Origin of the sequence: Mycobacterium sp. E787 (genome assembly GCF_001668725.1) — a bacterium.
In the GTDB taxonomy this organism is placed as follows: Bacteria; Actinomycetota; Actinomycetes; order Mycobacteriales; family Mycobacteriaceae; genus Mycobacterium.
In genome coordinates this window covers 56,754-113,267 of record NZ_LZKL01000095.1, presented here as the reverse complement: position 1 = coordinate 113,267, position 56,514 = coordinate 56,754, and the positions used below count along the sequence as shown (strand labels likewise).

Here is a 56,514-nt window from a genome sequence, read left to right as displayed (position 1 = left end):
CAGGTCACGCTCGAGGACAGCTCCCGGACCGGCGAAGAGATCGCCGCCCTCATCGACGGGCTCGACCAGGCGCAGCTCGACGTGCTGGAGAAGCTGCTCGAAGGTTCGCCGATGGGCCGCACCCGCGACGCCGCGCCCGGCGCCCCGGCGGAGCGGCCGGTGCCGCAACTGCTGGCGAAGGGCCTGCTGCGGCGCATCGATGCCGAGACGGTGATCCTGCCCCGCCATGTGGGGCAGGTGTTGCGCGGCGAGGACCCCGGCCCCCTGCAGCTGACGGCCCCGGACCCGATCGTGTCGACCAACCGTCCCGCCGACGTCGACGCGGTGGCGGCGGGAGCCGTCATCGACCTGTTGCGCGAGCTCGACCTGCTGCTGCAAACCCTGGGCGCCGCACCGGTTTCCGAGCTGCGCAGCGGCGGACTGGGGATTCGTGAGGTCAAGCGGCTGGCCAAGGCGACGGGCATCGAGGAGCCGCGGCTGGGCCTGATCCTGGAGATCGCCGCCGCGGCGGGATTGATCGCCAGCGGGCTGCCCGACCCGGAGCCCCCCGACGGCGACGGGCCGTATTGGGCCCCCACGGCCGCCACCGAACGGTTCACCGCGATGCCCCCCGCCGAGCGCTGGCACCTGCTGGCCGGCACCTGGCTCGATCTGCCCAGCCGGCCGGCGCTGATCGGCACTCGCGGCCCGGATGCCAAACCCTATGGCGCGCTGACGGATTCGCTGTATTCGACGGCCGCTCCGCTGGATCGCCGACTGCTGCTCGGCATGCTGTGCGGGCTGCCGCCCGGTGCCGGCGTGGACGCGGTCACCGCTTCGGCGGCGTTGATCTGGCGGCGTCCGCGCTGGGCCAGGCGGCTGCAGCCGCAACCCGTCGCCGACCTCCTGACCGAGGGCCATGCGATGGGCCTGGTGGGCCGCGGGGCGATCAGTACACCCGGCCGGGCACTGCTCGACGAAGCCGGCGACCCCGAGGCCGCGGTGCACGCGATGACGCGGGCGATGCCGCCGCCGATCGACCACTTCCTGGTGCAGGCCGACCTGACCGTGGTGGTGCCCGGGCCGTTGCAGCGCGACCTCGCCGACGACCTGGCCACGGTCGCCACCGTCGAATCGGCCGGCACTGCGATGGTGTACCGCATCAGCGAGCAGTCCATCCGACACGCCCTCGACGTCGGCAAGACCCGCGACTGGATGCACGACCTTTTCGCCAAGCACTCCAAAACTCCTGTGCCGCAGGGGCTTACCTATCTCATCGACGACGTGGCCCGGCGGCATGGCCAGCTCCGGATCGGCATGGCCACTTCGTTCGTGCGGTGCGAGGACCCGGCACTGCTGGCACAGGCCGTGGCGGCCGCCGAGGAGCTACAGTTGCGTGCGCTGGCGCCGACGGTGGCGGTGTCGCCGGCGCCGATCGCCGAGGTGCTCGCCGCGTTGCGCAAGGCGGGCTTCGCCCCGGCCGCCGAGGATTCCACCGGTTCCATCGTCGACGTCCGGCCGCGCGGGGCCAGGGTGCCCACGCCGCAGCAGCGCCGCCCGTACCGCCCGCCGCCACGCCCGAGCGGCGAGACGTTGAACGCCGTCGTCTCGGTGCTGCGGAAGGTGACCGCCGCGCCCTTCGGGAACATCCGCGTCGACCCGGCGGTCACCATGTCGCTGCTGCAGCGCGCGGCCAAGGACCAGGAAACCCTGGTGATCGGCTACCTCGACGCGGCCGGCGTGGCCACGCAGCGGGTGGTGTCGCCGATCACAATCAAGGGCGGACAGCTGGTGGCCTTCGACTCGGCGTCGGGGCGGCTGCGTGACTTCGCCATCCACCGCATCACGTCGGTGGTGTCGGCCGGCTCCGGATAATGACCTTATGACCGACGGACCATTGATCGTGCAGTCCGACAAGACGGTGCTGCTCGAGGTGGATCACGAGCTGGCCGGCGAGGCGCGCGCCGCCATCGCGCCGTTCGCCGAGCTGGAACGCGCACCCGAACACGTGCACACCTACCGCATCACGCCGCTGGCGCTGTGGAACGCCCGAGCCGCCGGCCATGACGCCGAACAGGTCGTCGACGCGCTGGTCAGCTTCTCCCGGTACGCGGTGCCCCAGCCGCTGCTGGTCGACATCGTCGACACCATGGCCCGCTACGGCCGGCTGCAACTGGTCAAGCATCCCGCGCACGGCCTGACGCTGGTCAGCCTGGACCGCGCGGTGCTCGAGGAGGTGCTGCGCAACAAGAAGATCGCGCCGATGCTGGGCGCGCGGATCGACGACGACACCGTCGTCGTGCACAACAGCGAGCGCGGCCGGGTCAAGCAGATGCTGCTCAAGATCGGCTGGCCCGCAGAGGATCTCGCCGGTTACGTCGATGGCGAGGCGCACCCGATCAGCCTGGATCAGGACGGCTGGCATCTGCGCGATTACCAGCAGCTGGCCGCGGACTCGTTCTGGGCCGGGGGCTCCGGGGTGGTGGTGCTGCCGTGCGGCGCCGGCAAGACACTGGTCGGCGCGGCCGCGATGGCGAAAGCCGGTGCGACGACGCTGATCCTGGTCACCAACATCGTGGCCGCGCGGCAATGGAAGCGCGAGCTGGTCGCGCGCACCTCGCTGACCGAGGACGAGATCGGCGAATACTCGGGCGAACGCAAGGAGATCCGGCCGGTCACCATCTCGACTTACCAGATGATCACCCGCCGCACCAAGGGCGAGTACCGGCACCTGGAGCTGTTCGACAGCCGCGACTGGGGGCTGATCATCTACGACGAGGTGCACCTGCTGCCGGCGCCGGTGTTCCGGATGACGGCCGACCTGCAGTCCAAGCGGCGGCTGGGCCTGACCGCCACGCTGATCCGCGAGGACGGCCGCGAGGGCGACGTGTTTTCGTTGATCGGGCCGAAGCGCTACGACGCGCCGTGGAAGGACATCGAGGCGCAGGGCTGGATCGCTCCGGCCGAGTGCGTCGAGGTGCGGGTCACCATGACCGACAGCGAGCGGATGACGTACGCGACGGCCGAACCCGAGGAGCGGTACCGGCTGTGCTCGACGGTGCACACCAAGATCGCGGTGGTCAGGTCGATCCTGGAGAAACATCCCGGCGAGCAGACCCTGGTGATCGGCGCGTATCTGGATCAGCTCGACGAGCTCGGCGCCGAACTGAACGCCCCGGTGATCCAGGGCTCGACCCGCACCAAGGAGCGCGAGGCGCTGTTCGACGCCTTCCGGCGCGGCGAGGTGTCGACGCTGGTGGTGTCGAAGGTCGCCAACTTCTCCATCGACCTACCGGAAGCCTCTGTCGCGGTGCAGGTTTCGGGCACCTTCGGGTCGCGCCAGGAGGAGGCCCAGCGGCTGGGCCGGTTGCTGCGGCCCAAGTCCGACGGCGGCGGCGCCATCTTCTATTCCGTCGTGGCCCGCGACAGCCTGGACGCCGAATACGCCGCGCACCGCCAGCGCTTCCTGGCCGAACAGGGCTACGGCTACGTCATCCGCGACGCGGACGACCTGCTGGGCCCGGCGATCTAGCGCGACAGGATCGTCGCCGACGCGGTGCCCGGTGCGCCGTACACCTGCGCCAGGCCGACGCGCGGGTTGCCGGGCACCTGACGCTCGCCCGCCTCGCCGCGCAGCTGGCGCACCAGCTCGTGCATCTGGCGCAGGCCCGACGCGCCGATCGGCTCGCCGTTCGCGATCAGGCCGCCGTCGGTGTTGACGGGCATCGGGCCGTGAATCTCGGTGGCCCCGTCGGCCACCAGCTTCTCCTGCTCCCCGTCGGCGCACAGGCCGGTCTCGGCCATGTGGATGACCTCGTTTCCGGCGTCGGTGTCCTGCAGCTGGGCCACGTCGACGTCCTCGGGCCCGATGCCGGCCGCCTCGTAGGCCGCCTTGGCGGCGTACACCGTCGGCGAGACGTCCTCGTCCGGCGGGGCGAAGGTGGCGTGCACCTCGTAGGCGCCGTAGCGGCGGGTCCGGATCTCGCAGGCGCGCACATAGACCGGCTTGTCGGTGTACTTGTGCGCCATGTCGGCGCGGCACATGATCACCGCGGCGGCCCCCTCGTCGGGCGCGCAGAACATGTACTGGGTCAACGGGTAGTTGAGCACGGCCGAGTTGAGGATCTCCTCCTCGGGAATCGGCTTGCGGCGGAACGCATTCGGGTTCAGCGCGCCGTTGCGGAAGTTCTTCGCGGCGACCTTGGCGAGGGTGGTCTGGGAGATGTTGTGGTCGTGCAGGTACTTGTTGGCCTTCATGCCGAAGAACTTCGTGGTGACGAACTGGCCGTTCTGCGCGTACCACTGCGGCAGTGCCAGCTTGGCGGGGTCATCGGTGAACGCGCCACGCGGATGCTTGTCCAAACCGATCGCGATGCCGATGTCGTACTTGCCCAGCCGGATGGTGTCGGCGGTCTGCTGAATGGCGCTCGCGGCGGTGGCGCAGGCGTTGAACACGTTGGTGAAGGTGATACCGGTCAGCCCGACCAGGCGGGTCACCGCGTCGGGGTTGGAGACCTCGTGGCTGCCGCCGAAGCCGAACTGGATGTCCTTCCACTCCACACCGGCGTCGGTGAGCGCGGCCTGGATGGCCTCGGCCCCCATCTGCATGGCGGTCTTGTCGAACCTGCCGAACGGGTGCAGGCCGACGCCGATGATGGCAACGTCGTTCGTCATCTGACGCTCCTTTCTAGACCGGCTGGAAGGCGAATGTCATGACGTCGGCGCCTTCCTCGTCGGTGGTCAACGGCACCATGGTCAGCTCGACCTCCTGACCGAACTGCAACTTGGCCGGGTCGTTCTCGGTCAGCCGTCCCTCGACCCGAATGATGTCGCCCAGCTGAACCAGGCCGACGCCGAACGGCACGAAGTCCTTCCCGGTCGGACCGGCGAAGGGCGCCCCGGGCGGGAAACCTTGGGTGGTCCACGCGACCAGGGTTCCGCGGCGCGGCAACAACAATTCCGTCATCTCCCCGCCGCTACACCGCGGGCACCACTGCTGCACCGGGAAGGTGGTGGCACCGCAGCTGCCACAGCGACTCCCGATGAGCTGCGGGTTCTCGTCGGGCCAGGTCGAGATTTCGGGGGCCAGCGCCTTCTGCATCGAGGGATCCTCCAGGAGCGTCCACAGTGCGCAACAGAATATTGCTCACTGAACCGTATAACAGGTTTCCGAAAAGTGGAAAGCGCATTCTCGTTGCATACGGGTCGCCGCGGTCTTGGCCGGCCGAGCTATCTTGGCGAGGATGCGTGCGACGTGAGGAGACCACCATGCCGGTGACGGTGACACTCGAGCTCAGGTTCAAGCCCGACGCGGTGCAGGCGGCCCGCGAGGTCATGGGCCGAGCGCTCAAGGACACCCGCGCCTTCGCGGGCAACCTCGGGACCGACGTGCTCGTCGACGAGGACGACGAGGCGCACTGGCTGATCTACGAGCTCTGGCAGAGCGTCGAGCACGACGAGGCGTACCGCGCCTTCCGGGCCGGTGAAGGCAAACTGACCGAGCTGCCTCCGCTGCTCGCCGCCGCCCCCGTCAAGACCCGCTACTCCACCACCGATATCTGACTCACGGTCGCGACCCGCTTCGCCCGGCTTCGCCGCGCTCGCGATCGCTCCTAGCTCAGCGCGGGAATCACCTCCCGCTCGAACAACTCGATGCCGGAACGGTCGTACGCGGCCTCCGGGAAGTAGCAGATCGCGTATTCGCAGCCGAGGTCGCGGAGCTTCGCGATCCGCTCGATAACCTGTTCGGGCGTGCCCGCCGCCGAATCCGGTCCGCTCGTGTTGGCCATCATCGCGTCCGCCGCCGCCTCGGGCACGTAGCCGGCCATGCGGTCGCGCACCCGCTGCAGCCGGTCCTTGACGTCACCCTCCGATGGGCCGACGACCGCGTTGACGTTGACCGAACGGACGATCGCCCCGAAGTCGGTGCCCACCTCGCGGCAATGCTGTGCCAGCACCTCCGACTTGTGCGCGAACGCCTCGGGCTCCGGGCTGAAGTTGGTGTATTGCGCGTACTTGGCGGCGATGCGCAACGTCACCTTTTCACCGCCCCCGGCGATCCACATCGGTATCCCATTGTCCTGCAGCGGCTTCGGGGCGACGATCGCGCCGTCGACCTGGTAGTGCTCGCCGTCGAAGCTGACTTTGCCGTCGCGCCAGGCGTCGCGCATTATCTGTACACCTTCGTCCAGCCGGGCCAGCCGCACCCTGGCCGGCGGGAAGCCGTAACCGTAAGCGCGCCACTCATGTTCGTACCACCCGCCGCCGATGCCCATCTGAATCCGGCCGCCGGAGATGATGTCGGCGGTCGCTGCAACCTTGGCCAGATAGACCGGATTGCGGTAGCTCATGGCCGTGCACATCTGGCCGAGCTTGATCCTCGACGTGGTCGCCGCGTAGGCCGCCATCAGTGACCACGCCTCGTGGGTGGCTTCACCCGTCGGCATCGGGACGGTGTGGAAGTGGTCGTAGACCCACAGCGAGTCCCATGCGGTGTCGTCCGCGTAGGCGGCCAGGTCGCGCATCACCGCCCAGTGTTTGTCGGGCTCGATGCCGACCAGATCCATTCGCCAGCCCTGCGGAATGAAGAGACCAAAGCGCATAGCAACGGACTCTAGCGCCGTCAGCCTCACAGCGGATCAATAGCTCGGCCATAGCCGCCGCTGACGGCCGACCCTTAAACAGGATGCATGACCAACATCGGGCACCCGGTCACTCCATCGCGGCGTCGGCACGTCCACACGGCGCGACTGATCTTCGCCGGCGCAGCGACCGCCGCGACGCTTGCGCTGTCCGCCGCCGCGCACACAACCGGCACCGCAACGGCTTTCGCGTCCGGCCTCCCGGCCGCCGCGCCGTTCGCCACCGACGACACCAACTTCGTCAACGACAACGGCCAGACGTCCGGCGACATCTTCACCCAGAACGCGCAGGACCAGAACTAGACCCGTAGCGCGAGCATCCGCTGAGCCGCGCCGCGGGTCTCGGCCGTAGGCTGACGCCCATGCGGGTTCTGATCTCCGGTGCCAGCATCGCCGGGCCGGTGCTGGCGTATTGGCTGACCCGCCGAGGCATCGACGTCACCGTGGTCGAGCGCGCGTCGACGCTGCGCAAGACCGGGGGCCACGCCGTCGACCTGTTCCGCCCGGCGATGGAGATCTCGACGAAGATGGGCGTCCTGCCGCGCATCGAGGCGCTCGCCACGGGCACCGATCGCATGACCATGTATCGGGAAGGCCGACCGGGAGCCACCGTCGTCGACCTCACCAAGCTCGTCGGCGTCGCGTCGGACCGGCACGTCGAGATCATGCGCGACGATCTCAGCGAGATCTACTACGACGCCGCCCGCGACGACGTGGAGTACCTGTTCGGCGACTCCATCACGGCCATCGACCACGACGGCGCCGTGACATTCGAGCATGCCCCGCCCCGCAGGTTCGACGTCATCGTCGGCGCCGACGGGCTGCACTCCAACGTACGGCGGCTGACCTTCGGCGCGGAGGACAGCCTGACCCGCTTCCTCGGCGGCTACCTGGCGGTGATGTCCGCACCGAAGTCGCTGGCCGAACCCAACGAGATGGTCGGCCATCTCGGGGTCGGCCGGCTCGCGGCGATCTACACCGCCGAGCACCTCGACGACGCCCGGGTGGTGTTCATGTTCCGCAGCAAGGCCGAACTCGACTACGATCACCGAGATTTGTTGCGGCAGCAGGAAATACTGCGCGGCGCGTACGCGGGCATGCATCCCCGCGTGGACCGCTGGCTGGAGGAAATCGACCGGACGCCGGCTTTCTACTTCGACGCGATCAGCCAACTCAGCATGAACATCTGGTCGCGCCGACGGGTCACCCTGGTCGGTGACGCGGGCTACTGCCCCGGTCCCGCGGTCGGCGGCAGCACCAGCCTCGCCGTCCTCGGCGCCTACGTGCTGGCCGGGGAGCTGGCCCGGGCGGACGGCGACCACCTGCGCGCGTTCGCCGCCTACGAGCTGGCGATGCGCGAGCCCGTGCACCTCAGCCGGGCCTTCGCGCGCGGCGCCGCCCGAACCATCATCCCCGGTTCGCGGGCGGGAGTCTGGGCGCTGACCCTTGGGCTACAGCTGGTCTCATCGATGCCGGGCTCGCTCTCCCGGACGCTGGCGAAGTTGAACACCAAGGGCGTGCGGATGCACGAATCGATGCGCGTGCCCGACTACGACGCAATCGACAGTCAAGCGCTCAAGTCACGAGAGGAATGACCCGCATGGATCTGACCGGTGTCGGCATTTGGAGCAGCCAATTGCACTACGGCGACCCAGCCGAATCCGCCGAAGCCGCAGCGGAATTGGATGAGTTGGGTTTCACGGCGCTGTGGATACCCGACGTCAGCGGGTCCGTGCTCGACGCGGTGAGGCGGCTGCTCGCGGCGACCGAGCGCACGGTGATCGCCACCGGGATCCTCAACCTGTGGATGCACTCGGCCGGCGACGTCGCCGAGTCTCTCGCCACGCTGACCGAAGAGCACGGTGACCGCTTCCTGTTGGGAATCGGGGTCAGCCACGCGCCCCTGATCGACGCCAAAGAGCCTGGGCGCTACCGCAAGCCGCTCGCGGCCACCGCGTCGTTCCTCGACGGGCTGGACGAGGCCCAGCGCCCGGTCCCCGTCGATCGGCGGGTTCTCGCCGCACTCGGCCCGAAGATGCTCGAGCTGTCCGCCGAGCGCGGACGCGGCGCCCACCCCTACCTGGTGAGCCCCGACCACACCGCCTTCGCCCGTTCGGTGCTGGGCGAGGGACCGCTGCTGCTGCCGGAACAGGGCGTCGTCCTCACCGAGGACGCGGACGAGGCGCGCCGCATCGGGCGCGACTTCCTCAGGGGATACCTGGGGCTGCCGAACTACGCGAACAACTTACTGCGCAGCGGGTTTTCGGAAGAGGACCTGTCGCAGGTGAGCGATCGGCTCGTCGACGCGATCATCGCGTGGGGCGACGAACAGGCCGTCCTGGCCCGGGTCGCCGAGCACCACGCGGCCGGCGCCGACCACGTCTGCGTGCAGGTGCTCACGGGAGACCCGAGGGAATTCCCCCGCGAGCAGTGGCGCCGCATCGCGGCCGCCATCGGCTGAGGCCGGCGCGCGGGCCGCGACACATAAACGGTTGCGACGACACGCCGGCGAACGTCGCAGCCAGTTATATCTCGACGCGAGCAAAAGCCCCCCAACACACCGTGTTCGGGGGCCTTCGCACACGCGGAAACTACGTCAGCGAACCCGGCGGGTTGAAGCGCTCGCCGTACTTCTCGGCAAGCTCGCGGGCCCGGGCCACGAAGGCCTCCTTGCCCGTACCGGCCGGACCGGAATACCCGACGATGAACTGCGCGCTGCCACCGGTCCACGGCGGGAAGCCGATGCCCATGATGGACCCGATGTTCGCGTCGGCGGTCGACGTCAGCACGCCCTCGTCGAGGCACTTCTGGGTCTCGAGCGCCTCGGCGAACAGCATCCGGTCGATCATGTCCTGCAACGGCGGCTGTGACGAGCCCGACTTGAACGTCTCGCGCAGCCCCGGCCACAGGCCGGTCCGCTTGCCGTCGACGTACTCGTAGAAGCCCGCACCCTTCAACCGGCCGGACCGCCCGATCTCGATCATCTTCTCGACGACGGCTTCCGCCGGGTGCGGATCGTAGGTGCCGCCGGCGTCCTCGACGCCCTTACGGGTGGCGACGGCGATCTTGTGCATGAGTTCCAGGTTGAGCTCGTCGGACAGCTGCAGCGGCGGCGCGGGGTACCCGGCCTGCGAACCGGCGTGCTCCACGCTGGCCGGCTCGACGCCCTCACCGAGCATGGCCAGCGCCTCGTTGACGAAGGTGCCGATCACGCGGGAGGTGAAGAAACCGCGGCTGTCGTTGACGACGATCGGGGTCTTGCCGATCGCCAGGGTGTAGTCGAACACGCGGGCCAGCGCCTCGTCGGATGTCTTTTCACCCTTGATGATCTCGACGAGCGGCATCTTGTCGACCGGCGAGAAGAAGTGGATCCCGATGAAGTCCTCCTGCCGCTTCACGCCGGTCGCCAGACCGGTGATCGGCAGCGTCGAGGTGTTGGACCCGAGCACCGCGTTCGGCTCGACGACGTCCTCGATCTCCTGGAACACCTTGTGCTTGAGGTCCTGGTTCTCGAACACCGCCTCGATCACGAAGTCGACGCCGGCGAAGTCCGCCGCGTCGGCGGTCGGCGTGATGCGGGCCAGCAACGCGTCGGAGCGCTCCTTGCTGGTCTTGCCGCGTTCCAGCGCCTTGGCCTCCAGCTTCTCGGAGTAGCCCTTGCCCTTCTGCGCGGCCTCGAGGCTGACGTCCTTGAGCACCACGTCGAACCCGGCCTTGGCCGAGACGTAGGCGATGCCGGCGCCCATCATGCCGGCGCCGAGCACACCGATCTTGGTGATCGGGGTCTTGCCGATCCCCTCCGGACGCGAGCCGCCGCCGTTGATGGTCTGCAGGTCGAAGAAGAACGCCTGGATCATGTTCTTGGCGACCTGGCCCGTGACCAGTTCGGTGAAGTAGCGGCTCTCGATGCGGGTGGCGGTGTCGAAGTCCACCTGCGTGCCCTCGACGGCCGCGGCCAGGATGGCGCGCGGCGCCGGCATCGGCGCGCCCTTGAGCTGCTTGCGCAGCAGCGACGGGAACGACGGCAGGATCGCCGCCAGCGCCGGGCTGCTCGGGGTTCCGCCGGGGATCTTGTAGCCCTTGACGTCCCACGGCTGGGTGTGGGCCTCGGGGTTGGCCTTGATCCACGCCTTGGCGGCGGGCACCAGTTCCTCGACGCTGGAAACGATTTCGTCGACCAGCCCGTTGTCCTTCGCCGCGGCCGGCTTGAACCGGGTGCCCTGGCTCAGCACGTTGACGAACGCGTTCTGGATGCCCAGCATCCGCACCGTGCGGGTGACGCCGCCGCCACCGGGCAGCAGACCCAGCGTGACCTCGGGCAGGCCGATCTGAACGCCCTTGACGTCGGCGACGATGCGGTGGTGGCAGGCCAGCGCGATCTCCAGCCCGCCGCCCAGCGCCGCGCCGTTGATGGCGGCCACCACCGGCTTGCCCAGGGTCTCCAACGCACGCAGGTCGCGCTTGATGTCCTCGACCTCGGCGAAGACCTCGCCGGCGTTCTCCGGGCCGGCGTTGATCATGTGCTTGAGGTCACCGCCGGCGAAGAACGTCTTCTTGCCGCTGGTGATCACCACGCCGGTGACCGAGTCCTTCTCGGCGACAAGGCGTTCCACGGCCTTGTGCATGGACTCCTTGTAGTGCTCGTTCATCACGTTGGCCGACCCGGTCGGGTCGTCCAGGGTCAGGGTGACGATGCCGTCGGCGTCCTTGTCCCACTGAATCGTGTTCTCTGCCATGGTCTTAAACCCTCTCGATGATCGTCGCGACGCCCATGCCGCCACCGATGCACAGCGTGATCAGCGCGCGACGGGCGTTGCGGCGCTCCAGCTCGTCGACCATGGTGCCCAAGATCATGGCGCCGGTGGCGCCCAGCGGGTGACCCATCGCGATGGCGCCGCCGTTGACGTTGAGCTTCTCGTCGGGGATGTTCAGGTCCTTCTGGAACTTCAGCACGACCGACGCGAATGCCTCGTTCAGCTCGAACAGGTCGATGTCGTCGACGGTCAGGCCCGCCCGGTCGAGCGCCTTCTGGGTGGCCGGCGTCGGGCCGGTCAGCATGATCGTCGGGTCGGAGCCGGTGGTGGCGGTGGCGACGATGCGGGCGCGGGGCGTCAAATTGCCCGCCTTCCCCGCCTTTTCCGAGCCGATCAGCACCAGCGCGGAGCCGTCGACGATGCCGGAGCTGTTGCCTCCGGTGTGGACGTGGTTGATCTTCTCGACCCAGTGGTACTTCTGCAGCGCCACGTCGTCGAAGCCGGCCATCGCGGCCAGCCCCTCGAAGGCGGGCTTCAGCTTGGCCAGGCCCTCCATGGTGGTGTCGGGGCGCATGTGCTCGTCGTGGTCGAGGATCAGCAGGCCGTTCTGGTCGCGGACCGGCACCACCGACTTGGCGAAGTAGCCGCCCGACCACGCCTCGGCCGCGAGCTGCTGCGAGCGCAGCGCGTAGGCGTCCACGTCGTCGCGGGAGAAGCCCTCGATGGTGGCGATCAGGTCCGCACCGATGCCCTGCGGCACGATGTAGGCGTCGTAGGAGGTGGCGGGGTCGGCCATCATCGCGCCGCCGTCGGAGCCCATCGGCACGCGGCTCATCGACTCCACACCGCCGGCGAGCACCATGTCGTCCCAGCCGGAGCGGACCTTCTGGGCGGCGGTGTTGACGGCTTCCAGCCCGGAGGCGCAGAAGCGGTTGAGCTGCACGCCGCCGACGGTGTCGGGCATGCCGGCCGCGATCACCGCGGTGCGGGCGATGTCGCCGCCCTGGTCACCGACCGGTGACACGCAGCCCAGGATGACGTCGCTGATCAGGTTCTCGTCCAGGTCGGGATTGCGCCTGCGCAGCTCCTCGATCAGGCCGACGACCAGGTTCAGCGGCTTGACCTCGGTCAACGACCCGTTCTTCTGCTTGCCGCGCGGGGTGCGGATGGCCTCGTAGACGAAGGCTTCTTCGGACATGTCGGGTTCCTCTTCACAAATGGGGGTTCGGATCCGGATTACACCCTAAACCAACCTGTTGGTTGGGAGTAATGGCGCTGGCCAGAACGCCGAATGTGCGGCCAGCCGCACGCTCGGCGCCGAACGTGCGGCCAGCCGCACGCTCGGTGGGAGCGCCGGCCTTAGGCTCAACCTCTATGACGGTGTCGCGGCTGCGGCCGTACGCGACGACGGTGTTCGCCGAGATGTCGGCGCTGGCCACGCGGATCGGCGCGGTGAACCTCGGCCAGGGCTTTCCCGACGAGGACGGGCCGCCGGCGTTGCTGAAGGCCGCGCAGGACGCCATCGCCGCGGGCGCGAACCAGTACCCGCCCGGGATCGGGATCGCGCCGCTGCGCGAGGCGGTCGCCGCGCACCGGCGGCGGCATTTCGGCGTCGAGTACGACCCCGACACCGAGGTGCTGGTGACGGTCGGCGCGACCGAGGCCATCGCCGCGGCGGTGATCGGGCTGGTCGAGCCGGGCTCGGAAGTGATCCTGATCGAACCGTTCTACGACTCCTACTCCCCGGTGGTGGCGATGGCCTGCGCGCACCGCGTCGCGGTGCCGCTGGTCCCCGACGGGCGCGGCTTCGCCCTCGACGCCGACGCCCTGCGGCGCGCGGTGACGCCGCGGACCCGCGCGCTGATCGTCAACTCGCCGCACAACCCGACCGGCACGGTGTTGAGCGCGGCCGATCTCGCGGCCATCGCGGAGATCGCGGTGGCGGCCGACCTCCTCGTGATCACCGACGAGGTGTACGAGCACCTGGTGTTCGACGGCCCGAACGGCAGGAAGCACCTGCCGCTGGCCGCCTTCGACGGCATGGCCGAGCGCACCATCACCATCTCCAGCGCGGCCAAGATGTTCAACTGCACCGGGTGGAAGATCGGATGGGCTTGCGGGCCAGCGCAACTCATCACCGGGGTGCGTGCGGCGAAACAGTATCTGAGCTACGTCGGCGGGGCGCCGTTCCAGCCGGCGGTGGCCCTGGCGCTGGACACCGAGGACGCCTGGGTGGCCTGCCTGCGCCGGTCGTTGCAGGCCCGGCGGGATCGGCTGGCGGCCGGGCTCACCGAGATCGGCTTTGCGGTGCACGACAGCGACGGCACCTACTTCCTGTGCGCCGACCCGCGCCCGCTCGGGTACGACGACAGCACCGCGTTCTGCGCGGCCCTGCCGGAGAGGGTCGGCGTGGCCGCCATCCCGATGTCTGCGTTCTGCGATCCGGCGGCGTCCCACGCGGCTGAACAAGCCAAGGTATGGAATCACCTGGTGCGCTTCACGTTCTGCAAACGCGACGACACCCTCGACGAGGCCATCCGGCGACTGGCCGCGCTGCGCGAGGGCGCCTAGCCTAGCCCTGCATCACCCGCTTGCGGAGCCCCTCCAGCGCGGCGTGCAGGATCTTCTTGCGGGCCCGGTTGATCAAGAACTCCGGCAGTGGGGCCGACGGCTCGACGGTGATGCCGAATCGCACGCGGGTCGTGTCGTCGCCCTCGCGGGTCAGGTTGTACTCGCCGTGCTGGCCGTGTTGGTGGATGGTCTTTTTGGCGTCCCACACCATCCAGTCCGGTCCCCAGTGGTACTCGAGCAACTGCGTGTCGATAATGCCCATCACCCGGATCGTGACCTTCACGTGGCACGGCCGCCCGTCGGGATAGGTGTCGATGACTTCGGCCTTCTTGTGCACCGCGGACCACGACGGCACGGTGTCCATGTCGGCGAGCGCGTCCATGATGACTTCGGGAGGCGCGTCGATGACGATTTCCGACGAGGCTTGTACGGCCACTGCTGCAACTAGGTCGGGGTGGCCGAATCCCCGCCGCCGACCAGGTCGCTCAGTCCCTTCACCGCGGAATCGAGAACGTTTTCGGTGGCCCGCTTGACGACGAATTGGGGTATCGGCCCCGCCGGTTCGACGGTGATGTCGAAACGCACGCGGGTCTTGTCGATGCCCTCGGGTTTGAGGTTGTACTCGACGTGCTGGCCGTGCTGCTGGGCGGTCCCTTTGACGTCATAAACCACCCAGTCGGGGCCCCAGTGATATTCCAGGATCTCTTTGTCGACGAGCCCGAAGATCCTGATCTTGGTCTTGACGTGGTGGGGCCGGCCGTCGGGGTAACGGTCGATCACCTCGATGTGCTTGTGCAGCGGCGACCACGACGAGAGGACGCCGACATCCGTCAGCGCCTCCATGACCACTGCTGGCGGCGCGTCAACGACGAATTCTCGTGATGCTTTTACGGCCACTCGGATCAACTTAACCCCGCCGCCCCCTGCGTGGGCAGTGTTCGCCCGAAATCTCGGCTTACCAGCCGATTTCGGCGAGCGGCGTGGTGGTCGCCGGCGGCGGACCGACCGGCCCGGCCGGCGTCCTGGAGAAGCGCGGCGCGGGTGCGGCCTGTTCGACGCCATGGGCCGTGATCACCGTCGACCGCGCGGTCAAGTGGTCGTTCGTGGCGGCTTCGCTCCAGCTCAGCACCGGTGTGACACAGGCATCGGTTCCGGCGAAGGTTTTCGTCCACTCGTCGCGGGTCCGGCCGGCGAACCGCTGGGCGAACACCTCGTACATCCTTGGGTACGAACCGATGTCGAGCTGGCCGGGCACGTCGTCGGGAGAAAGGCCCAGCCCGGCCAGCAACGCCGCGAAGAACTGCGGCTCGATGGCGCCGACGGCCATGTACTTGCCGTCGGAGGTCTCGTAGCAGCGGTAGAACGGGGCCCCGCCGTCGAGCAGAAACGATTCACGCTCGTCGCGCAGTGAACCGGTCGACTTCATCGTCCACATCATCTGAGCGAGCAGGCTGACGCCGTCGACCATCGCGGCGTCGACCACCTGACCCTTGCCCGAGCGTTCCCGCTCGTACAGCGCTACGGCGATGCCCAGCAGCACCAGCATCGAACCGCCGCCGAAGTCGGCGACCAGGTTCAGCGGCGGCATGGGCGGACGATCCCGGTAGCCCAGCGCCGAGAGGGCGCCGGTCTGCGACAGGTAGTTGATGTCGTGGCCGGCGGTGTGGGCCACCGGCCCCTGCTGCCCCCAGCCGGTGATCCGCGCGAAGATCAGCCGGGGATTGACGGCCGCGCAGTCGTCGGGGCCGATGCCGAGCCGCTCGCAGGTGCCGGGACGAAAGCAGTCCAGCAGCACGTCGGCCCTGGCGGCGAGATCGAGCAGCGTTTCCGGCTGGGTCTTGACGTCCAGGTCGACGATCCGCTTCCCGCGGTGCAGCAGGTCGCGGTCCTCGGGCGGCATCGTCAGGCCGCCGGGTCGCCGCACCCGCACCACGTCGGCGCCCAAGTCGGCGAGGATCATTCCGGCGTGCGGTCCCGGTCCGATGCCGCCGAGTTCGATCACCCGCACCCCCGCCAGGGGGCCGCTGCCGCCCACGGTGATTACTGGCCCTTCTTGACTTGCAGCACCCGCTCGCGCAGCGCCTTCGTCGCCGAGTCGATCGTCCCTTTGACGGCGCGCTTGAGGACGAAGCCGGGTAAGGGAACGTTGGGGTCGGCGAAGAGATCGAACTTGACCAGCGTGGCTTCTCCCCCGGTGCCCTGCGGCACCAAGGTGTACTTCCCGTCCTGCGCCTTCTGCTGGGCGGAGCTCACCAGCTTCCAGCTGACCTCGTTGGCGCCCCAGGTGTAGGCCACCACCTGTTCGTCGGTGATCCCGGCGACCTTGACCTTCATCTTCACCTTGCGGGGGCGCCCATCGTCCCCGGTCTCGAGCACCTCGGCGCTCTGATGGGGTTCCGACCACTCCGGCATCGCTTCGAAATCGGCGATGACGTCCAGAATCTCCTCCGGGCCGGCTTCGATGACGATGTCGCGGGATTCTTTGATTGCCATGGCCCGCACAATAGGCGAACGGCGTGCCGGCCGGAACGGTTTCGAGCGGGCGTACCGTCGTGCTTGTGACTGATCCCGTCTACACCGTCGGTGACTACCTGCTGGACCGCCTCGCCGAGCTCGGTGTCTCCGAGATCTTCGGCGTTCCCGGCGACTACAACCTGGCATTCCTGGATCACATCGTCGCGCACCCGACGATTCGGTGGGTGGGCAGCGCCAACGAGCTCAACGCCGGTTACGCCGCCGACGGGTACGGACGGCTGCGTGGAATGTCAGCCGTGGTAACGACATTCGGGGTCGGCGAGCTCTCGGCGGCCAACGCGATCGCGGGCAGCTTCGCCGAACACGTGCCGGTCGTGCACATCGTGGGCGGCCCGTCGAAGGACGCGCAGGGCACCAGGCGCGCGTTGCATCATTCGCTCGGCGACGGCGACTTCGAGCACTTCTTCCGGATCAGCCGCGAAATCACCTGCGCCCAAACAAATCTCATGCCGGCAACCGCCTGCAGGGAAATCGATCGGGTGCTGAGCGAGGTGCGCGAACAGAAGCGGCCGGGTTACATCCTGCTGTCCACCGACGTGGCGCGCTTCCCCACCGAACCGCCCGACGCGCCGCTGCCGCGCTACACCGGCGGCACCAGTCCGCGCGCGTTGGCGCTGTTCGTCGAGGCCGCGGCGGGGCTGATCGCGGACCACCGGCTGACCGTGCTCGCCGATCTGCTGGTCCACCGCCTGCAGGCCGTCAAAGAGCTCGAGGCGCTGCTGTCCGCGGACGTGGTGCCGCACGCCACGTTGATGTGGGGCAAGAGCCTGCTGGACGAGAGCTCCCCGAATTTCCTTGGTATCTATGCGGGTTCGGCAAGCGCCGAATGGGTGCGCACGGCGATTGAAGATGCGCCGGTGCTGGTCACGGCGGGGGTGGTGTTCACCGACATGGTCAGCGGCTTCTTCAGCCAGCGGATCGACCCGGCGCGGACCATCGACGTCGGGCAGTACCAGAGCAGCGTCGCCGGTGAGGTTTTCACCCCGCTGGAGATGGGCGCCGCACTGGAGGCGTTGGCCGGCATCCTGGTCCGGCGCGGCATCACCTCCCCGGCCGTGGCGTCGCCCCCGGCCGAGCCGCCGCCGCCCGCCCCGGCGCGCGATCAGCCGCTGACCCAGCAGATGGTGTGGGACCGGCTCTGCGTGGCGCTCACACCGGGAAACGTGGTCCTCGCCGACCAGGGCACGTCGTTCTACGGCATGGCCGATCACCGGTTGCCGCAGGGAGTCACCTTCATCGGCCAACCGCTCTGGGGCTCAATCGGTTACACGTTGCCCGCAGCGGTCGGCGCCGCGGTGGCGCATCCGGAGCGCAGGACCGTGTTGCTGATCGGTGACGGGGCCGCGCAACTGACCGTCCAGGAGCTCGGAACCTTCTCCCGCGAGGGGTTGTCCCCCGTCATCGTCGTGGTCAACAACGACGGCTACACCGTCGAGCGGGCGATTCACGGAAAGACGGCCCCTTACAACGACATTGTGAACTGGACTTGGACAGAGATCCCCCGGGCGCTCGGGGTGGCCGACCATCTGACGTTCCTGGCGCAGACCTACGGCGAGCTCGACGACGCCTTCACCGCGGCGGCCGAGAACCAGGATCGCATGGTGTTCGTCGAGGTCGTCCTGCCGCGGCTGGACATACCGCATCTGCTCGGCCAACTCGTCGGTCCCATGTCGCCGAAGGGCGCCCGCTAGAACGGGTGCGCGGCCCGTCCCGGTGGCGACGAGCGCAGTATCGCCTGGATGGTTCGCCGGCAACGCCCGCAGTCGGCGCCCGCCCCGCACGCCCGGGCGACATCCTTGGTCGTCGACGCCCCGGAAGCGACGGCCTCGGCCACCGTCTGGCTGGTGACGCCGTTGCACAGGCATACGAACATCGCGGGCGCTCAGTCCCCCTCGATGCGCATCATGTCGAAGAACCGCCCGACGAACAGGGGCGGGTAGGCACCGACGCCGGCGCCCGACATCCATTGCGCCGCGGCGTCGGGATGCTCGATCCACCGCCGCGCGCCCTCCTCGTCGGGAAACTCCTGCAGTATCAGGACCTCGTGCTCGTCGTCGAAAGCCTGGAAGACCCAGGTCTTTCGGATGCCGGCCGCGGTGAACCTGTCGATCGCCGAGCGGACGCCCGCGGTCAGGGTCGACACGTCCTCGACGGAGGCGATCGCGCACACCACCACGCCGGGCGCCCCCGGCGCGGGCGGCTGCGGCACGTACCGGTCCACGATCTCGCCGGCGAAGACGGCCGGGATGTCCTCGACCCCGGCGGCGTCGAACCAATCGAAAAACACCCGTGAGCGCAGCAGTTCCACGATGGGCTCGCGGCTGTGCACGCCGATCATCACCAGCACGCGGCCGTAGTCGTGGGTGGACGTGTAGACCAGCACATGGTGTGCGCCGATGTCGGCGAGCGCCGCCTTGTTGCGCTCGAGCAAGGGCCACACCCGGGTGGGGTCGGGGACGCGATAATCCGACGCGATCACCATCGAGTGGATATCGCCGGTGCTCAACGCGACAGCCCTATACCGGGTTGAACGACGAAATCAGCCATCTGCCATTGGCTTTCGTCAGCGTGACCGACACGCTGCTGTTGGTGAAGGTCGGCTCGGGCCGGTCCTTGCTCTGCGTGCTCTGGTTGACGAACAGCAGCACGACGGCCGAACCCGGGTGCAGCTCCGACACCGCGGCATGAAGCACGACGGCGGTGGTCTTCACCGATTTCTGCTTGGCGGCCGGGGCGACGATCTGCTGGGTGAATTGGTCGTAATAGGACAGGAAGTCGCCGGTCAGATGCGACTTCGCGGAAGAAAAGTCGCGGTCGAGGGTGTCGGGCGAATACGACAGCACCGCCACCGTGCCCTCGCTGGCGGCCGAGATCGCCGCCTTGTTGGCGGCCGCATCGGTGGCCCGGTCGGGCCGGTAGGTGAACCAGTACAGGCCGCCGAGCAAGCCCAGCGACGCGACCACGAGCAGCGCCAGCAGAGCTGGGAGAACCTTTCCCGACGAGCGCTTTCTCGCCTGCGCCACAAGGTGCTTCAGCCGACCCTGCCCCTTTCGCCCGCCGTCGACGGCGTCGACGTCCTCGGCGGGCTGTTCGGCGTCGGTCGTTTCGACCTCTGCGACCTCCCCGGTTTCTTCGACCTCAGCCGTCTTCTGGGCCGATGTTTCTTCTGCGGTCACGGCACGAACTCGACTTTCGATATTTTGAGCTGGCCACCGTCGCGGGCGACCGTCACGATCAGCCGGTAATTGCGTGGATCCTGTTTGGCGCCGGCCGCGTTCGTGACCTCAGAGGTGGAGGCAACCAGTACCACCGCCGAATCCTTGGTCATCGTGTCCAGTTCCACCGCCGCAGCCTGAACGCTGCCTTGCGACACCACCTTCGACTGCTCCACCACCTTGGTGAAATCGTCGGCCATCTTCAGGAAGTCGTCCTTGAACGAGCCGGTGGAGTTATCCAGGATGCGCTGCACCCCTTGCTTGGCGTTGTTGAAGTCCAGCGACGTCAGGGTCACGACCCCCTGGCGCGCCGCGGCGACGAACTCGGCCGCACGCTGACGCTGCTGGACCGCGTCGCGATGCTCCTTGATCATGTAGCCGCTTCCCGCCAGCGCGGCGAGGATGACAACGATCGCCAGGCTTGCGGCAAGCGTGGACCACTTGGGCCGGCGCAGGCGTCCGGCAAGTCGGCCCCGGCGCGGTGCCGGCTGCGCCGTGTCGGCGGACGCATCCTCGGCCTCCGCGACCGGTTCTTCGGTCTCGGCGGTTTCCGGCTCGCCCACCGCCTCGGTGTCGTCGACGTCCGCCTGGGAGTCGGGTGCCTCGGTCTCGGCGGGTTCCGTTTCATCCGCCTCGGCCGGTTCTGCCGGGACGGCCGCTTCGGTGACCCGTTGCTTGGTTTCGGCGAGTTCGGCCTCGCGGCGCAATTGGATGGCCCGGGCGCGGGCGCGCGCTGCGGCGGCCAGGGCCTCCGCTTCTTCGGCCTCAGCCTCGGCCTGTTCGGCCAGCGCCCGGATTTCGGCGGCAGTGCTTGGGGTTTCGTCCTCGTTCACCGGAACCGATTTTTCGGCGGCATTCTGGCGGGTGCCGCCACTCACCGCTCACCAGCCCGACAACACGGCTGTCCGTGACTCAATGCCAAACTCCTCTATCGCTTGCCCGTCGCGGCAAGTCCGCTTCCGGCCGCGCCGTTGGGCAACCCTACTCGGGCTGCGCGCCGGCGCGCGAGCACTTGCGCCGATATCCTTCCGCCGCGAATCTCGTGAAGACCAGGAGAGCCACGTTATCACCTTCTCCTGTGCGTGCGGCCGATGCTGGCGCGCCGGCGCGGCACAAATGCGTAACATGCTGTGGAAACGTGGTTCTCGTATCTGGCATACGGCAGCGCGTGTGCGTCTACCGCCCTACGCGCTGGCCAACCCTTGACAGGCCTATCAGACAGGCTGCCGGTACGTGTCGTATGGCGCTAAACTGCGTTGCACCGATGGCGGGTGCGCGATTCGCGGTGAGAGGGCAACGATGTCGTACGTGCTGGCGGCTCCGCAGATGCTCGGTGCGGCGGCGACCGACGTGGCGGGCATCGCTGCGGCACTGGACGCAGCCAACGCCGCGGCGGCGGCGGCGACCAGCGACGTGGCAGCCGCCGCCGGGGACGAAGTCTCAGCTGCGATCGCGTCGTTGTTTTCTTCGTACGCGCACGCTTATCGGGCACTCAGCGCTCAAGGCAACGCATTTCAGGCCCGATTCGCGCAGGCGCTGAACGCCGCCGGGGAGTCTTACGCGGTGTCGGAGGCGGCCGGTGCGTCGCCGCTGAAGACCCTGGAGAACGACGTTTTGGGGCTGGTCAATGCCTCCAGCAACGCGCTGACCGGTCGACCGCTGATCGGCGACGGCGCCAACGGCTACACCAACTCCCAAGGGGTAGGGACCCCGGGCGGGGCCGGCGGATGGTTATACGGCAGCGGCGGCAAAGGCGGCGACAGCACCTTCGCCGGGGCCGCCGGGGGTGCCGGCGGGCCCGCGGGTCTGATCGGCAACGGCGGCATGGGCGGGGTCAGCGGGCCGGGCGGTCCCGGCGGACCGGGAGGACGCGGCGGCTGGCTATGGGGCACGTCCGGCGCGACCGGGGCGAGTACACCATTACCGGCGAACGAAATCCTCGTGCAGGTGGATCAGTTCGGCAGGCCGATCGTGAACATCTCCATCGGCGGCGGACCGACGGCACCCGTCGTGTTCGACACCGGATCCACCGGCCTCGTGGTCCCGCCCCAAGACGTCGACTTGGCGAAGCTCGGCATGAGCACCGGGTCGAGTCAAGTCACGTACGAGGACAACAGCTCCAACTTCAAAACCGTCTACTACAACAAGTACACAACCACGGTGGATCTCGGGAATGGAATCGTCACCACGCCGATCACCGTTGGCGTGGCCACCTCCGCGACGCAGACGATAAACGGGGGCACTCCGATACAGATCCCGCTTTCGTCCCTGACCGCGTTTCTCGGCGTCGGCCCGAACGACGGGCACCCATTCCCCGACCCCGTGACGCTGGCGTTGCCGGGAAACCTCAGCCAGGGTGAACTCATCAACGAACCGGCCGGTGTCGTTGCCTTCGGCCCCAACCCGCTAACTCCCGTCGCATCGGTTTCCGGAGCGCCGCATACCAGTGGCCTGCAGGTACAGATCGACAACGGGCCACTCCACACCGTGAGCGACTCGCTCATCGACTCCGGCGGGAGGGCCGGATCCATCCCGATGTCCGCCGCGCCGAATTTTCCCGTCGACGAGCCCCTGCCGATCGGAACGACGATCACGGTCTATACCAGCACCGGCCAGGAGTTGTACTCGCAGACGGTCACCTCGCCCTACACCCCGCAGGTCGCGTCGTCGGGTAACCCGTTCAACAGTGGGAATTATCCGTTCACGCTGGGACCGATCTACGTCTCGAACAGCCCCGCCGGTGTTGGAACGACATTTTTCGACGCCTGACGCGAGACGTTTCGGGCCCACGACAGCCAGACCCGGTCCTAACTCAACAAGTCCTTGACCACTTTCCCGGTGGCGTTGAGCGGCAGCGCTTCCCGAAACTCCACCGACCGCGGCACCTTGAAGCCCGCCATGCGTTCGCGGCACCAGCCGATCAATTCCTCAGCGCTGACAGTATTTTTGCGGTCGTTGCAGACCACGAACGCCTTGCCCACCTGCCCGAGCCGCTCGTCGGGAACGCCGATCACCGCCGCCTGCGCGACGGCCGGGTGGTGCATCAGGAAGCCTTCGATCTCGGCCGGGTAGGCGTTGAATCCGCCGACGATGAACATGTCCTTCTTGCGTCCGACGATGCGCAGGCGGCCCGCCTCATCCAGGTTGCCCAGGTCTCCGGTGTGCAGCCAGCCGTCGGCGTCGATCGCGTCAGCGGTCGCAACGGGATCGTCGAGGTAGCCCTGCATGACGCCGTAGCCGCGGACCAACACCTCGCCGTCCTCGGCGATGCGCACCTCGACCCCGTCGCAGGGCAGCCCCGCCGTGGTGGCCACGTCCTCGAAGGAATCACCGGGCCGGGACAGCGTCACGTTGCCGGCCTCGGTGAGGCCGTATCCGGTCATCAACGTCTGGAAAGGCAATTCGCCGTGGATGCGGCGCACCAGTTCGACGGGAATGTCGGCCGCGCCTGTCACGCCCGCCCGCAACGTCGAAAACTTGGCCTTATCGCGGACCGTCAGCAGCGAGTGATACAGCGTCGGCGGACCGGGGAGCATCGTGATGCGTTCGCGCTCAATGAGATCCACGACCAGGTCGACTTCGAACACCGCGACCGGCAGCATCGTCGCGCCGCGCAGGAACGACGCGATGAGCCCGGCCTTCAAACCGAACGTGTGGAAGTACGGGTTGATCTGCAAATAGCGGTCACCCTCGCGCAGGTCCGCCAGCGTCGCCCACTCGTCGTACATGCGCAGCGTCTGGCGGTGATTCATCATCGCGCCTTTCGGGCGCCCCGTCGTGCCCGACGTGAAGATGATGTCCGAGACGTCGTTGCCATCCACCGGCCGCTCGAACGGCGAACCGCTGGAAAGGAAGTCGGACTTCAGATCGAAGACGGGTATCGCCGGCGGCGCAACGTAGTCCTGGTCCAGAAATCCTTTTTGCACCAGCACGGCCTTGGCGCCGCTGCGCGCGATGATGTCGCCCGCTTCCTCGGTCTTGAATCGGGTGTTCACCGGCACCAGCACGCCGCCCGCGGTCAGCAGTCCGAATGCGGCGATGATCCACTCGGCCGAGTTCGGTCCCCAGATCGCGACCCGATCGCCCTTGTCGACACCGAAGTCCGCGAAAGCTCCTGCGGCACAACGAATCCGCTCGACGATTTCGGTAAACGTGAAACGCAGCGGACCGTCGACGACCGCTTCCGCGTCGCCGAACCGGTCCGCCGCGCTCAAGACCATCTCGGGGATGGTCCGCCACTCAGGTTCGATTGGCCGGCTCCTCATCGCGCTTCGCGTCCCCCTCGCCGCTTCACGGCTGGGGGTACCCCCACTGCGACGTCGCCGACCGGCGGCGAGCCGTCACACCGTGACGAGCCGACCGAGGTTGCCGCCCATGATCTTCGCCTGGTCGTCAACGGACAGGTGCGACAGCGCGTTGACGTAGAAGGTCGGCTCGGCCAGCCCTTCGGGGTGCGGCCAGTCCGAGCCGTACAGCACCCGGTCCACGCCGACGAGGTTGACCAGATCGTCGATGCCGTCCTCGAAGAACGGGCTGACGTGGATGCGGCTCTTGACCATCTCGACGGGGTCGCTCGGGAAGACTTCCGGCGCCTTGCGGTAGACCTCGGCCAGCCCGTCCAGCAACGGGGTCATCCACTTGGAACCGGCCTCGACGATCGCCACCTTCAGCTTCGGGTGGCGGTAGAGCGCGCCGTGGATCACCCACGAGCCCACCGCGTCCTGGATCGGCCGCCACTCGTTGAGGATGCCCATCGCATTGGTCTGGAACGGCAGCATCTCCTGCTCGGCGCCGTCCCACTCGGAGGTGTAGCGGGAGTAGCCGCTGTCGCTCGAGTGCATGCCGACCAGCACGTCGTGCTCGACGACCCGCTCCCAGAACGGGTCGAACTCGGGCACCGCGAACGACCGCGGGCCGCGGAAGCCGGGGACGGGAGCCGGGCGGATCAGGATGCAGCGCGCACCGCGCTTGACCGCCCATTCCAGCTCCTCGATCGCCTTCTCGACGATCGGCAGGGTGATGACCGGGGTGGTGAAGATCCGGTTCTGGTAGTTGAAGCCCCAGACCTCATCGAGCCATTCGTTCAGCGCGTGGATCAGGACGTGGATGGCCACCGGGTCGTCGCGCAGCCGCTCCTCCAGCAGGCTGGCCAGCGTCGGGAACATCAGGGTGCGGTCCAGGCCCAGTTCGTTCATCTTCTCCAGCCGCGGGCCGGGCTCGAAGAACGCCGGGATCGCGCGCATCGGCTCGCCGAACAGCTCGCGCTTGCTTTTGCCGTCCGGGTTGCCGTACTTGAAGTACTCCTCCCACGCGCCCGGGCGGGCGACGACCTCGAAGGTCGGGTTGGGGATGTAGTTGCTGATGTGGCCGCGGATCGCGATCTTGGTGCGCCCGTTGATCTGCACGTACTGGACGTAGTCCTTGTACTCCTTGGGCAGGAACTTGGTCAGCGCCTCCGGCGGCTCGTAGAGATGGTTATCCGCGTCAAAGATCGGGAACGGGACGTCCTCCCGATGTGACAGCTGCCCCATGAAATCCTCCTTCGCAATTTGGGAGAATATTATTCTCGTATCGCGGATGCCGCAACTGCCAGTGGTCTCGTCGCCGTGGGCACAGACGCGATACATTGCACGCGGGGCACAGGACACGAATGGAGTCACATGGCCAGGCGCGATTTCCGCCGCCGATTCGTCACCTCCCCGGACGGCACCCGCATTGCCTTCGACAGCATCGGCGCGGGGCCCGGCGTCGTCGTTCTGTCCGGCTCGCTGGCGCCGCCGGCCCGATATCGCCGCTTCGCGCAGGCTTTGGCCGGATCACACACCGTACATGTGGTCCAGCGACGGGGTCGCGGCGCAAGCGGTCCCCAAGGCGAGGCGTACGGGATGGATCGAGAGTGCGACGACGCTCTGGCGGTCCTGGAGGAGACCGGCTCCCGACACCTGTTCGGACACAGCTTCGGCGGACTGACCGCCCTGCAAACGGCCCTGCGGGCGCATCGCGAGCAACTTCACTCCGTGGTGGTCTACGACGCCGCGGTGAGCGTCGCCGGTTCCATGCCGCTGGGATTCCTGCCCTCGTTCACCCGGTCCGTCGAAGAGGGACGTCACGCACGTGCGATAGCCGAGCTGACCCGCGGCCTCCAGATCGGGCGTCACCTCGACAACCTGCCTTTCGGGGTGACTCTGGCGGTCAGCCGGCTCGGGGTGAACACCGTGTGGAAAGCCGAACGCGAGGTGCTGCCAACGGTTCCCAAGGAAGGGCGAGAGGCGTTGCGTCTGGACGGACCGGCGTCGGCATACGACGCGATCTCGACGCCAGTGCACTTCATGGTCGGCCAACACAGCCCGCCCTACTTCCGGACGGCGGCGACCGCAATCGCCGCCAGGCTGCCGGCCGCGGGCGTCACCGACATGCCGGGCCTGGACCACCGCGGTCCGCTGGCGCGACCGCGACCCGTCGCCGAGGCCTATGTGAAGACGTTACGTGCGACCGTGTCCAGCGAGCGGCGAGAGCCCTAGAGAGTACGGCCTTTTGGGGACGCTCGGCGGCGACTAACGAACCCCCCGGTCAGCAGGTCGCGACGATTTTGAACGACGCGGAAGCCGGTTCGCCCGGCTTGTCGGTCTTGTAGCCGTTGGCGGTCCCGGTGATCGTGAACCGCTCACCGCTCAGGGTCATGTCCGCGTTGCCCCCGTCATGCGCCGAGTACATGCCGGTGAAGCCGCCCAGATTCTGGATTCGCACCGACTCGGCGGTGAGCGGCTCGGCGCGTTGGTCGATGACGACCTTCGCCCCGGCGAAATCGCCGCCGATCTCGATCGTCCGATACCACTCCAGCTGGCTGCACTTGACCACATGGATGTTCGCGTCGTTGCCGTTGACCGACACCGACGCGGAGCTGGAGATCGGGCTTTGCGGCTTCGGGCTGCAGGCGCCGACGCCGGTTACGGCAAGCGCCGCGGCGGCAATCGCCACGATTCGGTTACGCACTCGGCCACCTCGATCCCGCTGACGACAGTTCTTGGCCTGCCGCGATGATGTTATTCTCCCCGCAAGAGAATGCCAATATCGGCGATTCCCGGCCGTCCCGATCATTGGAGCGATGACCACATGGTGGACCTGGAGCTCGATGACGGGCTGGCGGTGCTCACCATCGATCGCCCGCACGCGCGCAATGCCATCGCCCTGGACACCATGGAGCAGCTGGAGAAGGCGATCGACGCCGCGGCGGGTGCGCGCACCCTCGTCATCAAGGGCGCGGGCGATCGGGCGTTCGTCTCCGGCGGGGATCTCAAGGAGCTGAGCGCGCTGCGCACCGAGGCAGACGCCGCCGCGATGGCCAGACGGATGAGGTCGATCTGCGACCAGCTGGCGGCGTTTCCGGCGCCGGTCGTGGCCGCCCTGAACGGCCACGCCTTCGGCGGCGGCGCCGAATTCGCCGTCGCCGCCGACATCCGGGTGGCCGCCGACGACATCAAGATCGCCTTCAATCAGGTGACGCTGGAGATCATGCCGGCGTGGGGCGGCGCCGAACGACTGGCCGCGATCGTCGGAAAGAGCAAGGCGTTGCTGCTGGCGGGCACGGGAATGACCCTCGGTGCCGCGGAGGCGGAGCGGATCGGCTTGGTGGACCTTGTTTTTCCCCGCGCCTCGTTCGACGACGGGTGGCGATCGGTTGCCACGTCGCTGGCCCGCCACCCGGCTGCCGAGATAAAACGGGTAATCAGCGGCGTTTCCGCTGATGAAGCGATAGCATCCTTTGCACGGCTGTGGGTTGCCGACGCCCACTGGCAGGCCGCAGAGCGGGTGATGAACCGCACCGCCAGTCCGCGCCCGGCAGCCGGAGGAGCGAGATGACCAGCACCGCGAAGAAACTGTTGGGCCTCGGCTCGGCGATGTTGCTCGGCCTGGCGGCCTGGCCGGTCAACCCCGGGCGGGCGCACGCCGACCCGGTCTTCCACCAGGTCGTGTACGTCGTCTCGTCCACGAGCCCGGCCTACGTGGACATCTTCTACCAGGATCAGGATCCGACGCTGTTCTCCGACTACAGCCACAACCCCTATGTCTTCACGCCGCAGGTCCACGCCGATGTCGGGCCGGGTAAGCCATGGGTGCAGCCGGTGAACCTGCTCAACCCCGATCAGTGGGCGATGGTCACCGCCACCACCGGTCATGAACCGATGGCAGCGGGCGGCATTCAATGCGATTTGTCGGTGGACGGCAAGGTAGTGGTCTCCAAGATCGGCCCCAAAGGGGCGCTCTGCTCGTTGCGAACCTGGTGAACGACCCAGGTGGGCGGCACCCCGGCAATGGGCTGCGGCTCACCCTCCAGGCGGCGCAGGTAACTCTCGACCAGCTCCAGGGTTTCGGCGTGACCGCCGGCAATCCCAACGGCCTGCTCGAGCACCAGGAACCGCGACAGGCTGGTCATCAGGACCGTCCACACCACCGGCGACACGTCCTCGCTCTCGGCGCCGTAACGCTGCAGCGCCGCGGCCACCACCTGACGCTGCTCCTCGCGGAAACGTTCGGCGTAATAGGCGATTTCGGCTCGCATCTCCTTGCGGTGGTTGGCCAGCGCCATGAACTCCATTGAGATGCGGGTGAACCCGGGATCGGTGCCGAATCTCCACAGCGCCCACAGCGGCTGACGGCTTTGCAGCGCTCGCGCCTGCACGCGCAGGCCCTCCTCGGCGCGGCGGCGGAAGACGTCGAGGAAAAGCTCGTCCATGGTGCGGAAGTAGTAGTGCACCAACTGGGGTTTGAGCCCGGCGCGGCTGGCGAGCCGGCGCGACGTGACGGCCGCATAGCCCTCTTCGATCATCAACTGCTCGGCCGCATCGAGCAGCAGGCCGCGGTTCTTCGCGTCCGGCGCCCCGAGCCTGCGGGCCGCGGAAGCAGACGACATGCCTTTGACTCCGTACTCTCGACGTACCGGCGACACCTCGGTGTCGCCATGCCCGATCGTAGCCAGGTCGGGAGTCGGCCGGGCGTGGCGACCTTGACCCTGACATTACCGCCATGCTAAGCAGGTGCTCAGCACTTCACGCATATCGGACTTGGGCGGCGCAGAGTCTCGCCGCCGAACCACCCTTCGGCCGGCGCCGCTTTTGGAGGCACGCACAACATGAGCGACTTCGACACGATCGATTTCTTCACCGATCAATCTCTCGTTCCCGATCCGCACCCCTACTTCGACTACCTGCGTAGCCGGAACCGGGTGCTGCGACTGCCGCACCACGGCGTCGTCGCGGTCACCGGCTACGAGGAGGCCTGCGAGGTCTACAAGGACCCCGACACCTTTTCGAACATCGTCGCGCTGGGCGGGCCGTTCCCGCCGCTGCCGTTTACGCCCGAGGGCGACGACATCAGCCCGCAGATCGACGAGCACCGCAGCTACTTCCCGATGAACGAGCACATGGTCACCATGGACCCGCCGGATCACACCCGCGCCCGGTCGGTGCTGGCCAAGCTGCTGACACCGAGCAGGCTGAAACAGAACGAGGAGTTCATGTGGCGGCTCGCCGACCGCCAGCTCGACGAATTTCTGGTCACCGGCCGCTGCGAATTCATCGGCGAATACTCAAAACCGTTCGCCACCTTGGTGATTGCCGACCTGCTCGGCGTTCCCGAGGAAGACCACAAGGAGTTTCGGGTCGTGCTGGGCGCCGACCGCCCCGACGCGCGGGTGGGTGCCCTCGACCATGAGAGCGTCGGCATCAACCCGCTGGAATGGCTCGACGACAAGTTCTGCTCCTACATCGAGGAACGGCGGCGCGAACCGCGCAACGACGTGCTCACCTCCCTCGCGACCGCGAAGTATCCGGACGGATCCACGCCCGAGGTCATCGAGGTGGTTCGTTCGGCGACGTTCCTGTTCGCGGCCGGGCAGGAAACCACGGCCAAGCTGCTGAGCGCCGCGCTGCAGGTGATGGGCGACCGGCCCGACATCCAGCAACAGCTGCGTGACGACCGCACCCTGATCCCGGGGTTCATCGAGGAATCGCTGCGGATGGACAGCCCCGTCAAGTGTGACTCGCGGCTGGCGCGGAAGGCCACCACGGTTGGCGGCGTCGACATCGCTCCGGGCACCGTCGTCATGGTGCTGCCGGGCGCGGCCAACCGCGATCCACGCCGGTTCGAGAACCCGCACGAGTTCGACCTCCGCCGCAAGAACGTCCGCGAGCACATGGCGTTCGCGCGCGGCGTGCACTCGTGCCCGGGTGGGCCGCTGGCCCGAGTCGAAGGCCGTGTCTCCATCGAGCGCATCCTGGACCGGATGGTCGACATCAAGATCGACGAGGCCGAGCACGGGCCCGCCGGCGACCGCCGCTACACGTATGAGCCGACGTACATCCTGCGCGGGCTCAGCGAGCTGCACCTGACCTTCACGCCGGCCTGACTGCCGAGCAGGCATCGGCGCCGCGCATCACCGCATCGTCATCCCGGCGAAGTAGCACGCCAGCAGGCTCACGGCGATCAGGATCACCCAGGCGTCCGTCAGGCGGCACAGCAGGGCCGGCGCTTGCCTGACTTCCATGAACTCGCGAAAGATGATGCGCACCTTGATAACCGCGATCACGATGACGCTGGACGTGACCGCCGCGCTGGGCCCACGCGAACCACCCGCCGAGTGGTCGATCGCCAGGTAGGCCAGCGTGAGCGACGCCAGCACCAGCCAAACCACCAACAGCCGTTTGTTGAATGCGATCACCGGTCACCTCACCACGTACAGCAGCGCGAAGATGAGCACCCACAGGAAATCGACCGTGTGCCAGTAGGTGGCGCAGGTTTCGATGATTTCCTGAGATCGCCGGGCGGTGCTTCGAAGTTGGTAGACGACGACACCCAGCACGAAGAAACCGATCAGCAGGTGCACGAAATGAATTCCGGTGAGGAAGAAGTAGTAGGTGAAGAAGTCGTTGCTGGCGAAGCCGTTTCCCCCGCGGACCAACCGAACCCACTCGAACACCTTGAAAAAGAGGAACACCGCGGCGAAGGCGAAGGTGATGAAGACGTCCCGGAGAGCCGCTCGGTATGCGCCGGCCCGCGACGACTGGACGCAGCGCGCCACCGACCAGGAGCTCAGCAACAACACCAGCGTGTTGACGACCCCGATGCGCAGGTCGAGCTGCGCCTGCGAGTGCAGGAAGAGCTCCGGGCTTCGGCTGCGATAGAACAGGTAGAAGCCGAAATACCCGGTGAAGACCAGCGTTTCGAACAGGACGAACACCCACATGTCGGGCTGGCCGGGCACGAATCGGGCGCGCGTGCTCCGGTCGGCCCCCTCGGTAATCACGCGGGCACCGCTTCCCCGGACGGGCGGGCCTTAGACAGCGGGAGCGGCCCGGTGCCGAAGTCCTCGCGCTGGATCAGGCGAAACAGCATCACGATGAACGTGACCTGATAGACGCCGAACACGACCATGTCCAGCCACCAGGCGATCTGACCGTTCCACGCCAACACGCCCCGCCGGAAGATCCAGCACGGCGCCACCACGACCTCGGTGAGCGCGTTGCACAGGTTGAGGTAGCCGAACCATTTGGGGAATACCCGATTCCGGTCGAGCAGGATCGCGGCCATCCAGATCAGCGAGCCGATCAGGAAAACCCCCATGGTCCCGTCGAAGGACAAGAAGGCGAAATCGTAGAGCCAGCCGAGCGCTTCGGGGTCTCGCTCGGGTCGCAGCGTCCCCACGATCAGCGCGATGTTGAGCAGCAGCATGCCGGGAACCGCGCTGAGCGAGTAGATGACCAGGTACGAATACCCGAACGCCGGGCTGACCGACATTCGCCGCATCGAATACGCGATGAGGGCGTTATTGATCGCGATCATGCCGCCGACAGCGAAGATGATGCCGAAGCCGACCGGTATCCCGAGGTGGCGCTCGTGAAACCAGTGCGCCTGCGTCGCGAGGTCCCAGGTGGGCTGCGCCGGCGGCTGGACCTGCGCCACGATGAAGAACACCGGGAAGAAGAGGGTGTAGAAGACGACGAGCACCGCCCAGGCCAGCCACAACTCGCGCTTGGGGCCGTACCGCAGGTGCCAGCCGAGCCGGCGATGCAACGGCCCCGAAGGCGGCGTGTCTTCGGACGCCGACGGCGTGAGGACTGTCTTCATGCGCCGGCCAGTTCCGTTCCGCGCCTGGCGTTCTCGGCGCGCTCGCGATAAACCGCCCGGCCCAGCGCGACGCCCATCATGACGATCCACACGCCGATGGCAACGTTCTTCACCCAGAACGACAGGACGCCATTCCAGGCCAGCGGGCCCGTCAGGGCCACGCCGACGAACGCCGCGGGCACCAGCGCGGCCGCCACGACCAGGTTGAAATGGGCCACCCAGCGCGGGAAGACGGGGCGCGGCTGATCGTCGAAATAGATTGCCAGGGCGAGGATCACGCTTTGCCCAATGAGAAAGGGAACGAGAATCGTGAACGTTATCCACGCGAAGTCGTTGAGCAACTGGGTCAGCTCGGGGCTGCGTTCGGTGCGGAAGGCGGCCAGCAGCCAGCAGACGTTCGCGATGAGGAAGAGGGTCGGACCGCCGGCCACGCAGCCCAGCAGCGCGTAGGAGAAGATCGGGGTCCGATGGGCCATCCTGCGGACCTGCAGGACGATCAGCGCCAGAATCGGCACCAGGCAAACGCCGAACCAGTTGAACACGATCATGCTGTAGCGGATTTGCGGGAGGTGGGCCGGATCCCGGTAGAACGCGGCCACCTGGTCCGCCGTCATCGTCGGCGACATCGGCGGGTTGAAGCCCGGAAACAGGAAGAAGCAGGCGATCCAGATGATCAGCGTGACGGGCAACGTCCACAACAGGATCAACTCGCCGTCGGTGCGCCGCAATGCCTTTCGCGGGTGGCCGGGAGCGTTGTCGGCGGCGACGCCGGTCATCGGTGACTCCCTCCAGCGCGCCGGTCGGTTGGCCGCGCTCGGCTAGTCAGGAAACTAGCCGATCGGCTAGCCGGGGTCAATAGCCGATCGGCTACGCTTCGGAGTGTGGTTTCACCGCCGACCAGGAGCCGGTTTCGCTTCATCACGCGCAGCGCCGCACAGACGCGCATCCTCGATGCCGCGCTGCAGTTGATCGCCGAGCATGGTGTGGGCGGGACCTCGCTGCAGATGATCGCCGACGCCATCGGGGTCACGAAGGCCGCCGTCTACCACCAGTACAAGACCAAGGAGCAAATCGTCATCGCGCTCACCGAGCGCGAACTCGGCGGTCTCGAGGAGGCCCTGGAGGCGGCGGAAGCGGATGACCATCGGAGCAGGGCCCGGGATGTGCTGCTCGACCGGGTCATCGATGTCGCCGTCGAACGGCGCGGCGCGGCAAGCACATTGCAGTTCGATCCCGTCATCGTGCGGCTGCTGGGTGAGCACGAACCATTCCAGGAATTCATCCAGCGCCTCTACGGTGTGCTGCTCGACGACGCCGCCGAGGACGCGCGGGTGTCGGCGGCGGTGCTGTCGGGGGCCATCGCGGTCGGGGTGGTGTCGCCCTTGGTGGCCGACATCGACGACGACGCCCTGCGTGCCCAGCTGGGGCGCATCACGCGCCGATTGATCGGCGCGCTCGACTGAGGCCGCGAGCTCCGCAAATTTTTTGACCGGTTCGCCGGGCGCTCGGGTACGGTTCTTTTCATGAAGACAGTCGCGCGCGTCGCCGCCGCAGCGATCATCGTCAGCGCCGGCTTGGGCACCACCCCGGTCGCTCAGGCCGACAACCCGCCCTGGCCGTTCGTCGGGTACCACTGGTGCCCGGGCCAGGCGTTTGACCCGTCATGGGGACCCCAATGGGATCCGACCACCTGCCACGACGCGCACCATCGGGACATGGACGGCACGGTCCACAACTTCGACTACTGGGGACCCAGTCCGTTCCAGGACTGGCCGGAGATCCCGAACAACCGGCCCTGACGCTGGCTAAGTGTCGCCGCGCTCCCAAACCTGCGTTCCGTCGTGCGCGTTGCAGACCAGGAACAGGCCGTCCGGCGCCTGCGCGACGTAGTACTCCGGGTAGTCGACGCACGACGAGCCCTCGTCCTTGACCCCGGCCATCGGGGGGGACCGGAACCACCGGGGCTGATAGCGCCTCGGCGAGCCGCAGAACATCAGGCGCCCGGGCTGCGTGGCGAAAGACACGTAGTAGTCGGCGGTTCCGAAGACGTAGTAGGTGGTGTTGTCGCACGGCGCACCGAGCACCTGATGCGGCATGATGCCCGGCGTGCAGTCCGGATAATCGCAATTCACCGGTGCGGCACCGGCCGTCGGCGCCACGCACACGCCGAGGCCCAGAAATGCGGCGACCGCTGCCACGATGAATCGCACGGGATCACTTTAAATTACTTGGCCCACCGCTGGGAATAGAATTCTCCGGCTCCGAGAAGATATGCATCCAATGCGCCTGTCGCCGCCGCCGGCATGCCCGCCTGGCAGTGATAATGTGGCTCTCCTGTAGGCGCGGACGAGGAGGTGATCCAGTGCCTCGGCGCAAGCTTCCCGCTGGGGCCACCGTCGCCGGCTCTCGACCCCTGGTGGCCCCGTCGGCGCCAGCGTCTTCCCCGGTCGGAGAAGCCGCAGAAATCGCCGAGGCCGAAGCCCGTGCCGAAGCCGCGCGCGCCCGGGCGATGCGGTTGCGCCAACAGGCCGAGGCGGCCCTGGGCGATAAATGCGGGAGCCCCGCCGAGGCGACCGAGTCGGCGCCGCGCCGGCGGCGGCTGCGTCGCCCACGCCGGAGGGCCGTGGCCGCGATCGCAGCGGTCGGCGTCGTCTGCGCCTCGTTGGCGGGCAGCGGGTACCTGGTGTGGCATCACCGCGGCGTCGTGCAGCAAAGGCAGCGCAGCTCGGAGTTCGCCGCGGCGGCCCGCAATGCCATCGTGACGATGATGACGATCGATGCGACCAGGGCGCGAGAAGATCTGCAGCGCTTCGTCGACGACACTACCGGGACATTCAAGGTCAGCATCTTGATGGGCGGTGAGGACGCCGTCAAGGCTGTCGAGCAGTCCAAGGTCAGTTCCAAGGGCACGGTGCAAGCCGCGGCTGTGCAGTCCATGAGCCAGGATTCCGCGGTTGTCCTCATCGCGGCGAAGTCCGAGATCACCAAACCCGGTGACCCTAAGCCGGAATCGCGGTCGATGCGGATCGTCGTCACCATCCAGCGCGACAACGGGCAGCTCAAGGTTTCGAGACTCGAGTTCGTCCCGTGACGGTCGACAGCGCGGCGCCCGCAGACGCGACTCCGCAGCCGGCGCCCACCCGCCGAACCGGCGCGATCAGGCGCTGGGCGCGGCGTGGCCTGGCACGGTGGCGTCCAATCCTGTTGACCCTCCTGCTGATTGCCACCCTCGGCAATGCGGCCCGGATATTCTATTTCGACTACAATCCGGATTTGCAGACCGACCGCACCGCGGCGCAACAGGTCATCAGGGCGGCCGGCGATGGTGCGGTGGCATTGCTGTCCTACTCTCCTGAGACTCTTGACCGCGATTTCGCGAACGCCAAATCCCGGCTCACCGAGGATTATCTGGCCTACTACCAACGGTTCGCCGACCAGGTTGTGGAGCCGTCGGCGCAGCGCGGCCAGGTCACGACGACCGCCAGCGTGGTCAAGGCCGCGGTGTCGGAACTGCACCCGAATTCGGCTGTCGTGCTTGTCTTCATCAGGCAGAAGACCACGAGTAGGGCCAAGCCGGAACCGGTGGTGACGTCGAGCAGCCTGAAGGTAACGATGGCAAAGGTAAAAGGATCGTGGCTCATCGATAAATTCGATGTCATGTGAGCGCCTTCCCTGAGCATCGGCTAAACCATTCCGTGACATGCCGCAGCGGTGTTAGTCTGTGAATTCGATTCGCTTGGAATTGGCGGTATTCAGCGCGTCAAGGAGCATATGATGCGTCCGGTAAATATGGCGATCAGCGCAACCCTGGTGGCCGTCGGCGTGGCCGGCGCCGTGCACGCGGCCCCGTCCGCACGGGCCTACGACCCCTCTATCAACGGGAAGTACACGGCCACGGTGGTCGGTGACTGGGCCCGGACGAACGAGGTGTTTCACCAGGAACCGGTGGTGCGAAGCACCTGGACCATCACCACGTCGTGCTCCACGGCCTACCGGTGCGACGGTACGGTCGTCAGCGATCAGGGCTGGACCGCACCGATATTCATGAACGAGGGCTCCACCTGGTTCGTCAAACGCGACATTCCCAATTGGACAACCTGTCCCGACGGCACGTCATTCACCGGTCACGACGTCATCCATTTCTATCCCGCCAACCCGGAGACCGGTGAGAAAGTGAACGGGTCGCCGGTCCTCGCCGGACGGGAACAGACGTCCGGGCCCAGCGGCGCCTGCGGCACCAACAAGCCGCTCTACATCGACCAGCCGTTCCGGCTCGACAAGATCGGATGATCCGGCTCACCTGACCCGGCTTGACGCCGGCATCAGGTGGCGAACAGGTCTTTCCAGGTTTTCGGCGCCTTGGGCGTCGTGGGTGCCGCCAGATCCGACTGGCGGTAAACCTGACCGTCCGGGGTCACGTAGGTGCCGGTGTGCGGGTTGTACTGGGCGATCGCCACCGATGGACCGGCCTGAGATTCATTGTGCCCGAACGCACTTGGCGCCGCCGACGGCGGCGCGGGCGGTGCCGACGGCGGCGCGGGCGGCGGCGCGCTCGCCGCTGCGGGCGCCGGTGACCCGCCGGGTGAAGCCGGAACATCGATCGGCGCTATGGGTGACACCTCCCCCATTTGCGCCAGCGGGCTGAGCGGCGCCGCCGGCGGCGGCAACGATGAACCCGGGGGCGTTCCGCGCGGGACCGCACCCGGGGGAAGCGGCGTTCCCTCCACCGGCCCGAAGATCCGTTCTCGGTTCCAGTTGACCCGGTCGTCGGGCGGGATGCCCTGCGCGATGAGGTTGGGGTCCAGCGGGTAAGTGCCGAAGACGTGCTGTCGCATCGCCAGCGGCTGGAAAGGCTTGTCGCTCTCGCAGATTTCGACGGTCGGCGCACGTTTCCCGGGCTGCCCCATGCAGGGATAGTTGCGGGCGCCGCGCACCGCGATGGGTGAATCCTGCGGCAGTTTGCAATACAGCCCGTCCGGCGTGTCGATGGTACGGGTGTCGGCCGCCGAACGCCATTGGCTCGGCGGCAGGAAACCGACCGTGCACGCGGGCGGGTCACTGATGATGAGGTTGAAGGCGCCCGTAGCCAACCCGGTCGGGGACTTCGTGCCGACGAACGACTGAATCGCCGCGGTGAACGGCGGCAGCAGGACCAACATCTGCTCGAGTGACGCGTGATAGGTCACGCCGATCTGGCCGATCGTGGTGAGGTTCGCCAGCAGCACCGGCAGCGTCGGCTTGATCTGGTCCAGCAGCCGCGACGCCTCGTCCAGGGCTCCGGGTCCCCGTTGCAGCAGGGTGCGGAACTGCGGGTCGTCTTTCGCCAGCTGTCCACTGAAGCCGGCCAGGCTGCGCGCATAGGTTCGGATCGAATCGGCGGTCTGGGCCTGCGCGTCCAAGAAAGGTCCGGTGTCTTCAGTCAGGCTTCGCGTCCGGTCGGCGACGCCGTTGAGGTCACCCGACAACCTCGACGAACTGTCGAACAGCGACCCGAAATCGTAACCGGCGCCGTTGAATGCGTCGAACGACTCGTCGAGCAGCTGACCGAGCTTCCCCTTGGGAATGCTGTTGATCAACTTGCTGGACTGGTCGAGCACGGGGCCGATCGGCTGGGGGATCGTCGCGTCGTTCGCGGCGATGACCGAGCCGTCGTGGAGGTAGGGCGGTGAGTCGTTCCGCGGCCGCAGATCGACGTAGTACTCGCCCACCGCGGAGATGCTCAGCACCTCCGCCTTCAGGTCCGCCGGGATCTTCGGCGAAGTATCAAGGGACAGAGTGGCTTTCGCGCCGTCGGGGGTCAGACCCACCGCGGTCACCTTGCCGATCTGCACCCCACGGTAGGTCACGTTGGAAAAGCGGTACAGGCCCCCGGTGGCGGGCAGTTTCAGCGTCACGGTCATCTTGCCGATGCCGAGCAATGTCGGGGCCTGGATGTACCACAACGTCATGACGACCACGCCGATGATCCCCACGATCGTGAAGATCGCCAACTGAATGCGGACGAAGCGGGTCAGCATTTACGAGCCCCCGTCCGTCGGCGTCGCGGCGGGCACCGGGGCACCCTGGTCGGCCGGTGGCGCCGGCGCTGCGGATGGCGCCGGGCCCGGCAGCGACGAGGGGCCCTTCTGCGCATCGGGCCCGAGCCACGTCAAGCCCGCGATCAACGGTGACACCGGCGGCGGCGCCGCGGGTGGTGCGTCTCCCGACTGTGGGTTGACCGGCCCTTGCGCCGCGGGCGGCGGTCCCGGCCGGACCGGCGCCCAGGGTGGCGGCGGCCCGAACGGTGCCGGTTCGCCGACCGGCCCGGGCTTCACCAATCCGCCGGGCGCACCGGGTGGGGCGCCGTACCGGAATTGCAGGTACTCCGGATCCGCGGGCCCCGGTACGGCCTCGGCGCCGATCCGTTCCCAGTGCGTGCCCCGCAGGATGCCCTTGCGGAGCCCGGCGTTCGTCAGGTCGATGATGAAATACCCGTTGAGGTAGTCGCCCCGGATGTACCGGTCGATGATGCTCTGGGTCCAGGGGAACGTCGGCGCGTACGCGATGGCGGCGTCGAGATCCGGCCCGATGTCGGCGAGCGCACCGAGCGCCGGCGCGAGATTCTTCAGGTTCGTCACCAGGTCGTCGCCCGCGTCGTTGACGAGTCGGGTCGCGGTGTTGCTGAACGTCCCGAGCTTGTTCAGCGCGGTCGTGATGCGCGGGCGCTCCTTGATGAGCACGTCCAGCGCCGGCGGAATCTTGTACAGCGCCTGGGTGATCACGTCGCGCTGCGCGGCGAACGTGCCGGCCAGGCGATTCAGCGAGCGTATCGACGCGACGAGGTTGTCGCGCTGCTCATCGAGCGTGCCCACGAACCTGTCGAGCCGCTCGAGCAGATCGCGCACCGCGCCTTCGTTTCCGGACAACGCGGCGTTGAAGTTGTGGATGATGTCCCCGAACTGCCCCAGCCCGCCGGCGTTGAGGACCACCGACAGCGACGACAGCGTCTGCTCGGTCGACGGATAGGTGGAGGACCGGTTCAGCGGAATCGTGGCGCCAGGTTGCAGCCGTCCGGTGCCCTGCTGGCCCAGCGGGGGATTCAGCGCCAGGTGCATGGAGCCCAGCAGGCTGGTCTGGCCGACGCTCGCGACCGCGTTGGCCGGGATCACCGTGCCGGGCTTGACCGAGATCTCGACATCGGCGTGCCACCCGCGCACCGTCATCTTGCTGATGCTGCCGACGATGACGTCGTCGATCATCACCGGCGAATTCGGTTCCATCGTCACGACATTGGCGAGCTCGACGTGGTAGGTGTTGGCGCCCGGGCCGCGTCCTACCGCGCCGGGCAGCGGCAGCGAGTTCAGGCCGTTGAATGCACACCCGCTCACGGCGAGCATGACGGCGCAGCCGATGCCGAGCACCCGCCGGATCGCGATCCGGGCGGTCACGGTTGCGCTCCGTCGCCCGGGAGCAGCATGTCCTGAACGTTCGCCGGTGCGGCCGGTGGCGGCGAGGCCGGCGGCGGCGGGACGGGCGGCGGTTCGCCCGGTGGGGGCTCCGGCATCGCCGCGCCGGGTATCCGCCCCAGCGGCACCGAACCCGGCGGCCCGACGGGGTCGCCCGGCAGCCCGGTGTACGCGGACACGGCCGGCGGCAGCAACGGCGGGCCGGGCCGGGGGCCCTCCCCGCCGGGCTTGAGCCGGTCCTCGCTGTAGACGACGTTTTGCGGGGCAAAGGACGGGGCGAGGATCGGGTTGACCGGAATCGGGAGGTAGTTGAAGTTGACGATGAAGTTCGGGTTGAACACCTTCAGCGCCGGGCTCAGATACAGGCCGCACAGCTTGCCCGTCTCGACGGCGGTGACGTTCTCGATGGCGCCGATGCCCGCGCACCAGGCATACGTCGGGTTGGTGAAGTTCTGCAGGCCGACCCCGCCGCGGATGTTCCCGGTGTCCGGGTCGTAGGCGTTGTAGGCGTTGGCCAGCGCGGTCGGCGAGATGTGCAGCACGTTTTTCAGCGCCATCTTCTGGTCGACGAGTATCTGTGTGAGGTCGGCCAACCGCGCGACCTGTTCGGAGGTCGCATCGCGACTGCCCGCGATGAACCGCTGCACGTCACCGACCGCGCTCGCCAGGTCCGTCAGGGCCGCATCCAGATCGGACCTGTTGTCGTCGAGCACGCTGGTCAGCGTCGCCAGCCGATTGTCGAACTGCACGATCTGGACGTTGCTGTCGCGCAGCGCCCCGACGAAGGTCTGCAGGTTCTTGATGATGTCGACGAGATTGCCGCTGCCCTCGGCGAAGATCCGGGCCACCCCGGACAGTTGCGCCAGCGTCTGGCGCAACTTCTCGCCGTTGCCGCCACCGAGCGCGTCGGCGGCGCTGTCGATGAACCGCGACACCGCCGGGGTGGAAACCTTGCTGTTGGGACCCAATTCCGTTGCCAGACGCATCAATTGCGTTTTGACCTCATCCCATTCGACCGGCACCGCCGTCCGTTCGACAGGGATCACCGCGCCGTCACGCATGGTGGGGCCGCTCGACCGGTAGGCCGGCGTGAGCTGCACGTAGCGCGCCGCCACGAGATTTTGGGCGACGATCACCGCCTTCGCGTCCGCCGGGATGGGGACCCCGCGATCGACGTGCATCACCATCTTGGCCCGGGTCCCCTGCGGCTGAATGGACGCGATGGTGCCGACCTTCATGCCGGACACCCGCACGTCGTCGCCCGGATAGATCGCCGTGGCGGTCGGGAAGTAGGCGGTGATCGTCGTCGGGCGAAAGAAGGTGTTGCGGATGGCGATCGCCGCGCCGACGACCAAGATCCCCGCCAGCGCGATCGCCAGCCCCACCTTGAGCTTGTTGCGCGGAATCGTCCCGAGCCCGGTCACGGCCGCCCTCCCGGGTCCTGGTTGAACGGCCACGGGAAGAACGCCCGCGGGCCGGCGGTGTCCGGTGGTTGACCGGGCGCGCCGTAGGCGCGGAACCCGAAGGCATAGTCGAACAACCACTGGAAGAATTCCAGCTGGAAAAGGTTGGGAATGAACGGGTTGTAGTAGTAGCCGCTGGAAACGGTCTCGCCCTGCGTCAGCTCGTACTTCGCCAGTCCCGGAAGGGCTTTGGCGAGATTGTCGCGGTTCTTTTCCAGCATCGCCGTCACGGAGTTGAGCTTCTCCAGCGTCGGCGCCAGCTTCGCCTCGTTGTCATGCACCACGCCGGACAGTTGCTTGGCCACCGCGGACGTGCTGGCCAGCAGCCGCACGATCGCCTGCCGCCGCGCCACCAGCATCGACAACAAGTCGTTGGCGTTGAGGATCAGGGTGTTGAGCTGCTGGCTGCGTTGCCCGAGCACGCCGGTGACGTCGGCGGCGCCCTTGAGCAGCTGACCGAGCGTCTGGTTGCGGGCGTTGAGCGTCTGGGACAGCCGGCTGATCCCGTCGAACGCGGGACCCAGTTGCGGCGCAACCTGATTCAGGGTCGCCGACAGCGTGTCAAGGGACTGGTTGAGCGACTCGGTGTTGGTGCCCTGGAGGTCGGTCGTGAGGTCGCTCACCGCCTCGGACAGCGAGTAGGGGGAGGAAGTGCGCGATGCCGGGATGACGGCCATCGGATGCAGATTGCCGGTGCCCGCGGAGTCGATGGTGAGCACCCGCTGGCCCAACAGTGAACCGGTCTTGATGTGCGCGGTGCTGGCCGAGCCGAGCAGCACGTTGCCCTTGGCGGTGAACGTCACCAGGACGTCGCCGTTCTGCAGCGACATGCCCGTCACGCTGCCGACCTTGATTCCCGAGATGGTCACGTCATTGCCCAGCGCGAGGCCGCCGGCGTCGGCGAACAGCGCCTGGTAGCGGACCGTGGTGGCCCGCTGCACCAGCTGATCGGGGTTCAACCCGACGGCGATGACCAGCGCGATCAGGACGGCGCCGATGAATCCGGCCTTGATGAGGCCCGCTCCGCGATACTTATTCATCGGGATCCTTCGGTTCCGCGCAGCGCCCGGTGGTTTGGTGCTTGATGCCCACTTCCACGGTCCGGTACTGCAGATCGGACACCCGCAGCGCCAGCCCGCACAGGTAGTAGGGGAACCAGGCGCCGTAGGAACCGAGCCTGAGCAGTTTGCGGTAGTTGTGCGGCAACTTGTGCAGCGAGGTGTCGATGAGGTTCTTGTCCTGGTCGAGCAGTGGGGCCAGCCGGCTCGTTTGGTCCACCGTCGCGGCCAGCGGCGGGCGGGCGCGGGTGAGCAGATCGGCGATGGATGCGGTCCCGTTGTCCAGGGCGGTGATCGCGGTGCCTATGGTGTCACGGTCCTGGTCGAATCCACTGACCAGTTTCTCCAGGCGGTCGATGGCGCCGGAGAACTTGCTGCCGTCCTTGTCGACGGTGGCCACCACGGTATTGAGGTTGTCGATCAGTTCCTGCACCGTTTGGTTGTTGTCCGCCAGCGTGTTGGAAAACGACGTCGACTTCGACAGCAGCGACTGCAGGGTTCCGCCCTCGCCCTGGAAGACCTGGATGAGCGCCGCGCTGAGCGCGTTGACGTCTTGCGGATTGAGGCCCTGGGTAACGGGTTTCAGCCCACCGAGCAGCAGATCGATGTCGAGGGCCGGCGCGGTGCGATCGAGCGGGATCTGCGCCCCGGCCGGCAGCACCTTGGTGGATCCGGGGCCCTCGGTCAGCTCGAGGTAGCGATCACCAACCAGGTTGAGGTAGCGAACCTGGGCGCGGGTGCCGGTGGTGAGGACCACGCTGCGGTCGGCGTCGAATTTCACCTCGACTTTCTTGTCGGCGCGCAGGCTGACGCTGTTGACCGTGCCCACCCGAATCCCGGCCACGCGCACCGTCTGTCCGGGTTTGAGCCGCGACACGTCGGTGAAGAGCGCCGAATACCCGTTCGTCGAACCGGTGGTGTACTGCCCGAAGATGAAGAACAGGAACACGGTCAGCAGAACCATCACGGTGGCGAACGCCCCGAACTTGAGGATCATCCCGCGCGAGCCGGTCATCCGGGCATTCCGATCTGCATGGTGTTGCGGGGCGGCCCGTCGATCGGCCCGTACAGCAACTGCTTGAGCGCGTCGGAGTTGAGCAACAGTTGCTGGTTGCCGTACTGCGTCGGGTTGGAGCCGTTGTCCGTCACCACGAACGGCGGCGCGACGTCGAAGGGCACCGTCGGGAGATCCATGCACTGCGGACCGCCGGTGGCGGCGACCTTGGGCAGGTTGGACGGGTAGCGGTAGCGCTCGGCGCCGAGGCCGAGGACGACGGTGACCTTGACCATCGGCTCGGGCAGGTCCGGCGCGTGCAGGTTCCCCAGCGACCCGGCTATGCCGCAGTACAGCGCCTGGTGGTACTGGTTGAGCAGATCGGTGGTGGGAACCAGCAGATGCAGGACATCGGTCAGCGCTTGCCTGTTGCCGCCCACCACGTCATTGCCCATGTCCGCCAAGCCGATCGCACTGATCAGGAAGGCATCCAGGTTCTGCTGCTCGTCGACGATCGACTTGCTGATCCGCACGGCGTTGTCGGCCGTGGCGAGCAGGTGCGGCGCCGCGTCGGCGTAGGCGTCGCTCACCGCGGGCAGGGTCTCGAGGTCGTGCCGCAGCGCCGGAAGGCTTTGCTCCTGGGTGGCGAGGAAGGAATCCAGGTCGCGCAGCATCTGGCCGATCTTGTGGCCGCGGCCGTTGACCGCGGACGCTATCGCGCCGAGGGTCTCGTTGAGCTTGGCCGGGTCGATCGTCGACAGCAGCGACGTGAGTTGCTGGAATACCGTGTTGATTTCGACGGTGACGTGCTTGCCCTCGAGCACCTGGCCCGCGTGCAGCGGCTGCGCCGACGGCTCGGCCGGCGGCACCAGCTCAACGAACTTGGCGCCGAACACCGTCGTCGATGCGATGTCGACGAGCACGTTGGCCGGGATGAAGTGCATCTGCGCCGGCTGCATCGCAAGGTGCAGCACGGCTTCGCCGTTCGGCCGCGTGTCGATCGAGGCGACCTTGCCCACCTCGACGCCGCGCATCTTCACCTTGGCATCCGGGTTCATCACCAGGCCCGCGCGCGGCGAGACGACGGTGACGGGCACGCTGGTGGTGAAGGAGCCCTGGAACAGCCCGATCGCGACGGCGAAGATCAGGCCGATCAGCACGATGGTCACCAGCCCCGCCAGGGGTCGCGCGTATGACTGCGCGCCGAAGTGGCGGCCGGGTGAGGCGGCGACAGGCCGTGCGGCGCTGGTGGTTTCGGAGCGGTGGATGGGGCCCGGCCCGAGGTTTTGCGTCACTGTCCGTTCACCACCCTCCCTAGCCCGACAGGTTGAAGTTGCCGTTGGTGCCGTAGATGGACAGCGACACGAGCAGCGTCACCGACACGACCACGATCAACGAGGTTCGCACCGCGTTACCGGTCGCGACGCCGACGCCGGCGGGTCCGCCCGAAGCAAAGTAGCCGAAATACGTGTGGATCAACAAGATCGTGATCGCCATCAGAACGGCCTGCAGGAAGGACCACAACAGGTCGATCGGGTTGAGGAACGTCGAGAAGTAGTGCTGATACAGGCCGCTCGATTGGCCGAACAGCACCACGGTCGTGAATTGGCTGGCGAGGAACGACAGGATGACGGCGATGGAATACAGCGGCGTGATCGCGATCATCCCGGCAGCGATCCTGGTGCTGACCAGGTACGAAATCGGCCGGATGGCCATGGATTCCAGCGCGTCGATCTCTTCATTGATCCGCATGGCACCGAGCTGCGCGGTCACGCCGGCGCCGAACGTGGCGGCCAGGCCGATGCCCGCGACGATGGGCGCCGCGATTCGAACGTTGATGAAGGCAGCCAAGAACCCGGTCAGCGCCTCGATGCCGATGTTGCCCAGCGAGCTGTAGCCCTGGACCGCCAGGGTGCCGCCCGCGGCCAGCGTCAAGAAGCCGACGATCACCAGCGTGCCACCGATCATGGCCAAAGTTCCCGCGCCCATGCTGATCTCGGCGATCAGCCGGATCACCTCCCGCCGGTAGTGGCGGACCGCGAACGGGACTCCGGCAAGGGCCTGCCCGTAAAACAGGGTGTGGTCGCCGATTCGGCTCAGGGTGGCGACCGGCTTGTCGAGTTGTCGCGTCAGGCGCGGGTAGGTGGCGCGTAGCGTGATCACGGTTTGTCCCTATACCTCCTCAGTGGCCCTTGGTCGACATTCGGATGCCGATGGCGGTGACAACCACATTCACGACGAACAGCGACATGAACGCATACACGACCGTCTCGTTGACCGCGTTGCCGACGGCCTTGGCACCGCCGGAGACCGTGAGCCCCCGGTAGCAGGCGACCAACCCGGCGATCAGGCCGAAAAGCGCTGCCTTGACGCACGAAATGATCACCTCGGGCACGCCGGTCAGCAGGGTGATGCCCGCGGCGAACGCCCCGGGATTGACGTCTTGGACGAACACCGAAAAGACGTAGCCGCCCACGATGCCGATGATGACCACGAGGCTGTTCAGCAGCAGGGCCACCAGGCCCGAGGCCAGCATGCGCGGGGTCACCAGGCGCTGCACCGGATTGATGCCCAGCACCTCCATGGCGTCGATCTCCTCGCGGATCGTCCGCGAACCCAGGTCCGCGCACATCGCCGTGGAGCCGGCACCCGCCACGATCAACACGGTCACCAGCGGACCGACCTGGGTCACCGCGCCGAAAGCCGCACCGGCGCCGGACAAATCCGCCGCGCCCAGTTCGCGCAACAGGATGTTGAGCGTGAAGCTGACCAGGACGGTGAACGGGATGGCGACCAGCAGCGTGGGCGCCAGCGCGACGCGCGCGATGAACCACGACTGCTCCAGGAACTCGCGCCACTGCCAGGGCCGGCGGAACGCGAACTTGATCGCGTCGGCCGACATCGCGAACAGGCCGCCGACCGCTTCCATCGGCTTGGAACCCCGGCCGAGCGAGATGCCGCCGGTCCAGCGCTCCGGGCCCGCCCGCTTAACCGCCATGAGACCAAAGCCCTTCGCACTTTTCGAGACGGGTAGTCTTGTTCCGGTTCGCCGGCTGCTGTACGTTCGAGTGAGCAGGCGACCATGAATGCGCGCCGCCGATGGTGAAATGTCTAGCAGGCAGCCATGTTCCGGCGTCGACCGTCGGCGTGGCAACCGCTACCATCCTCACGCCAGACCTCCGTTCTGTCGCGTGAGTTGGCGCTCCAAAACGAGGGGCCCGGTGTCTTGAAGCGTCCGGCGATTATGACTCATGCCGCGTCCCGTTGGAATGAAAAATCTAAAACCGTTATCGGAGCTCCCTTCGAGTGAAAAGCGCCATTCGGCTTTGACATTTGACACAGTTCCGGTCCCGTTAGCACTCAGGTGACGGCGCCGGCCGTCTTGAGTTCGATGATGCGGTCCCAATCGAGCCCGATTTCCATCAGGATCTCGTCGGTCTGCTCGGCGAATCCGGGCGCGGGGCCGGTGCGCGGCGCCGTGACATCGAACTGGACCGGGTTGGCGACCAGGTCGAGTTCACCGGCGTGCACCAGGTACTCGTTGGCGCGGATCTGTGCGTCGTCGACCGCCTGCAGGGTGTCCTGCACGGGCGCCCACGGCCCGGCCAGCGTGGCGAACCGCTCGCTCCACTCGGCAAGGGTGCGGGTCGCGATCACCTTGGTCAAGATCTCGACCGCATCAGCGGTGTTGGCCGCGATCGACTCGACGGTAGCGAAGCGCGGATCTTCGGCCAGGTCCGGCAGGTCGACGTGTTGGCACACGTCCGCCCAGAACTTGGTGGGCTGCATCATCACGAAGGAGATGTACCGGCCGTCGGATGTGGTGTAGAGGCCCACCAACGGATTGTTCGGCGCGCCGTGCACACCGGGTGGCGGCGCTTCCATCCGCTGGCCCAGATGCTTTGTCAGCGCGACCGTGTGTCCCATGGACCACAGGCCGCTGCCCAGCAGCGACACGTCGACGACCGACGGTTCGCCGGTGCGTTCGCGCTTGAGCAACGCCGCTGCGATGCCGCCGGCGAGGTTGGTGCCGGAGATGGTGTCGCCGTAGGCCGGTCCGGGCGGCGCGATCATGCCGGGCATGCCCGCCGGGGTGATGGTGGCGGCGGTGCCGGCGCGGCACCAGAACGCGGTCATGTCGTAGCCGCCCTTTTCCGACTCGGCGCCCCGCGGGCCGAGCGCGCTGCCGCGGGCGTAGACGATGTTCGGGTTGACCGCGCGAATGTCGTCGACGTCGATGCCGAACTTCTTCCGGTGAGCGGGAAGGAAGCTCGTCAGGAAAACGTCGGCTCGGCGCGCCAGCTCGTAGAGCACGTCCTTGCCCTCGGGGACCGACATGTCCAGCCCGATGCTGCGCTTGCCGCGGTTGGCGTGTTCGATGTTGGGGTTCGGGTCGCCCTCGACCCGCAGCATGCCGGTCTGCCGCAGTCCCCGTTGCGGGTCCCCGGTGACGGCGTGCTCGACCTTGATGACGTCGGCTCCCCATTCGGCGAGCACCGCTCCCGCCGACGGGACGAAGCCGTACATCGCGACCTCCAGGACGCGGATGCCCTCGAGCGGCCTCACGCCGGAGTCCCCACGACCGGGACGGCGAAAGTCTTGCTTTCCAGGAATTCCTCCATGCCGGCCACGCCCATCTCGCGGCCGATGCCGGACTGCTTGAACCCGCCGAACGGGCTGTCGGCCCCGAAGTAGTTGCCGCCGTTGACCGAAAACGATCCGGCCCGGATCCGCCGCGCGACCGCCAGCGCCCGGTCCTGGTCGCGGCTGAACACCGCGCCGGCCAGCCCGTAGATCGAGTTGTTGGCGATGCGCACTGCGTCGTCGTCATCGTCGAAGCCGATGACGACGAGCACCGGCCCGAAGACCTCGTCCTGGGCGATCTCACTGTCGGGGTCGACGTCGGTCAGCAGTGTGGGCGCATAGAAGTAGCCCGGATCCAACCGCTTGCCGCCGGTGACCAGGGTCGCACCGGCGGCGATCGCGCGCTGGACCATGGCGTCGACTTTGTCGCGCTGGCGCTCGTTGATCAGCGGCCCCATGAACGTCTTCGGATCGGCCGGATCCCCGTGGCGCACCTTGGCGAAGTTCTGCGCGATCAGCGCGACGATCTCGTCGTGGTGCGACTTGGGCACCAGCAGCCGGGACGTGAGCGCGCAGCCCTGGCCGGCGTGGGTCGCCATGCTGAAGGCGGCGAACATGGCGGCGCCGGCGAAGTCGGCGTCGTCGAGCATGATCACGGCCGACTTGCCGCCCAACTCGAGGAAGACGCGTTTCACGGTCTCGCTCGCGGCCGCCATGATCTTTCGGCCGACGGCGGTCGACCCGGTGAAGCTGACCACGTCGACGTCGGGGCTCGTGGTCAGCGCGACCCCGGCGGCGGCGTCCGACGACGTGAGCACGTTGACCACGCCCGGCGGGATGTCGGTGTGGTTGGCGATCAACTCACCGAGAGCCAGCGTGATCAGCGGGGTGTCCGGGGCGCCCTTGAGCACCACGGTGCAGCCCGCGGCCAGGGCAGGGGCCAGCTTGGCCAGCGCGAGTTGATTCGGATAGTTGTAGGCGATGATGGCACCCACCACCCCGGCGGCTTCCTTATCCACCCAGCGGTGGTGCCGCATGCCCCGCGACTCGACCTCGCCGAGGTCTTCCGAGAACTGATAGGTGCGCAACAGGTCGGCGTAGAAACGCACGATCTTGATCGGGTCGTCGAGTTGAGCGCCGTGGGTCAGCGCGCGGGTGGCGCCGACTTCCGCGATGGTCAATTCACGAAGCTCCTCGGCATGGTCGACGAGCGCCCGGTGCAACTGGTCGAGGCAGCGGGCCCGCGCCTCGACGTCGGTCGGCCAGCTCGTCGTGTCGAACGCACGCCTTGCCGCCGCAATCGCCGCTTCGGCCTGGATGGCGTCGGCGTCGGGAGCGTGCCCGATGACGGCGCCGGTGGCCGGATTGATCGAGGGGAAAGTCGCCTCGGCGGTGACGAGCCGGCCGTCGATGAGCAGCCGGCGGTCGGCCGGTGGCTGGGGCGCGGCAGCCGCGATGGTCACTGAGGTGGTCCCCAAGGCGGCGTCTGCCGTGTCCTGCACTGGCATCCCCTACTTCCCTGCTGTGGTGACGGTCACGATAATTTGATTCTCGTCTCCGGCGAATCTTACATTCGAGTCTCGATAATTCAAGAAACTCTCAGGAATGGGACAGGGCCACCGACCAGCGGCGTTGCCGCGGAGGCGTTGCGGCAGACGACCTCTCGGCGCAGGCCGAAGACGGTTTTAGACCCGTGTTGCATGCCGCTCCGCGGCGAGAGTAAGGTTCTCATAATTGCAAGGGAGATTCTTTGTGACTGAGACGGCCACATTTGGAGTCGAAGCCCGCGTGGTGTCGGCCGCGTGAAGACCGCCGTTGTCACCGGTGGCGGATCCGGCATCGGTCAAGCGGTCGCGCAGCGCCTGCGCGCCGATGGCCTCGACGTCGCGACGATCGACCTCCGGCCGTCCGAAGCCGATTTCGCCTTCACCGCCGACGTCACCGACCGATCCCAGGTCGATGCCGCGCTGGCGGCGATCCGCGCCCGGCTCGGGCCGGTGACGGTTTTGGTGAACGCCGCCGGCCTGGACGGCTTCAAGCGCTTCGGCAACATCACCTTCGCGGACTGGCAGCGCGTGATCGACGTCAACCTCAACGGCGTCTTCCACACGATTCAGGCGGTGCTGCCCGACATGGTCGAGGCCGGGTGGGGCCGGATCGTCAACATCTCCTCGTCGAGCACGCACTCCGGCGCCCCCTACATGAGCCACTACGTGGCGGCCAAGTCCGCGGTCAACGGCCTGACGAAATCGCTGGCGCTCGAATACGGGCCCAGCGGCATCACCGTCAACGCCGTGCCGCCGGGATTCATCGATACCCCTATGTTGCGCGCCGCCGAACAAAACGGGTTCCTCGGCAACGTCGAGGAGACGATCGCCCGAACCCCGGTGCGCCGGATGGGCAAGCCGGAAGACATCGCGGCGGCATGCGCCTTTCTGATTTCCGAGGAGGCCGGCTACATCACCGGTCAGATCTTGGGCGTCAACGGCGGCCGAAACACCTGAGCATCGATTAGAGGAGAGACAGTGGCAGACGGCGCACCAGGGCGCGTTGAGGGCAAGGTCGCCTTCGTCACCGGCGCGGCCCGCGGCCAGGGCCGCAGCCACGCCGTGCGGCTGGCCGAGGAGGGCGCCGACATCATCGCCGTCGACGTGTGCCGTGACATCGACACCATCGGCTACCCGATGGCGGCACCGGAAGACCTGGACGAGACCGCCCGGCTCGTCGAGAAGACCGGCCGGTCGGCGGTCATCGCCCAGGCCGACGTGCGCGATGCGGCGCAACTGCGCGCCGCGCTGGACGACGGCGTCCGCGAGTTGGGCGGGCTCGACATCGTCGTCGCGCAGGCCGGCGTCGCCGGCATGAGGGGGCGACCTCCCCTGCAGGCGTGGTGCGACGTCATCAACACCAATCTCATCGGCACCATCAACGCCATCCAGGTCGCGCTGCCGCACCTGGGTGCGGGCGCCTCGATCATCGCCACCGGATCCACCGCCGCGCTGATGGACACCGCCAAGAAGGACAACCCCGGCAACGACCCGGGCGGCATGGCCTACATCCACTCCAAGCGGGCGCTGTCGCACTACGTCCACGACCTGGCGACCGAGCTCGCCCCGATGGGTATCCGCGCCAACGTCATTCACCCGACCAACACGAACACCCCGATGCTGCAAAGCGAGCCGATGTACCGCTCGTTCCGGCCGGACCTCGAACACCCGACCCGCGCCGACGCCGAGCCGGTTTTCGGCGTGCAACAGGCGATGAGAATTCCCTATGTCGAACCCGAGGACATCAGCAATGCCGTCTTGTGGTTGGCCTCCGAGGAGGCCAGGTACGTGACGGGCGTGCAGTTGCGCGTCGACGCCGGCGGCTACCTCAAGTGGTACGACCACGACAATTGAGAATGCGACAACTTGAGCCACCGACGATTTCGAAGGAGACACCGTGAAGGTCTGGGTTGATCCGGAACGCTGCCAGGGCCACACCCTCTGCTCGATGATCGCTCCGGAGTCCTTTCAGCTCAGCGACATCGACGGCAGTTCGTCGGCGATCGACGAGGTGGTGCCGGCCGACAAGGAGGACCAGGTCCGCGAAGCCGCCCACTCCTGCCCGGAGCAGGCCATCATCATCACGGATGAAACGTAAAGGGAGACAGCGCCTTGAGTGTCGACGACAGCGTTGATGACCAAGTCAGCGACAGCGACAGCGACCGTAAGCGGAACCGGTATCACTTCGATCGGCACTCCGCGGAGTACCGATCGAAGTTCAAGGACATCACCGAGGAGATGCATGCCCGGTGCCCGATGGCCTGGAGCGACACCTACGGCGGGCACTGGGTGGCGGCCGGCAGCCACGAGGTCTTCGAGCTCGCCCGCTGCCCGGCGGTCTCAAACGATCACGACGTCAACAACGAACGCCGCGGCTACAAGGGCATTTCGATCCCGACGGCCAGTCGCATCAACGGCATCCGGGGCGGCATCCTCGAGATGGACAACCCCGAACACAAGACCTACCGCTCGGTGCTCAATCCCTATCTGTCGCCGGCCGCGGTCAAGCGCTGGGAGCCGTTCATCGACGACGTGACGCGCGCCTGCCTCGACGAGAAGATCGAGGAAGGCCGCATCGACTTCGTCGACGACCTGGCGAACATCGTGCCGGCCGTGCTGACGCTCGCGATGATGGGCATCCCGCTGAAAAACTGGCAGATGTACAGCGAGCCAACGCATGCCGCGGTGTATACCCCGGAGCACTCCCCGGACATCCAACGGGTCACCGAGATGCACCGGCAGATGGGGATCGACCTGATCAACAACATGATCGAGATCCGCAACAATCCGCGGCCCGGCCTGGTCAATGCCCTGCTCGAGATGCGGATCGACGGTGAGCCGGCGCCCGATCTGGAGATCATCGGAAACCTCGGACTGATCATCGGCGGCGGTTTCGACACCACCACGGCGCTGACCGCCCATTCGCTGGAATGGCTTTCGGAGCACCCCGACAAGCGCGAACTGCTCAGCAAGCAACGCGAAACGCTGCTGGACCCCGCGACCGAGGAGTTTCTGCGCTATTTCACCCCGGCGCCGGGTGATGGCAGGACCTTCTCCGATGACGTCGAGCTCGACGGCATCAAGTTCAAAGAGGGTGAGCGGCTCTGGATTTCGTGGGCGATGGCCAACCGCGACCCCGCGGTGTTTCACGATCCCGACGACATCATCCTCGACCGCAAAGGCAACCGGCACTTCAGCTTTGGGCTCGGCCTGCACCGATGCGCCGGATCAAACGTGGCGCGCACCGTGTTCAAGTCCATGCTCACGGCGGTTCTCGACCGGATGCCCGACTACCGATGCGACCCCGAGGGCACCGTCCACTACGAGACCATCGGCGTCATCCAGGGCATGCGCAAGCTGCCGGCCACCTTCACGCCCGGCAACAGGATCGGCGCGGGCCTCGCGGATACGCTGGACAAACTGCAGCGCGTCTGCGACGAGCAGGAACTGGCCAGGCCGATCACCGAGCGCAAGGAAGCCGCCGTCATCGATTAGCCGCGTTTCTCTCGCGAGCAGACGCAAAAGCCCCCACATCCTCGGCGTGTTGGGGGCTTTTGCGTCTGCTCGCGAGTTCCTCCAAGAATTCGTAGAGGCTTCGTAGAGCCCCGCGTTCGACCCTTCTCCCACATGGCGCGCTAACGGCCGGGAGGAGGAATCACGATGCAGCTGGCCCTGAGCAACCACATTTCGCTGCTGCACGGCTGGGTGCCGATGGCGGTCGAGGTCGTCACCGCGATCGCGCTCGGCCTGGCCGTCGGGTGGCGCTCCCGCCGTTGGCGCCTGCTATGGCTGCCCCTGGCAGCGGCCGTGGGCGGCCTCGCGGCGTTCGGAACGTACTGGTCCGTGGCCGCCGCCGGACTGGACACCGGGCCGGCGCCCCACGCGCTGTACGTGTGGATCGCGCTGGCCGGCATGGCCGCGGCCGTCGCAATCCTGGGCTGGCGCGGCGCGCGCTGGTGGCGGCGGGGGGCCGCGGTCCTGGCCGTGCCGCTGTGCCTGCTCTGCTCGCTGCTGGTGCTCAACCAGTGGGTCGGGTACTTCCAGACGGTGCAGAGCGCGTGGAACCAGCTCACCTCCCGCCCGCTGCCCGACCAGAGCGACGGGGCCACCGTTGCCACGATGGCGGCCAAAGGCATCAAGCCGACCCACGGCAGCCTGGTGCCGGTGCAGATCCCGTCCGACGCATCGCATTTCAAGCACCGCGAGGAACTGGTGTACCTGCCGCCGGCGTGGTTCGCCAGCTACCCGCCACCGGCACTGCCGACGGTGATGATGATCGGCGGCATGCTCAGCTCGCCGGCCGACTGGGTACGCGCCGGCAACGCGGTGGAGAGCGCCGACGCCTTCGCGGCCGCGCACGGCGGCAATGCGCCGGTGCTGGTGTTCGTTGACGCGGGCGGCGCTTTCGACAACGACACCGAATGCGTCAACGGGAGCCGGGGTAACGCGGCCGACCATCTGACGAAAGACGTTGTGCCGTATCTGGTCTCGAACTTCGGGGTCAGCGCCGACCCGTCGCACTGGGGCGTCGTGGGCTGGTCGATGGGCGGCACCTGCGCCGTGGATCTGACCGTCATGCACCCGAACCTGTTCAACGCGTTCGTCGACATCGAAGGCGACCTGACCCCCAACACCGGAACCAAGGCGCAAACCATCGCCAACCTGTTCGGCGGGAACGCCGACACCTGGGCCGCATTCGACCCGACGACGGTGATCGCCCGCCACGGCCGCTACACCGGCGTGTCCGGTTGGTTCGCGATCTCGTCGGGCGGCTCGCCGACACCGAACCGCGATGTCACGACCGTCGACAGCGCCGCGATGGCCGTCGCCGGGCGTGGTGCCGCCGCCGACCCTGGCAACCAGGCGGCGGCCGCCGGTTCCCTTTGCGCGCTCGGCCGGGCGAACGGCGTCGACTGCGCTGTGGTCGCCCACGCCGGCAAGCACGACTGGCCGACCGCCGGGGCGGTCTTCACCACGGCGTTGCCATGGCTGGCCGGCCGGCTGGGCACCCCGGGCGTCGCCCGGATTGCGTTGCCGGGCATGGCCTCCGCGGCCGACCGCCGAACGTGAAGCTGGCCGCACACTCGGCGTCGAGTGTGAAGCTGGTCGCACATTCGAAGAGAAAAGTCAGCCGCGCGGCAGGCCGAGCACTCGCTGGGCGATGATGTTGCGCTGGATCTCCGAGGTGCCGCCGGCGATCGTGCCGGAAAAGCTTCGGGCATAACGCTCGAACCAGCTGCCGAAATAGTGGTCCAGGTTCATGTGCGCGTAGGGCCCGGTCTGACCCGGATGGACCAGCCCGTCGGCCCCGGCGGACGTCAGCGCGAGGTCCATCCCGCGCAGCTCCGCTTCCGAACCCAACAGCTTCAGCACCGAGATCGCCGCCACATCGTCCTCGCCGCGGGCAGCGCGGGCCAGCGCTGCCGAACCGAGCAGGCGCAGCGCCTGCTTGTCCATGATGATGCTGGCGTACTGGTCGCGCTCTACGTCGGTGCCGGGATGGAAGTCGTCGATCATGTTGTCCAGCCGATCGGCGAAGCCCAGCCACATCATCGTGCGTTCGTGCCCCAGCGACCCGTTGGCGACCCGCCAGCCCTGGTCGAGCTCGCCGACCAGGTTCTCCGCCGGCACCCGCACGTCGGTGAAGAACACCTCGTTGAAATCCAGGTCGTCGGCGCCGCAGATCGACGGGAACGGCCGGCGCACCAGCCCCGGGCTGTCTGTGGGGATGATCAGCGCGCTGATTCCCTTGTGCTTCGGCGCATCCGGGTTCGTCCGCACGAAGGTCAACAAGACGTCGGCGTCGTGCGCCCCCGAGGTCCACACCTTCTGCCCGTTCACGACGAAGTGGTCGCCGTCAAGCACGGCGCGGGTGCGCAGCGACGCCAGATCGGAGCCGGCGCTCGGCTCGCTCATCCCCAGCGACGCGGTGATCTCGGCACGCAGGATAGGTACCGCCCACCGCCGCTTCTGTTCCTCGCTGCCGAACGACAACAGCGATGCCGCAACGATATTCACGCCTTGCGGGTTGAAGCTGTGATAGATCCGGCGGCGACTGAGCTCGTCCAGGTAGACGAACTGCTGGAGCACCGTGGCGTTGCGGCCACCGAACTCCGGTGGCTGGCTCGGCAGCAGCCAGCCGTTGTCGAACAGCAGCCGCTGCCAACGACGGGCCCACTGCGGCATGTGGGAGACCGAGCGCGGGCGCTCCAGCGTCTCGCTTGCGTCGGGCAGGTTTTCGTCCAGGAACGCCGCGAACTCCGCCCGAAACGCCTCGACGTCGGGATCAAAAGTCAGCTGCACGGTACTCCTCGGCGATCCGCGCCCGGTGTTCCGCGGCGCCGCCGAGCATGAGCTCGCCCGCCTTGGCCCGCTTCAGCGCGAACTGCAGGTCGTTCTCCCACGTGAAGCCCATCGCCCCGAAAAGCTGCAAGCCGTGCCGGAATACGAGCGACTGGCACTCCCCCGCCGACGCCTTGGCCATGGCGGCGGCGAGTCGGCGCCGCGGGTCGTCGGCGGCGATCGTCAGCGCCGCGAAGTAGGCCAGCGCCCGGGCGCGCTCCACCGCGACGTGCATGTCGGCGGCCTTGTGCTGGACGGCCTGGAACGAGCCGATCGGTACACCGAACTGCTGCCGGTTGCGGACGTGGTCGAGGACCATGTCGAGGATGCGCTGGCAGGCGCCGACCATCGTGATCGCCATGCCGGTCAGCGCGACGTGGTGCGCGCGCTCGGCGTCGACGGCGAGCCGGGCGCTGTCGGGCACCCGGACCTCACCGAAAGAAAGGTCGGCGACGTGTAGGACGGGGTCGAACACCGCCGAGCGGCGGGCCGACACCTGGTTGGCCGCGACGACGAACACCCCGGCGTCGGTCACCACGGCCACCCGGTCGACGCGATCGCCGTCGAGGACGTGGCGCGCGGTGCCGTCCAGCACCCAGCCGTCGGCGTCCCGGTGCGCCCAGACTCCGCCGTACACGGCGGTCCCGGACTCGTGCGGGTCGAACCGGTCGGCGGTCAGCGGGGCAAACTGGCTCATCGTCGCCAGGAACGGGGTGGGGTCGGTCGCGCGTCCCAACTCCTCGAGCACGATGGCGAGTTCCACGGCGCCGGCCGGGTCGTTGAGCTCGGTCCAGCCCTGGTCGACGTACGACTTCCACAATCCTTCCCAGAGGGGCGTTGGGTCGCCATTGTCCTCGGCGACGCCGCGCACCAACGAGGGCGGGCACTGCTTGGCAACGGCGTCGCGAACGGTCTTCTGCCACAGCCGCTGATCAGCATCGAACTCCAACAGCATCCGGGCCGCCTCCTGTCTTCACCGCCTTCGCGAGAATAACATTCTCTAACACGGAAGCGGTAATCTCGAAAAGCGACTATGGAGTGCCCGAGAGCGCCAGATGGTGGCGACCGCCTCGTCGGTGAATCGCCGGATGGTCCGGGCGGCCGACATCACACCCAGACGTCGCTGCCCGCTCACTCAGGATTTCTCCTCGGGCCGTGGCTGCTATACGAAGGTCATATCAGCAGGACGCCCGAAGCCGTCGAAGGAGCAGACCATTGGCCAGCGAAACCTACCAACGAGGACTTGAGATCCGCTCCGCGGTG

At 67.5% G+C, this 56,514-nt stretch carries 58 protein-coding genes (2 of these 58 running past the window's edge); 24 read left to right on the top strand and 34 right to left on the bottom strand.

Annotation, left to right across the window (positions count from 1 at the left end):
• Positions 1-1,854, top strand: the 3' portion of a protein-coding gene (locus A5705_RS19205; RefSeq protein WP_068279293.1) for a helicase-associated domain-containing protein. The gene continues 399 nt to the left of window position 1, outside the view; 1,854 of the gene's 2,253 nt are visible here — the last part of the coding sequence; the start codon falls outside the window, past its left edge; the stop codon is at positions 1,852-1,854.
• A gap of 7 nt (positions 1,855-1,861) precedes the next feature.
• A complete protein-coding gene (locus A5705_RS19200; RefSeq protein ID WP_068279291.1) occupies positions 1,862-3,511 on the top strand; it encodes a DNA repair helicase XPB in 1,650 nt (549 codons plus the stop codon).
• Here A5705_RS19200 and A5705_RS19195 read toward each other — a convergent pair.
• The gene (locus A5705_RS19195) at positions 3,508-4,653 is read right to left on the bottom strand and encodes a thiolase family protein (protein ID WP_068279288.1); all 1,146 of its coding nucleotides are present in this window, start codon (positions 4,651-4,653) and stop codon (positions 3,508-3,510) included. The two genes, A5705_RS19200 and A5705_RS19195, sit on opposite strands and share 4 nt — an antisense overlap.
• Positions 4,654-4,666: 13 nt before the next feature.
• The gene (locus A5705_RS19190) at positions 4,667-5,080 is read right to left on the bottom strand and encodes a Zn-ribbon domain-containing OB-fold protein (RefSeq protein ID WP_068279286.1); all 414 of its coding nucleotides are present in this window, start codon (positions 5,078-5,080) and stop codon (positions 4,667-4,669) included.
• Between the two features lie 167 nt (positions 5,081-5,247).
• On the opposite strand from A5705_RS19190, the gene A5705_RS19185 reads away from it, so the two are divergent.
• Positions 5,248-5,541, top strand: coding sequence for a putative quinol monooxygenase (locus A5705_RS19185; RefSeq protein ID WP_067874954.1), 294 nt, complete (start codon positions 5,248-5,250; stop codon positions 5,539-5,541).
• Positions 5,542-5,591: 50 nt separating this feature from the next.
• Here A5705_RS19185 and A5705_RS19180 read toward each other — a convergent pair whose 3' ends face one another.
• Positions 5,592-6,581, bottom strand: a complete 990-nt coding sequence (locus A5705_RS19180; protein ID WP_068279283.1) for an LLM class F420-dependent oxidoreductase — start codon at positions 6,579-6,581, stop codon at positions 5,592-5,594.
• 87 nt (positions 6,582-6,668) lie between these two features.
• On the opposite strand from A5705_RS19180, the gene A5705_RS19175 reads away from it, so the two are divergent.
• From A5705_RS19175 to A5705_RS19165, 3 genes are read left to right on the top strand one after another with little or no spacing between them, the layout of a single operon-like run.
• Complete coding sequence (locus A5705_RS19175) at positions 6,669-6,923, top strand: hypothetical protein (RefSeq protein ID WP_068279280.1); 255 nt, start codon at positions 6,669-6,671, stop codon at positions 6,921-6,923.
• Between the two features lie 59 nt (positions 6,924-6,982).
• Positions 6,983-8,215, top strand: coding sequence for an FAD-dependent monooxygenase (locus A5705_RS19170; RefSeq protein WP_068279277.1), 1,233 nt, complete (start codon positions 6,983-6,985; stop codon positions 8,213-8,215).
• A 5-nt stretch (positions 8,216-8,220) separates the two neighbouring features.
• The gene (locus tag A5705_RS19165; protein WP_067875272.1) at positions 8,221-9,081 is read left to right on the top strand and encodes an LLM class F420-dependent oxidoreductase; all 861 of its coding nucleotides are present in this window, start codon (positions 8,221-8,223) and stop codon (positions 9,079-9,081) included.
• A 130-nt stretch (positions 9,082-9,211) separates the two neighbouring features.
• Here the strand turns inward: A5705_RS19165 and A5705_RS19160 are convergent, their stop codons facing one another.
• A complete protein-coding gene (locus tag A5705_RS19160; protein ID WP_067874966.1) occupies positions 9,212-11,356 on the bottom strand; it encodes a 3-hydroxyacyl-CoA dehydrogenase NAD-binding domain-containing protein in 2,145 nt (714 codons plus the stop codon).
• 4 nt (positions 11,357-11,360) lie between these two features.
• Positions 11,361-12,572 (bottom strand): acetyl-CoA C-acetyltransferase, encoded by a 1,212-nt coding sequence (locus A5705_RS19155; protein ID WP_067874969.1) that lies wholly within the window; start codon positions 12,570-12,572, stop codon positions 11,361-11,363.
• A 176-nt stretch (positions 12,573-12,748) separates the two neighbouring features.
• Between A5705_RS19155 and A5705_RS19150 the strand changes: the two genes are divergently transcribed.
• Positions 12,749-13,945, top strand: coding sequence for a pyridoxal phosphate-dependent aminotransferase (locus A5705_RS19150; RefSeq protein ID WP_067874972.1), 1,197 nt, complete (start codon positions 12,749-12,751; stop codon positions 13,943-13,945).
• 1 nt (position 13,946) lies between these two features.
• Here the strand turns inward: A5705_RS19150 and A5705_RS19145 are convergent, their stop codons facing one another.
• Genes A5705_RS19145 through A5705_RS19130 form a run of 4 tightly spaced genes read right to left on the bottom strand, consistent with a single transcriptional unit; the run spans position 13,947 to position 16,438 of the window.
• A complete protein-coding gene (locus A5705_RS19145) occupies positions 13,947-14,381 on the bottom strand; it encodes an SRPBCC family protein (protein WP_067874975.1) in 435 nt (144 codons plus the stop codon).
• An 8-nt stretch (positions 14,382-14,389) separates the two neighbouring features.
• Positions 14,390-14,842: an SRPBCC family protein gene (locus A5705_RS19140; RefSeq protein ID WP_082956561.1), complete on the bottom strand. Its 453-nt coding sequence runs from the start codon at positions 14,840-14,842 to the stop codon at positions 14,390-14,392.
• Positions 14,843-14,900: 58 nt separating this feature from the next.
• Positions 14,901-15,986, bottom strand: coding sequence for a CaiB/BaiF CoA-transferase family protein (locus A5705_RS19135; protein WP_156738277.1), 1,086 nt, complete (start codon positions 15,984-15,986; stop codon positions 14,901-14,903).
• Complete coding sequence (locus A5705_RS19130) at positions 15,986-16,438, bottom strand: SRPBCC family protein (protein ID WP_067874985.1); 453 nt, start codon at positions 16,436-16,438, stop codon at positions 15,986-15,988. Before A5705_RS19130 ends, A5705_RS19135 begins: the two co-directional genes overlap by 1 nt.
• Positions 16,439-16,497: 59 nt before the next feature.
• Between A5705_RS19130 and A5705_RS19125 the strand changes: the two genes are divergently transcribed.
• A complete protein-coding gene (locus A5705_RS19125) occupies positions 16,498-18,171 on the top strand; it encodes an alpha-keto acid decarboxylase family protein (RefSeq protein ID WP_156763163.1) in 1,674 nt (557 codons plus the stop codon).
• Here the strand turns inward: A5705_RS19125 and A5705_RS19120 are convergent.
• The 4 genes from A5705_RS19120 to A5705_RS19105 are packed head-to-tail and all read right to left on the bottom strand — an operon-like array spanning position 18,168 to position 20,528.
• The gene (locus A5705_RS19120; RefSeq protein WP_067874991.1) at positions 18,168-18,353 is read right to left on the bottom strand and encodes a bacterioferritin-associated ferredoxin; all 186 of its coding nucleotides are present in this window, start codon (positions 18,351-18,353) and stop codon (positions 18,168-18,170) included. The two genes, A5705_RS19125 and A5705_RS19120, sit on opposite strands and share 4 nt — an antisense overlap.
• Before the next feature lie 9 nt (positions 18,354-18,362).
• On the bottom strand, positions 18,363-18,986 hold the full coding sequence (locus A5705_RS19115; RefSeq protein WP_067874995.1) for a fatty-acid--CoA ligase: 624 nt from the start codon (positions 18,984-18,986) through the stop codon (positions 18,363-18,365).
• 10 nt (positions 18,987-18,996) lie between these two features.
• A complete protein-coding gene (locus tag A5705_RS19110; RefSeq protein ID WP_067874998.1) occupies positions 18,997-19,677 on the bottom strand; it encodes a twin-arginine translocation pathway signal in 681 nt (226 codons plus the stop codon).
• Positions 19,653-20,528, bottom strand: coding sequence for a hypothetical protein (locus A5705_RS19105; RefSeq protein ID WP_231964244.1), 876 nt, complete (start codon positions 20,526-20,528; stop codon positions 19,653-19,655). Before A5705_RS19105 ends, A5705_RS19110 begins: the two co-directional genes overlap by 25 nt.
• A 466-nt stretch (positions 20,529-20,994) precedes the next feature.
• Between A5705_RS19105 and A5705_RS29035 the strand changes: the two genes are divergently transcribed.
• Complete coding sequence (locus tag A5705_RS29035; protein WP_068279274.1) at positions 20,995-22,464, top strand: PecA family PE domain-processing aspartic protease; 1,470 nt, start codon at positions 20,995-20,997, stop codon at positions 22,462-22,464.
• A 38-nt stretch (positions 22,465-22,502) separates the two neighbouring features.
• Here A5705_RS29035 and A5705_RS19095 read toward each other — a convergent pair whose 3' ends face one another.
• Together A5705_RS19095 and A5705_RS19090 are read right to left on the bottom strand one after the other, a co-directional pair.
• Positions 22,503-23,960: a FadD3 family acyl-CoA ligase gene (locus tag A5705_RS19095; RefSeq protein ID WP_082956559.1), complete on the bottom strand. Its 1,458-nt coding sequence runs from the start codon at positions 23,958-23,960 to the stop codon at positions 22,503-22,505.
• Between the two features lie 75 nt (positions 23,961-24,035).
• Positions 24,036-25,226: an amidohydrolase family protein gene (locus tag A5705_RS19090; RefSeq protein ID WP_067875011.1), complete on the bottom strand. Its 1,191-nt coding sequence runs from the start codon at positions 25,224-25,226 to the stop codon at positions 24,036-24,038.
• Positions 25,227-25,355: 129 nt separating this feature from the next.
• Here A5705_RS19090 and A5705_RS19085 point away from each other — a divergent pair, with 129 nt between their 5' ends.
• The gene (locus tag A5705_RS19085) at positions 25,356-26,216 is read left to right on the top strand and encodes an alpha/beta fold hydrolase (RefSeq protein ID WP_068279269.1); all 861 of its coding nucleotides are present in this window, start codon (positions 25,356-25,358) and stop codon (positions 26,214-26,216) included.
• 49 nt (positions 26,217-26,265) lie between these two features.
• Here the strand turns inward: A5705_RS19085 and A5705_RS19080 are convergent, their stop codons facing one another.
• Positions 26,266-26,688, bottom strand: a complete 423-nt coding sequence (locus tag A5705_RS19080) for a lipoprotein LpqH (protein WP_067875017.1) — start codon at positions 26,686-26,688, stop codon at positions 26,266-26,268.
• A 120-nt stretch (positions 26,689-26,808) separates the two neighbouring features.
• On the opposite strand from A5705_RS19080, the gene A5705_RS19075 reads away from it, so the two are divergent.
• Entirely contained in the window at positions 26,809-27,555 is a 747-nt protein-coding gene (locus tag A5705_RS19075; protein WP_068279266.1) for an enoyl-CoA hydratase/isomerase family protein, read from the top strand.
• Complete coding sequence (locus tag A5705_RS27360; RefSeq protein ID WP_082956558.1) at positions 27,552-27,980, top strand: hypothetical protein; 429 nt, start codon at positions 27,552-27,554, stop codon at positions 27,978-27,980. The genes A5705_RS19075 and A5705_RS27360 overlap by 4 nt, the downstream gene beginning before the upstream one ends.
• On the opposite strand, the gene A5705_RS19070 is transcribed toward A5705_RS27360, so the two are convergent.
• Positions 27,896-28,606 carry a TetR/AcrR family transcriptional regulator gene (locus tag A5705_RS19070; RefSeq protein ID WP_067875026.1) on the bottom strand — a complete coding sequence of 237 codons (711 nt, stop codon included), beginning with the start codon at positions 28,604-28,606 and terminating at the stop codon, positions 27,896-27,898. The genes A5705_RS27360 and A5705_RS19070 overlap by 85 nt on opposite strands.
• A 219-nt stretch (positions 28,607-28,825) precedes the next feature.
• On the opposite strand from A5705_RS19070, the gene A5705_RS19065 reads away from it, so the two are divergent.
• Positions 28,826-30,100 (top strand): cytochrome P450, encoded by a 1,275-nt coding sequence (locus A5705_RS19065; protein WP_068279263.1) that lies wholly within the window; start codon positions 28,826-28,828, stop codon positions 30,098-30,100.
• A 27-nt stretch (positions 30,101-30,127) separates the two neighbouring features.
• Here the strand turns inward: A5705_RS19065 and A5705_RS19060 are convergent, their stop codons facing one another.
• The 4 genes from A5705_RS19060 to A5705_RS19045 are packed head-to-tail and all read right to left on the bottom strand — an operon-like array spanning position 30,128 to position 32,594.
• Positions 30,128-30,409 (bottom strand): cytochrome C oxidase subunit IV family protein, encoded by a 282-nt coding sequence (locus A5705_RS19060; RefSeq protein ID WP_369803301.1) that lies wholly within the window; start codon positions 30,407-30,409, stop codon positions 30,128-30,130.
• A gap of 6 nt (positions 30,410-30,415) precedes the next feature.
• Positions 30,416-30,937, bottom strand: coding sequence for a cytochrome c oxidase subunit 3 (locus A5705_RS19055; RefSeq protein ID WP_369829612.1), 522 nt, complete (start codon positions 30,935-30,937; stop codon positions 30,416-30,418).
• A 56-nt stretch (positions 30,938-30,993) separates the two neighbouring features.
• Entirely contained in the window at positions 30,994-31,818 is an 825-nt protein-coding gene (locus tag A5705_RS19050) for a hypothetical protein (RefSeq protein WP_068279260.1), read from the bottom strand.
• A complete protein-coding gene (locus tag A5705_RS19045; protein WP_067875036.1) occupies positions 31,815-32,594 on the bottom strand; it encodes a hypothetical protein in 780 nt (259 codons plus the stop codon). Before A5705_RS19045 ends, A5705_RS19050 begins: the two co-directional genes overlap by 4 nt.
• A 105-nt stretch (positions 32,595-32,699) precedes the next feature.
• Between A5705_RS19045 and A5705_RS19040 the strand changes: the two genes are divergently transcribed.
• Both A5705_RS19040 and A5705_RS19035 read left to right on the top strand, forming a co-directional pair.
• Positions 32,700-33,281 carry a TetR/AcrR family transcriptional regulator gene (locus tag A5705_RS19040; RefSeq protein WP_067875039.1) on the top strand — a complete coding sequence of 194 codons (582 nt, stop codon included), beginning with the start codon at positions 32,700-32,702 and terminating at the stop codon, positions 33,279-33,281.
• A gap of 60 nt (positions 33,282-33,341) precedes the next feature.
• Positions 33,342-33,617 (top strand): hypothetical protein, encoded by a 276-nt coding sequence (locus A5705_RS19035; protein WP_067875041.1) that lies wholly within the window; start codon positions 33,342-33,344, stop codon positions 33,615-33,617.
• A gap of 6 nt (positions 33,618-33,623) precedes the next feature.
• Here A5705_RS19035 and A5705_RS19030 read toward each other — a convergent pair whose 3' ends face one another.
• On the bottom strand, positions 33,624-34,028 hold the full coding sequence (locus A5705_RS19030) for a hypothetical protein (protein WP_067875044.1): 405 nt from the start codon (positions 34,026-34,028) through the stop codon (positions 33,624-33,626).
• Positions 34,029-34,180: 152 nt separating this feature from the next.
• Here A5705_RS19030 and A5705_RS19025 point away from each other — a divergent pair, with 152 nt between their 5' ends.
• The 3 genes from A5705_RS19025 to A5705_RS19015 all read left to right on the top strand — a co-directional run bounded on the left by A5705_RS19025 (position 34,181) and on the right by A5705_RS19015 (position 36,108).
• Complete coding sequence (locus A5705_RS19025) at positions 34,181-34,909, top strand: hypothetical protein (protein ID WP_067875047.1); 729 nt, start codon at positions 34,181-34,183, stop codon at positions 34,907-34,909.
• The gene (locus A5705_RS19020) at positions 34,906-35,481 is read left to right on the top strand and encodes a twin-arginine translocation pathway signal (protein WP_231964245.1); all 576 of its coding nucleotides are present in this window, start codon (positions 34,906-34,908) and stop codon (positions 35,479-35,481) included. The genes A5705_RS19025 and A5705_RS19020 overlap by 4 nt, the downstream gene beginning before the upstream one ends.
• Before the next feature lie 111 nt (positions 35,482-35,592).
• Entirely contained in the window at positions 35,593-36,108 is a 516-nt protein-coding gene (locus A5705_RS19015; RefSeq protein ID WP_067875282.1) for a hypothetical protein, read from the top strand.
• A gap of 32 nt (positions 36,109-36,140) precedes the next feature.
• Here A5705_RS19015 and A5705_RS19010 read toward each other — a convergent pair whose 3' ends face one another.
• From A5705_RS19010 to A5705_RS18965, 10 genes are all read right to left on the bottom strand, one after another.
• Positions 36,141-37,835, bottom strand: coding sequence for an MCE family protein (locus tag A5705_RS19010; protein WP_068279257.1), 1,695 nt, complete (start codon positions 37,833-37,835; stop codon positions 36,141-36,143).
• Positions 37,836-39,245, bottom strand: a complete 1,410-nt coding sequence (locus tag A5705_RS19005) for an MCE family protein (protein ID WP_082956557.1) — start codon at positions 39,243-39,245, stop codon at positions 37,836-37,838.
• Positions 39,242-40,687, bottom strand: a complete 1,446-nt coding sequence (locus tag A5705_RS19000; RefSeq protein ID WP_156763162.1) for an MCE family protein — start codon at positions 40,685-40,687, stop codon at positions 39,242-39,244. Before A5705_RS19000 ends, A5705_RS19005 begins: the two co-directional genes overlap by 4 nt.
• A complete protein-coding gene (locus A5705_RS18995; protein ID WP_067875053.1) occupies positions 40,684-41,766 on the bottom strand; it encodes an MCE family protein in 1,083 nt (360 codons plus the stop codon). Before A5705_RS18995 ends, A5705_RS19000 begins: the two co-directional genes overlap by 4 nt.
• Positions 41,759-42,799, bottom strand: a complete 1,041-nt coding sequence (locus A5705_RS18990) for an MCE family protein (protein ID WP_067875056.1) — start codon at positions 42,797-42,799, stop codon at positions 41,759-41,761. The genes A5705_RS18995 and A5705_RS18990 overlap by 8 nt, the downstream gene beginning before the upstream one ends.
• The gene (locus tag A5705_RS18985) at positions 42,796-44,073 is read right to left on the bottom strand and encodes an MCE family protein (protein ID WP_082956556.1); all 1,278 of its coding nucleotides are present in this window, start codon (positions 44,071-44,073) and stop codon (positions 42,796-42,798) included. The genes A5705_RS18990 and A5705_RS18985 overlap by 4 nt, the downstream gene beginning before the upstream one ends.
• 19 nt (positions 44,074-44,092) lie before the next feature.
• On the bottom strand, positions 44,093-44,938 hold the full coding sequence (locus A5705_RS18980) for an ABC transporter permease (RefSeq protein WP_067875291.1): 846 nt from the start codon (positions 44,936-44,938) through the stop codon (positions 44,093-44,095).
• A 22-nt stretch (positions 44,939-44,960) separates the two neighbouring features.
• Complete coding sequence (locus A5705_RS18975; RefSeq protein WP_067875062.1) at positions 44,961-45,776, bottom strand: ABC transporter permease; 816 nt, start codon at positions 45,774-45,776, stop codon at positions 44,961-44,963.
• A gap of 362 nt (positions 45,777-46,138) precedes the next feature.
• Positions 46,139-47,344, bottom strand: coding sequence for a CaiB/BaiF CoA-transferase family protein (locus tag A5705_RS18970; RefSeq protein WP_067875065.1), 1,206 nt, complete (start codon positions 47,342-47,344; stop codon positions 46,139-46,141).
• Positions 47,341-48,870: an aldehyde dehydrogenase family protein gene (locus A5705_RS18965; RefSeq protein WP_067875068.1), complete on the bottom strand. Its 1,530-nt coding sequence runs from the start codon at positions 48,868-48,870 to the stop codon at positions 47,341-47,343. The genes A5705_RS18970 and A5705_RS18965 overlap by 4 nt, the downstream gene beginning before the upstream one ends.
• A gap of 294 nt (positions 48,871-49,164) precedes the next feature.
• Between A5705_RS18965 and A5705_RS18960 the strand changes: the two genes are divergently transcribed.
• From A5705_RS18960 to A5705_RS18940, 5 genes are all read left to right on the top strand, one after another.
• Positions 49,165-49,866, top strand: a complete 702-nt coding sequence (locus A5705_RS18960) for an SDR family NAD(P)-dependent oxidoreductase (RefSeq protein WP_067875071.1) — start codon at positions 49,165-49,167, stop codon at positions 49,864-49,866.
• Positions 49,867-49,887: 21 nt separating this feature from the next.
• Positions 49,888-50,763: a mycofactocin-coupled SDR family oxidoreductase gene (locus A5705_RS18955; protein ID WP_067875074.1), complete on the top strand. Its 876-nt coding sequence runs from the start codon at positions 49,888-49,890 to the stop codon at positions 50,761-50,763.
• A 43-nt stretch (positions 50,764-50,806) separates the two neighbouring features.
• On the top strand, positions 50,807-51,007 hold the full coding sequence (locus tag A5705_RS18950; protein WP_067875076.1) for a ferredoxin: 201 nt from the start codon (positions 50,807-50,809) through the stop codon (positions 51,005-51,007).
• 14 nt (positions 51,008-51,021) lie between these two features.
• Entirely contained in the window at positions 51,022-52,404 is a 1,383-nt protein-coding gene (locus A5705_RS18945) for a cytochrome P450 (RefSeq protein ID WP_067875079.1), read from the top strand.
• Between the two features lie 165 nt (positions 52,405-52,569).
• Positions 52,570-53,979: an alpha/beta hydrolase family protein gene (locus tag A5705_RS18940; protein ID WP_067875082.1), complete on the top strand. Its 1,410-nt coding sequence runs from the start codon at positions 52,570-52,572 to the stop codon at positions 53,977-53,979.
• 57 nt (positions 53,980-54,036) lie between these two features.
• Here A5705_RS18940 and A5705_RS18935 read toward each other — a convergent pair whose 3' ends face one another.
• The gene (locus tag A5705_RS18935) at positions 54,037-55,212 is read right to left on the bottom strand and encodes an acyl-CoA dehydrogenase family protein (RefSeq protein WP_067875085.1); all 1,176 of its coding nucleotides are present in this window, start codon (positions 55,210-55,212) and stop codon (positions 54,037-54,039) included.
• Positions 55,196-56,206, bottom strand: coding sequence for an acyl-CoA dehydrogenase family protein (locus tag A5705_RS18930; protein ID WP_067875088.1), 1,011 nt, complete (start codon positions 56,204-56,206; stop codon positions 55,196-55,198). Before A5705_RS18930 ends, A5705_RS18935 begins: the two co-directional genes overlap by 17 nt.
• A gap of 260 nt (positions 56,207-56,466) precedes the next feature.
• On the opposite strand from A5705_RS18930, the gene A5705_RS18925 reads away from it, so the two are divergent.
• Positions 56,467-56,514: the start of a carboxymuconolactone decarboxylase family protein gene (locus A5705_RS18925; RefSeq protein ID WP_067875091.1), read on the top strand. Its footprint extends 333 nt past the window's final position; the window shows 48 of its 381 coding nt (coding positions 1-48); it begins with the start codon at positions 56,467-56,469; its stop codon lies beyond the right edge, outside the window.

Excerpts from the sequence above, each read along its gene's own strand:
- A5705_RS19155 (WP_067874969.1), bottom strand. The coding sequence starts at position 12,572 with ATGTCCGAAGAAGCCTTCGTCTACGAGGCCATCCGCACCCCGCGCGGC.
- A5705_RS19095 (WP_082956559.1), bottom strand. The coding sequence starts at position 23,960 with ATGAGGAGCCGGCCAATCGAACCTGAGTGGCGGACCATCCCCGAGATG.
- A5705_RS19050 (WP_068279260.1), bottom strand. The coding sequence starts at position 31,818 with ATGAAGACAGTCCTCACGCCGTCGGCGTCCGAAGACACGCCGCCTTCG.
- A5705_RS19075 (WP_068279266.1), top strand. The coding sequence starts at position 26,809 with ATGGTGGACCTGGAGCTCGATGACGGGCTGGCGGTGCTCACCATCGAT.
- A5705_RS27360 (WP_082956558.1), top strand. The coding sequence starts at position 27,552 with ATGACCAGCACCGCGAAGAAACTGTTGGGCCTCGGCTCGGCGATGTTG.
- A5705_RS19065 (WP_068279263.1), top strand. The coding sequence starts at position 28,826 with ATGAGCGACTTCGACACGATCGATTTCTTCACCGATCAATCTCTCGTT.
- A5705_RS19085 (WP_068279269.1), top strand. The coding sequence starts at position 25,356 with ATGGCCAGGCGCGATTTCCGCCGCCGATTCGTCACCTCCCCGGACGGC.
- A5705_RS19165 (WP_067875272.1), top strand. The coding sequence starts at position 8,221 with ATGGATCTGACCGGTGTCGGCATTTGGAGCAGCCAATTGCACTACGGC.
- A5705_RS19120 (WP_067874991.1), bottom strand. The coding sequence starts at position 18,353 with ATGTTCGTATGCCTGTGCAACGGCGTCACCAGCCAGACGGTGGCCGAG.
- A5705_RS19185 (WP_067874954.1), top strand. The coding sequence starts at position 5,248 with ATGCCGGTGACGGTGACACTCGAGCTCAGGTTCAAGCCCGACGCGGTG.
- A5705_RS19180 (WP_068279283.1), bottom strand. The coding sequence starts at position 6,581 with ATGCGCTTTGGTCTCTTCATTCCGCAGGGCTGGCGAATGGATCTGGTC.
- A5705_RS19150 (WP_067874972.1), top strand. The coding sequence starts at position 12,749 with ATGACGGTGTCGCGGCTGCGGCCGTACGCGACGACGGTGTTCGCCGAG.
- A5705_RS18990 (WP_067875056.1), bottom strand. The coding sequence starts at position 42,799 with ATGACCGGCTCGCGCGGGATGATCCTCAAGTTCGGGGCGTTCGCCACC.
- A5705_RS19170 (WP_068279277.1), top strand. The coding sequence starts at position 6,983 with ATGCGGGTTCTGATCTCCGGTGCCAGCATCGCCGGGCCGGTGCTGGCG.
- A5705_RS18995 (WP_067875053.1), bottom strand. The coding sequence starts at position 41,766 with ATGAATAAGTATCGCGGAGCGGGCCTCATCAAGGCCGGATTCATCGGC.
- A5705_RS19045 (WP_067875036.1), bottom strand. The coding sequence starts at position 32,594 with ATGACCGGCGTCGCCGCCGACAACGCTCCCGGCCACCCGCGAAAGGCA.
- A5705_RS18930 (WP_067875088.1), bottom strand. The coding sequence starts at position 56,206 with ATGCTGTTGGAGTTCGATGCTGATCAGCGGCTGTGGCAGAAGACCGTT.
- A5705_RS19055 (WP_369829612.1), bottom strand. The coding sequence starts at position 30,937 with ATGTGGGTGTTCGTCCTGTTCGAAACGCTGGTCTTCACCGGGTATTTC.
- A5705_RS19035 (WP_067875041.1), top strand. The coding sequence starts at position 33,342 with ATGAAGACAGTCGCGCGCGTCGCCGCCGCAGCGATCATCGTCAGCGCC.
- A5705_RS19175 (WP_068279280.1), top strand. The coding sequence starts at position 6,669 with ATGACCAACATCGGGCACCCGGTCACTCCATCGCGGCGTCGGCACGTC.
- A5705_RS18975 (WP_067875062.1), bottom strand. The coding sequence starts at position 45,776 with ATGGCGGTTAAGCGGGCGGGCCCGGAGCGCTGGACCGGCGGCATCTCG.
- A5705_RS19015 (WP_067875282.1), top strand. The coding sequence starts at position 35,593 with ATGCGTCCGGTAAATATGGCGATCAGCGCAACCCTGGTGGCCGTCGGC.
- A5705_RS19090 (WP_067875011.1), bottom strand. The coding sequence starts at position 25,226 with ATGGGGCAGCTGTCACATCGGGAGGACGTCCCGTTCCCGATCTTTGAC.
- A5705_RS19070 (WP_067875026.1), bottom strand. The coding sequence starts at position 28,606 with ATGTCGTCTGCTTCCGCGGCCCGCAGGCTCGGGGCGCCGGACGCGAAG.
- A5705_RS19190 (WP_068279286.1), bottom strand. The coding sequence starts at position 5,080 with ATGCAGAAGGCGCTGGCCCCCGAAATCTCGACCTGGCCCGACGAGAAC.
- A5705_RS18965 (WP_067875068.1), bottom strand. The coding sequence starts at position 48,870 with ATGCCAGTGCAGGACACGGCAGACGCCGCCTTGGGGACCACCTCAGTG.
- A5705_RS19130 (WP_067874985.1), bottom strand. The coding sequence starts at position 16,438 with ATGGCAATCAAAGAATCCCGCGACATCGTCATCGAAGCCGGCCCGGAG.
- A5705_RS19195 (WP_068279288.1), bottom strand. The coding sequence starts at position 4,653 with ATGACGAACGACGTTGCCATCATCGGCGTCGGCCTGCACCCGTTCGGC.
- A5705_RS19010 (WP_068279257.1), bottom strand. The coding sequence starts at position 37,835 with ATGCTGACCCGCTTCGTCCGCATTCAGTTGGCGATCTTCACGATCGTG.
- A5705_RS19160 (WP_067874966.1), bottom strand. The coding sequence starts at position 11,356 with ATGGCAGAGAACACGATTCAGTGGGACAAGGACGCCGACGGCATCGTC.
- A5705_RS19200 (WP_068279291.1), top strand. The coding sequence starts at position 1,862 with ATGACCGACGGACCATTGATCGTGCAGTCCGACAAGACGGTGCTGCTC.
- A5705_RS18940 (WP_067875082.1), top strand. The coding sequence starts at position 52,570 with ATGCAGCTGGCCCTGAGCAACCACATTTCGCTGCTGCACGGCTGGGTG.
- A5705_RS29035 (WP_068279274.1), top strand. The coding sequence starts at position 20,995 with ATGTCGTACGTGCTGGCGGCTCCGCAGATGCTCGGTGCGGCGGCGACC.